Genomic DNA, 41042 nt, shown 5'->3' on the forward strand with positions numbered 1-41042 from the left:
AAAAAAGCTATAATAGTCAGAGATACTACATATATACCTCCACGATATATTACATTAATAAGTTGTAAGAAAAAATTGCTTTCAAATAAATTAATATCGTTGATTAAATTTGAAATATAAGTATCCTTAGACTTTTTACTAAATTCTTTATAAGATGAGTTTAATATCTTATGAAAGGCTAAAAGTCTAACATCAAGTAATGTGTCTCTCATATAGGATATTCTCATAAATCTAGATATGATATATAATATAGCACCTAATATTATAACTCCCAATGAAAGCCATAAAACCTTAATGAAGTTTTCCTTTGTACCTACTTGAATACTACCTATTATCATTGACATAACTAAATTTACTAAAGTACTATCTAACACTGGTATAAAACAAGCCAATATGTACATCATAAATCGTGATTTCCGTTTCATTAAAAGTTCTTTCATATTATACCCCCGTTTTATAATTCAAAATTATCTTACTTTTTATTTCCTAATATGATATTAGTATATTTTGTTAATTTTGTCAACACATTAATTAACATATTTAATTTATACTTTAAAATTGTTAATATAAAAATTAAATATGTTAATAACACATTATAGAAAACTTTTCCTTAATATTAATTGTTATCTTGTAAATACTATTATTATATGGAGGTGATTTATTTGAAAGATAAACATAAATTTAATCAACCTTATTATACTGAACCTGTCAACAAAACAAACTCCAACATTTCCAATGATAATGAGGATTGGAAAAAAACAGGATTTTATCGAAATAGTGAAGATTTTCCACCACGAGGTAGTTTTATAAGCATACCAGAAGATGTATTGCTTGGGACCAATGGAAATCTATTAGATTCTATAGTTAAAGATAAAGATGAAACTATTGGTTCAGATTTATATAAAGAAACAAAAAATAATAAATAATTTCCAAGGTTATATTCTGTTAAGTTAATACTCCTTCCATTATTTACTCAAAAACAAAGCACTAAAAGCTATGAGATTTCAGAAATCCTATAGCTTTTAGTATTTGTATTTCTATATAACGAGTTATTATGACTTAACTAATAAACAGTGGCTTTTATGCTAAATGACATCGGAAATTTATCAACATTATATTCAAGATTAAACAATCCATTCCCTACATTTTTCATGCCCCCAGCATTGAAGAAGTTTTCCTTATATTCATTAAAGTAATTTATATGCAAACCAGCATTTGTAAGAGCATTAATGATGTCAGAAACTGTGTACATCCAAAAATATGCTTTTACACCATGTTTGGGTGCTGAAACATATCCACCAATTGAATCTTCCTCATCAGGAATTTTGCTGAAGTAGGGATACTGAATCTCCATTTCATTTTTCGCAAGTTTATCTGTATTAAAGGTCAAGAAAAACGGATGAGAATCAAAAACGTAAACAAATCCATTATCGTTTAAAAGATGTCTAATCGTTTTTGCCCACTTATTCAGGTCTGGAAGCCAACCAATAGCACCTTCCGAAACAAAAACTACATCATATTTTTCATTATGTTTTTCCATTAATGTCATAATATCAGACTCAATGAAATCAATATTTTCTACATTTAGATCATTGGCAAGCCTTTTAGCATAAAAAATATTATCTGGTACTAAATCAACACCTATTACTTCTCTTGCTCCCATCTTTGCTAAAAGTATTGTGTCAGCTCCTGTATTACATTGAAGATGTATAACCCTTTTGCCTTTTAAATCACCAATTTCATTTTTTATATACATATTAAACTCATGGGTCTCATTTAATAGCTTTTTTTTAAATGCTTCATAATGATCTTTCGATACTTGGCCCCAAGCATGTTTGTTTAAATCAATTTCTTTCATTTATTTATCCTCCATAAATATAAGTTTTAAAATATATGATTTCTTAATTTTTATTATATAGAGCATTGGCTGAATATAATATATCAAGAACAATTAATATAAGTTCTTAACAAAAAAGATTCACCTAATTAAAGTTAGATGAATCTTTTTAATATTTTATTTAGAATAAACAATTCTTTTAATACTTTCAATGGAAAGGCAAAATTCCTCTGACAGTTCATCCATAGATAATCCCACAAGAAACTTTTCACGAATTTGGCTGTTTCTATGATCTAAATATACTCTATGACCTGAATTTTCTCCCCATTTCTTTCTAACCCCTTCTGGCTTAGGAATATATACTAATTCCCCTTGTACATATTTTTGTATTTGTTCTAATAATTCTTCTGGGAAAATATTATTTGCTTTAATATATTTCATTCTAACCTCACCCCTTAAAAAATTTTGTTCTAAGGACGCAAAGTCTACATTATAAACAACTTATTCATAAACAAGTTAGAATGAATATTGGCAATCATACCATTTTACTCCATACAAACTAATTGCCACCGTTTATCTTGTATGACTTTGCATGGAGGATGTGCCGGTTTTATAATTCTTTAAGTACATTGAAAACACCACCTTATAAATTTATTATATCGTTAAAAATCATATTTTTATATTATAATATATTCTTTGAAAAAGCAAATATATATAAGTGATAATAATAAATATTTTTAGTTCGATGTTTTGTTAAAAGCACGACATTATACCAGTATTGATATAAGTGACGTGCTTTTAAAAGGAAATATTTAAATTGTATTTCATCTATTGCTAAAAGTATAAGCAGTTGCCAATGTATCATCATAAACATCTTTAACATCTAAATACTTATTAAAGTCTTCACCTACGATTTCTTTTATTACTGCTTCCCAAAAAACATGCGATGCCTGATTATTAGGATGAACCGTTAATTCCCATTTTCCAGGGTGCAGCTCAACTACCTTTTTGGCAGCATATCTTCCAATTCCCTTTCTGCGATACTTCTTCATTACAAAAAATTCACATCATTATTTTCATACTCCGAAAAGTCATATTCATATAATTCAATTAAATGTGCTAATATTTCTTTTTCTTCCTCTTTTACTTTAACAATTTCAATATCCATAGTTTCCCTCTTTCTTCCCTGAAACTCATATTTATCCTAGAACCTTTTCTTTAAAAAGTACTGCTTTATACCATCAGGGTAATCATCTAGTATAGAGAATACCTCATATCCACATCTTTTATAGAACCATGGTGATTGATAACTAAATGTACACGTATGGGCAAAAATACATCCATATTCTCTAGCCATTCTCTCTGCTTCAGTAATCAATATCCTGCCGTATCCTTTTCCTCTATATTTTTCATTAATCCACATTACATCAATATACATGCAATAATTAAAAGTATCACATAAGATTGCTCCTATTGTTTCTTCATCAGAAGTTTTAAGATATAAATTAATATCAATACCCGGCTTTCTTAATACTCCTTCTGTCTTCATTACATTATGTTTAAATAGTCCTTTACAAACACAATCATAGTCATCATTCGAACAGTCTGTTGTGATTATGATGCTTTCATCAAGCTTTTTCTTCACATGAAGCCCACCATGCTGAACATCTCTTGCATATAACATGTCATTTAATGTTTTGATAATATCTGCTAAATTCCAAACAAATACGTCAACTAATGTATCTTTCCCTTTAGGAGATTGAACAACCTGCTTTTTTACTTTTCCACCTAGATATAAATAGTATTTATTAGAAGATACTTCATGCCAATTATACACTATTAGCTCTCTAAATCCGTACACCTTAAATTCATCTACTATGCTTTTAATCAATTTAATACCAAGTCCACGTCTCCGATATTCCCGTTTTACAAACAGATAACTTAGTTCTACTCCATCATCACTGTCTTCCCTCTCCGCTATACTTGCTCCTACAAAACCAGCAAATTTTTCTCCATCAAAAGCTCCATAAATCCGCCTTATATCATCATATTTTTCGTTTATCCATGACGTAAGATATTTCAGTTTTTCTTCTCTATCTATCGTATTAGTCAGAACAACTCCCCTATAATCATCATTCCAACATTCAATTAGTAAATCAACAGCCTTATATAATTCCTCATCATATAATTTACGGATTAACATAACCCTACCTCACTCCTATATTTCATTTTCTTGTTTTTCCCATTAATCTCGTGAGCTAATAACTGCTCGATATTTGAAAGTACCATCCATTATAATATACAACTCAAATTTTATTATATAAGGTATTGATTGAATATAATATATCAAAAACAATTAATATAAGTTCTTAACAAAAAAGATTCATCTAGTTAAAATTAGATGAATCTTTCTAATATTCGATTATGTATTAAAGCAATGTTGAAATTATATTATCATTTAAAGAAAGTCAACTTACTTCCCTTGCCGTAGTACTGCATGAGAATTCATCTCATGCATCACTATATCTTTCTACTTCCAGGTTTTACTATCTCTAGTCCTTCTTTACATAAAGGACATTCCTCTTTATCATATGTTTTTATTTCTAAATCAGTTCCTCCATAAATAGGATATTTAATATCTCCTTTAGACCTATTGGCAATACAAGCTATGCCTACTACTATTCCTCCATGTTCTTCTACTACCTTAATAGCTTCATAAGCTGATTTTCCAGTAGTTACTACATCTTCAGATATAATCACTCTCTGTCCCTTTTCTATATGAAATCCTCTTTTTAACTTCATTTCCCCATCTTCTCTTTCAGTAAATACAGCAGGTTTACCTAATTGGCGACCTAGTTCGTAAGCCACTATAATTCCACCCATGGCAGGTCCCACTACTATATCTATATCCAAATCCTTAACTTTTTCAACAATAAATGATACTGCTTTTGCTGCCTTATCTGGATATTGCAATAGTTTTGCACATTGTACATATCTATCGCTATGTTTACCTGAAGATAGTAAAAAATGTCCTTCAAGTAAAGCATCTGATTCTTTAAGTAAATCAATAATCATATTTTTTCCTCCCTTGATTTAGTGAATAACTATTCACTGTTTTTAAATTATTCCTCTGATTTCTTCCAACGATTTAATTCCTTCTTTCTCCATAAACCTCTCAATCCCATGAATAATATCTATAGAAATATTAGGATTAATAAAGTTTCCGCTACCTACTTGAATGGCAGTGGCTCCTGCCATAATAAATTCTATAGCATCCTCAGAACTTATTATTCCTCCTATACCTATTATTGGAACGTTCACTACCTTGCTTACTTCATATACCATCCTTAAAGCTATTGGTTTAATACATGGTCCTGATAATCCTGCTGTTATATTATTAAATATAGGTTTCCTTTTATAAATATCTATGGCAAGTGCATTAAATGTGTTTACAAGTGACAGTCCATCTGCCCCAGCTTCCACACAGGCATAAGCCATTTCTTTTATGTTTTCAGCATTGGGAGACAATTTTACTATCATTGGTTTTTTCGATATACTTTTGGCCTTCTTTACTACTTCTGATGCAGTATTGCATTTTATGCCAAATGCCATTCCGCCTTCCTTTACATTGGGGCATGAAATATTTAGTTCAATCATATGAACTGAAGTTTCATTTAAAAGTTCTATTCCTTCTAAATAATCATCTATGGTGCTACCACCTAAATTAGCCAATATTACAGTATCTTTCTTCTCCATAAATGGCAATTCTTCTTCGATAAATCCCTTTACTCCAGGATTTTGTAATCCTATGCTGTTCATTAGCCCTGATGGTGTTTCATGAATTCTTATGCCTTTATTTCCATCCCTTTTATTTAATGTAAGTCCCTTAGTAGAAATACCACCTAATTTTTCTATAGAAAAATACTCCTCAAATTCTCTCCCAAATCCAAAGGTACCAGATGCAGCTATGACAGGATTTTTAAATTCTATTCCGCAGATATTTACCTTAGTCAATAGTTATCTCCTCCCCTTTAAATACTGGTCCTTCTTTACATACTCTTTCTATTCCCCTTATGGTCTCCACAGTACATCCAAGACAAGCACCTATTCCACAAGCCATTCTATTTTCCATTGAAATATATAAAGGTACTTTTCCTTTACATATATTCATTACTACTTTCATCATAGGAGTTGGACCACAGGTATAAACTAAATCATATTCCATAGGATTAAATAATTCAGTTACAAAACCTTTGTGTCCTTCTACACCATTATCTGTTGCCACAAATATATTATCTACATATTGTCCTATGGTTTCTAAAAAATATGGTTTATCTCTAAAGCCACAGTATAAATCTACATTTATATTAAGGCTTTTAGCCAGATATAACATTGGTGCAATACCTATTCCACCAGATATTAAAGCAATTTTTCCCTTTGTATTTATATTAAATCCATTGCCCAATGGTCCTAGTATACTTAATTTATCTCCTTTTTTAAGCTTAGATATAATATGAGTTCCTCTACCTTTAACTTCATATAAAAATGTAATTTTACCATTATTTAAATCTGCAATAGAAATAGGTCTTGATAAAAATGGATCTAAAGCTTCCCAACCTCTAATCATATAGAATTGTCCTGGAAAACCTTGAAAGTCTCCATTAAGGATAATCTCGTATATATTTTCACTGATTTCTATATTAGATTCAATAATCCCATCTTTATAGCTACTTTTCATAGCCTATGTCCTCCCTCATGGAAAATACTGCTTCTCTTGTATATTTTTCAAAATTTCCGATGCCATCTTCATGCTTTTTATATGCTGTTATTATTCCTCTTGAAGAATTTACAACTCCGCCGTTCCCATTATTTAAATAAAGATTTACATCTTGTCCTTTAGCTCCTTGTGCACCATATCCAGGAATTAAAAAATACATATTTTTGTATCTTTCTCTTATTTCTATTGCCTCATCTGTATGAGTGCCTCCTACTACTCCACCTATTAAACTATATCCAAATTGCCCCATATATTTAGTTCCTAATTCTTCTAATTTATTTCCAATATGATAATAAAGTTTTTCTCCGTTTACATCTAAGTATTCAATGTCTTTAGCCCCTGGATTAGATGTTCTAAGAAGTACAAATATGCCTTTATTTCCTTCATCTAAATATTTGAAATAAGGTGTAATGCTATCAAATCCCATATATGGATTAAGGGTAATAAAGTCCACTTCAAAATCTCCTTCAAAATGCCCCTTTGCATACATATCTGCCGTAGATTGAATATCTCCACGCTTTATATCTCCTATGGTTAGAGCCTTTAGACTCCTTAAATATTCTAAGGTCTTTTTATAGGCTATTAACCCCTTAATTCCATAAGCTTCGTAATATGCTATTTGAAGTTTATAAATTGCTGTAATATCTTCTGTACAATCTATTATTTTTTTATTAAATCTAAAGATTATTTCATCTACATCCTTATATTTCAGCTTTATATCCTCAGGAATATAATCTAAATGTGTGTCTAGTCCAATACAGACATTTCCTTTAGCTTGTACTTCTTTGTAAAGTTTATCTATTATCATATCTTCACTCCTAGTTTTTATACTCTTTATTTACATACTTTGTCTCTCCATCTTTTAAAGTCATGATTACTTCACCGTAGAAATTCATACCATCAAAGGGAGTATTTTTTCCCTTAGATAAGAATGTATTACTGTCTATTGTAATCTCCTTATTTAAATCTATAAGGACTAAATCAGCAATATATCCTTTTTCTATTCTGCCTTTTTTAACCTCCATTATCCTTCCAGCATTAGCTGACATTAATTTAGATAATTTCATTAAATCTATTTTTCCAGATTTCACTAGATTAGTATAGGTCACCGAAAAAGATGTTTCTATTCCAGATAAACCTGGTGCTCCTTTTTCTTTGTCCTCTTTAGTATGAGGCGCATGGTCTGTTGCTATTGTATCTACTGTTCCATCTATTATTCCTTCAATAATTGCATCTCTATCTTTCGCTGTCCTAATAGGTGGATTTACCCTATAATCATTGTCATAAAGTGCAATATGATGTGGTGTTACTTCACAGGTCACATTTACTCCCTCTTTTTTAGCCCTTCTAATTTCATCTATGGCTTCTATGGTGCTTACATGAGCTAAATGTAATTTTCCACCTGTTACCTTAGATAAATATATATCTCTAATAGTAATGATATTTTCTGATATTCTATAGTCTATCTCTGTTAAATCATCATCTTCTGCATGGGTAATTATTGTTAATCCTTTTTCCTTTGCCTTTATCATGGCATTATACATTACTATATTGGATGTTACACCTTTGCCATCATCTGATATAAACTTTACTCTACTATCTAAAGTATCTAAATGCTCCAAGGTTTCTCCATCAAAGTCTTTAGTAATAGAGACAGTTTGATGAACATTTACTAAATCTAGCTCCTTGGCCTTATTTAGCACATATTCAACTATATCCATAGAGCTGCATATAGGGTTTGTATTTCCCATTAAGTTAACTACAGTATACCCACCCTTTAGGGCTGCCAATCCTCCACTAAATAAATCTTCTTTATGAGTAAATCCCGGTTCTCTAAAGTGAACATGAAGGTCTATGAAAGAAGGCATAAGAGTCAAGCCTTCTCCATCTATCTTTCTACAATTATAATCTAATTTGTCAGCAAAATCCTTTATTACTCCATCTTTAATATATAAATCTCCGATGAAATCCTTAGATTCATCTACTATTCTGACGGATTTTATTAAAAGTTCCATTTTAACCCTCCCAAGAATATATCTGATCACAATATTCACATTTATATGTTCCCTCTTTTTCATCAAGTAATACAAATTTATGAACTATTCCTCTTTCTACTGAAGTTATACACCTGGGATTCTTACATTCTATAATTCCTTCTACTTTATCTGGTAATGATAAATTTATTTTCTCCCTTATTTTTTCATTTTCTATTATATTTACAGTAATATTTGAGTCAATAAATCCTAACATTGCCAAATCTATATCTATTTCATTTTCAATTTTTATAATATCTTTACGACCTTGTTTGCAACTTACAGCGTTCATTATTAACGCTACAGTAAAATCTGCCTTATCAAGTCCTAGATGTTTAAATATTATAATTCCATATCCTGGTTTAATGTGATCTATTACAATTCCTTTTGAAATACTATTTATACTTAACATTATTTCACCCCCAATAGTTTAGCAATTAATGCCATTCTAGCAAACATTCCATATTTAGCCTGTCTAAAATACCATGCTCTAGGATCATTATCTACTTCCATGCTTATTTCATTTACCCTTGGTAGTGGATGAAGAATTGTTAAATCTTTTTTAGCAGTTTTCAATTTTCCATTATCCAATATATAACTATCCTTTAGTCTTATATAGTCAGCTTCATTGAAGAAACGTTCTTTTTGTACTCTAGTCATATATAAAATATCAAGCTTATCTATGACTTCTTCAAGTCTTTCTACTTCTACATAATCTAAAGATTTCTTATGAAGAATTTCTGTTTTAATATATTCTGGGGTTTGCAATTCATTTGGGGATATTAATATAAATTTTATATTTTCATATCTTGATATTGCTTTTATTAAAGAGTGAACCGTACGACCAAATTTTAGATCTCCACATAGTCCTATGGTTAAATTTGAAAAGCTACCTTTTGCAACTTTAATTGTTAAAAGGTCTGTAAGTGTTTGAGTTGGATGTTGATGTCCTCCGTCTCCTGCATTGATTAAAGGTACATCTGAATAATATGATGCGTATTTAGGTGCTCCTTCTTTTGGATGACGCATAGTAATAATATCTGCATAAGCTGCAACTGTTCTTATGGTATCTGCTAGGTTTTCTCCTTTAGACACGGAACTTGAATTTGGTTCTGAAAAACCTATTACCTTGCCGCCTAATCTAAGCATTGCAGCTTCAAAGCTTAATCTAGTTCTTGTACTAGGTTCAAAGAATAAAGTCCCCAGTACTTTCCCATCACATAAATGTATAAAGTCCTCTGGATTGTCTATAATTTCCTCTGCTAATTTAAAAATGTCTTCTAGTTCTTCCACTGTAAAATCTTGTGGGTCAATTAAATTTCTTCCTTTTAACATTTTAATGCCTCCTTATAGTCTATAAGATCTTTAAAGGATTAGCGTCAAAAAATGCCCTCCATAAAGGAAGGCACAAGAATATCATGTACTATTTTTATCTCCGCTGTCCTTCCTAATCTCACAGGATTAGATTAAAGGTATTTATTTATCACTAATAAAATTAACATAAAATATAGGAAAAGTCAATAAGAGATTTTTTTATTTATGAATTCAAATAATAAGAACTCCTAAATGGAGTTCTTATTTAACTATTGCATTTGATTTCCTGATGACGTACTATTTACTGCAGATGTTAAAGTAGTTTTTAATTGATTTATATCATTTGATTTAGCTGTCGGTGCTGGAGTGTAATATCCTTTTTGTTCAGCTATTTGATATAATTGATATTGCATTTGCTCTGCTTCATCTCTTAATGTTTGTAAAGTTGATCTTAATTGTTGGTTTGCACATTCTTGTATAGCAGTAGTATAACAGTTTATACTTGCTTTAGTTCCACCTAGAATATCATTAACTATATCTCTTTCTTGCATTATTTCTCCTACCTCCTTTTATAATGAGTTGATTAAATTTGTAGCTGTCATTTTAGCATCGCTACTTGCTTGTTGAAACATTTGTTTTAATTGTGGGTCTTGAACTTGATTCGCATAATCTTCAAATTTACAACTCATAGTTAAGTGTTCTCCTGCAATTTCCTTTACTGAATTAAGTTCCTGATAAGTTAAATTACTTAAATTTAATGTGTTTTTAAGTGCCATAATTACACTCCTTTCAAAATGATTTGTTTTCAATCCTTTAATATTATTTGTTAAATTTAATTTTTTATTCTACCAAAAGATGTTTAAATATATAAGGTTAAAAAGGAAAAACTAAATTTAGGAGGTGTAAAATTTATGAGAATTCCCAATACAAACGATCCTTTAGAGTTTTATAATTATTTTGAAAATGAGAATTTAGAAAATACAGATTATATGAGTCATGATGAAACAGATATAAGACCACCAGATGCTTATATAGGATTTTACAATAATCTATTCTCATCCCAATTTTCTAATATTGTTACTTCTGGAGAAATTGGAGGACTGGAATGGTATAATAGAATGGAAAGAAGATAAATAATAGTCATAAAATATAATAAAAGTGTATAAAATTAAAAAAACATAAAAATTATTGTTGACAAATTTGAAATATGCTGTTAGAATTTTAAATTAATATTAAGAATGACTTTGAAGAGAAGAGTAAGTTTATGAATACTCATACAGAGAGCTTCTAATTGGTGAGAAGAAGCAGAGGATAGTAAGCTGAATATGGTCTCGGAGTTTGATTGTCGAAGTTGACTTTAGACATTCACGTATGCACACGTTATAGTGCTAGAGTATAATCACATATTTGTGACGTACTTAATAAGGTACTGTATCGTGAGGTTCAGTATAAACTTAGGGTGGTAACACGAAGCTTTCGTCCCTTTGCTTTTTGCAAAGAGATGAAAGCTTTTTTTATTGTTTTTCATAAGGGGGTTATGTTCTTGATTGAAATATCTAATGTTAGCAAAAAATTTAGCAATTCTACAACTGAAATTGATGCTGTTAAAAATGTTTCTTTAAAAATCAATAAAGGAGAAATTTTTGGCATCATTGGTTTAAGCGGTGCTGGTAAATCTACTTTAATCCGCTGTTTAAATAGGCTTGAAGAGCCAACAGAGGGACATATATTAATTGATGGTGTAGATTTAATAAACTTAGATAAAAAGGATTTAAGGAAAGAGAGAAAAGAAATCGGAATGATTTTTCAACATTTTAATCTATTATCTCAAAAAAATGTTTATGATAATATTGCTCTTCCTCTACAGTTGGAGAAAATGGATAAAGCTAAAATTGATAATAGAGTAAATGAGCTTTTAGAATATGTTGATTTAAAGGATAAAAAACATAGTTATCCAAGTGAATTAAGTGGTGGACAAAAGCAACGGGTAGCCATTGCTCGTGCCATTGCAAATAATCCTAAGATACTTCTTAGTGATGAAGGTACTTCTGCATTAGACCCGAAGACTACAAAATCCATATTAAATTTATTGAAGAAAATAAGAGATGAGTTAAATATAACAATAGTCATGATAACTCACCAAATGGAAGTTGTAAAAGAAGTTTGTGATAGAGTTGCTATTATGGAAAATGGGCAAGTTATAGAAGAAAATACTGTGGAAAATCTATTTAAAGAACCTAAAACAAAAATTGCAAAAACATTCATCAATTCATTACAAGGAAATATAGAAGACGAAATTATACACCCAAATGATTTCCAAGGAAAACTCATTCGACTTTCTTTCCTTGGAAATAGTGCAAAAAAACCTATTGTATCTAAAGTCATAAGGAATTTTAATATTGATATAAATATATTGTCAGGAAATATTAATAAATTACAATCAACTAATGTAGGTCATTTAGTCTTAGAATTAATTGGAGAAGATGAAGAAATAAATAAAGTTTTCTTATTCCTGAAAAATGAAGATGTCCATGTGGAGGTGATATAATGGCAGAATTAGTTATACCTTCTTTATTTGAAACTCTATATATGGTATTTTTCTCAACAGTATTTTCATTATTATTAGGTTTTCCTTTGGGAATTTTATTAGTAATTACTGAAAAAAATAGTATCTGGGAAAGACCTAATTTCAACAAAATTTTAAATAGTATTATAAATGTAATGAGGTCTATACCTTTTATTATTTTAATGATTTTAGCCTTTCCCTTGGCAAAACTCATAGTAGGTACAAAAATAGGTACAACAGCAACCATAGTTCCCCTATCCATATCTGCAACTCCTTTTGTGGCTAGGATTATGGAAGGAAGCTTAAAGGAAATTGATAAAGGCATAATTGAATCCAGCCTTGCTATGGGGGCTACAGTTCCACAAATTATTTTAAAGGTTCTTATACCAGAGTCCTTACCTTCAATAGTATCTGGGATAACTCTAACTATAATAAATATAATAGGATATTCAGCAATGGCAGGTGCCATAGGAGGTGGTGGTTTAGGTGACTTGGCTGTTCGCTTTGGATTATATAAGTGGCAAAAAAATATAATGTTTATATCTCTTATAGTAATCATAGTTTTAGTCCAAGGAATACAAATTTTAGGTAATTATATTACATTAAAAATAAATAAAAAATAAATGGGGGAATCAAAATGAAAAAATTATTGTCAATTGTATTAGTAGTAGTATTATCACTATCTGTATTAGTAGGTTGCAGCAAAAAACCTGCTGAAGTAGCCGATGTAGAAAAAATTAAAATCGGAGTATCTCCAGACCCACATGCAAAATTGGTTTCATTAGTTGTAGATGATTTAAAGAAAGAAGGTATTGAAGTTGAAATAGTTGAGTTTACAGATTATATAACACCAAACCTATCTCTTAATGATGGAGATTTAGATGCTAACTTTTTCCAACATGAACCTTATTTTAATGATTTTAAGGCAAAGGAAAAGTTGGACTTAACTGTATTAGGCAAAATCCATGTGGAACCAATGGCATTCTATTCATCAAAATATAAATCTATAGATGAAGTTCCCAATGGTGCCACAATAGCTATTCCAAATGATACTGTAAATGGTGGTAGAGCATTACTTTTACTTGAAGCTAATGGATTAATAGAATTAAAAGAAGGCATTGGCTATGAAGCTAATGAAAAAACAGATATAATAAGTAATACTAAAGATCTTAAATTTCAAGCTCTTGAGGCAGCATTTCTTCCAAGCTCCTTAGACAGTGTTGATGGTGCCATAATAAATGGAAACTATGCTCTTGAAGGTGGACTTAATCCTGTAAAAGATGGTCTTTTAATAGAAGACGGGGAATCTCCTTATGCTAATCTTATAGCAGTAAGAACTGGTGAAGAATCTCAGGATAAATTTAATAAACTTCTTAAAGCATTACAATCTGAAAAGGTTAAAAAATATATAGAAGATAATTATGATGGTGCTGTAGTTCCAGCATTTTAAATAGAGGTAAGCTAAGCTTACCTCTATTTTATAACTTTACACAATATAAATTATTTGTGCTATTTGTATTTCCCTTGGATTTCCGTATTTTTAGTATTTATTATGAACTGCTTATCATTAGTATACATTGGATCATATCTGTATAATGAATTCTCGTATATAATAAATTCATCATTTCCTAAATTCTCTTCAGAAGCAGTATCCTCATATAAAAATATTACTAGCACCAAGTTATCTTTATTATTTGGGTTTTCTGCTATAAAACTTCCTGTAACATTTTGATTTTTAATGGATATCTCATTTATATTAATAGTTTCTTCATCTAGTTTAATAGGTAATTCAGGATTCATTTCTTTAATCACACTATGTTTATTTGGATATCCAATTAATATTAAATTGTTTTGTTTATCCTCTTCTGTTAAATCCTTTTCTTCTTTAATTTTCATATTTGAATCATATCCACTCATTCTATCATTTACTAGCATTTGGGTAAATTCTTCAAAATTCATTAAGTCTCTTTCACTTAAATATTTTGGCTTTACTACTATTACGGTCTCTTCATCTAAAGCCCTCAAGGCTATACTACCCATTATCAATCCATTTACTTTTTCTGATTCTCTTAAATATCGTTTGTGCTGATTTCTATAGTAAGCTTCTTGTTCTTCTTGAGTTAATTCAATATCATTAGGAAAATAATTAGGCTGTGTTACTGCCTCCTCCATAGAATTCCTTATATCTTTTCCTGCTACTTTTTCTATCACATCTAATAATCCTTCTATTGTTGCATTTTTGAACTTATACGTTTCAAAATAAGTCTTCAATATTTCAGTGAATTTTTCTTCTCCTACTTTTTGTTTCAGAGCTTCAAAGAAAGCAGGTCCCCTTCTATATATAGCTTCACTATAGTCTCCCCAATCCTTAAATTCATCTACATTGGTATTTAGTGGCATTATATTTGATGGATACATTGAATTTCTTATGGCAAAATCAATTCCATTTTCATGACTTTTTCCATATTCTTTTTCAAAGTAGTATGCAGTAGTAAATACAGTTAAGGACTCATCTAAAAAAGGTTCCTTGAATTCATTGTTTCCCACTGTTACATACCACCATTGATGAACCGTTTCATGAACGGCAGCTTCTATTAGGAATGGAGCACTCTCTTCTATATTAATATCTTCCATGTCCCAATATCCTCCCATTTGTATTGCCTGAGGGTACTCCATAGCCCCTCCACTTAAATATGTTTCTGCTATTTTCAACTCATCATAAGGATATTTCCCTATGGTTTTGTTCATAAACCTTACAGTCTTAGCTACTTCATCTAATATCATATCTGCAGTTTTACTATCTTTTTTACCTTCCTCTACAATATAATAATTACTAATTTTAATATCATCTACTTTTTTAGTTTTTACTTTATATTTATCACTCATAAAAACAACAAAATCTCTAACCTTTTCAGCCCTTATGGATACGGTCTTATTTGCACCATTTTCTTTCTCCTCTATTATGGTTCCAGTTGGAGCGATTACCATATTCTTAGGTACAGTTATATCAACATTATAGTTTGAAACATGGCTATAATTAGACTCTCCTATAGGGTTAAAGGGATTCTCATCCCATTTTCTATCTTTCTCATTATATATAGACAGTATTGGATACCAATTTGTCAAGGAATAAACTCCTTCTAGATGATGAAGACGATGGTATCCTTCAGGAATTTTTATAGTGAATTCAATTTTTATCTCTGCCTTTTCACCTTTTTTTAATGGTCTATCCATATTTATTTTTAATATTTGATTATCATCTGTATACTTAACTTTTTTATCATTAATATGGACATCTTCTATCTTAATATAACCTTTTTCTTCCTCTGCTAATTTAGGAATTTCCTCTCCTTCCATTAGATACATACCACCTATAGCTGGTAAGGTCTCATATGATTCATAGGAATTAGGATAAAGATGAAAAACTAGATTTTTCAAGTCCGCATTATAAGTATTAGTAAAAATAACCTTTTGTTCTCCCTCTACAGTATGAACCTTATTATTTAAAGTAATGTTCATTTCGTACTGAGTCAAGTTATCTAAATCTACTGCAACTCCCAATTGAAAACTGCTTAATAAGACTACTAAAATCAATGCAATTGATAAAAATCTTTTTTTGTTCATTATGTACCCCCTCGTTTTTCATATATTTACCATTATTTTATCATAGATTGCCTACAATTTCCAAAATATATAGTATATTTAAAATGAATTCAGTTGAAATAACAGCAAGTTTTAAAGTATCTTCCATCTGTGAATATTCTACTAATTTAAAATCAAGCTCTATACCTCTTTATATAAATTAATCAGAATATAGTCCCTTGCTTAATATCACACTCTTATAATTTGTTACATCCCATTTAATAGTTTCTATATATTTATAGCCTCTTTTTTTATAATAATCAATTAAATGATATGCAGTTTCAGCCGTATCTAGTGCAAGTTCTCTTACATTGTCCATCTTTCTTGCCTCATCTTCTACAATATCCATCATCTTACTGCCAACTCCATATTTTTGTAATTCAGGTTCTACTGCAAACTGTCCAATCTTGGCTACGAATTCCTTACTATACCAACTATTTCCATCTGAAGCTTCTGGCTTATATAGAGATATTGTTGAAACTATTTTATTTTTATATATTCCCACATAACATTTATAGGCCTTATTTATTCTATCTAATGTTATACTAGAATCCTGTGTAGCTGCCACATAATTAAGTCCCATATCAGCTAAAGTCTTATAGGATTTGTTTAGAAGTTGTGTTAATTCTTCAACTGAATCACCATCTGATAATAATCGAAATTCTATATACTCATTATTTAATTCGTGTGAATATAAATTTTTTTGCATTGTCTAACCTCTCTCTGTTTTAATTTTTTCTTATTCAAGCATATTATTTATAAGATGGATAGCAATCTAGTAATGTCCTATAACCGACTTATCTTTTGTTCTATGTTTGCGGTCAGGTTCATATTCCTGCCAATATACTCTCTTTTCATTAAATCGTGTTCTGGCCTCTTTTTCTTCTGCAGGGTATCCAATATATACAATACCTAAAGGAGTAACATATTCAGGTATATTCAGTATTTTTTTTAATGGTTTTATATTGCTTTCTAAAGGATATATTCCTATCCAAACTGAACCAAGGCCAATGCTTGTGGCTGCGATTAAGATATTTTCTATTGCAGCGCTACAATCTTGCACCCACATTTCTTGGGATGGACCTTTAAAGGCTAATTTCATATTTCCACATACAACAATGGCAACAGGTGCATTATATCTAGCAAAAATCAATTTATCTCTTAATTGAGAAAGTTTTTCCTCCTCATCAATAACTATAAACTCCCATGGTTGACAGTTTGCCGCTGTAGGTGCTGCTGTAGCAGCTTTCAACAAGGTTATAATTTTATCTTTTTCAACCTTCTTATCTAAATAATGTCTTATACTTCTTCTCTTATAAATCGTTTCAATTACTTCCATTCTAAAACCCCTTTCACCTTAAATTATAGAATTTTTATTATAAAAGTTTTCAATCTTCTTGTCCTTCCATAATAAGCCTTATCTATAATAACAAACTAATTATTTTTACTTAATACCATTACTACATACACTGTTCAAGACTTCTTTATCTTATAATAAAACTTATATATAACTATTAATTCTATAAAATTTGTTAAATTCCTTCTTTTCTAAATAATAAATTAAAAAAGTATGTAATCTTTCTTTTAATTACATACTTTTTTAATTTAGGTTTTCTTTCGATTTCAACATGTTCTATTTATAAAAAATTCACTTCTATTATTCAAACATATTATTTATAATGGGAACTATATTAAATAATGGTTCTTCATATGGGTGAATCCTTCTTATAGCTTCTATTGCATTTTTTATATACTCCATTTTACACCTTACTTCAACCTTACATTCCTTACCTTCACAAATTTGTCCAACTTGTCCACTATAAGGATTAGTTCCTTCTAATGGTCTCCAATATCCCTTAACATTAGTTATAGACATGCAATTGTCATAATTTCCTACTCTACAGGCATTTACTTTATTAAGTTCATCCCTTAACTCTATAATATATTCTTCTGGAATATAGATTTCTATTTTTACTTCCTTTATTTCCATAGTTATATCTGCTCCTTCCTTTATTAAGGATAATTTTTATATATCAATTTGATACTTAATTTATTTTAGTTCTTTATTATATAATAAATAATCAAATCATGCTAACAATATGTATTATGGAGGTAATAATATGATAATACTTAAAACAATTTTAGCTTTTTTACTATTATTAATTTTAGCTAGATTTCTTGGTAAAAAACAAATGAGTCAAATGACTTTTTTCCATTATGTTACGGGAATAACCATTGGTTCCATAGCTGCCGATATAGTTATAACTGATAATGGTTCTATCATAGACGAAGCCATAGGTTTAGTATTATGGTGTACCTTAACTGCTCTATTAGCTTATGGTACCTTGAAATCTGCAAAACTTAGATTACTCATTGATGGGCAACCTACAATTTTAATTAAAAATGGAATATTGCAAAAAAAATCTCTAAAAATTACTAGGATAAGCATGGAAGAACTGTCTATGATGCTTAGAGAACAAAGTATTTTCTCCATTGAGGAAGTAGATTATGCTATTTTAGAGCCAAATGGCAGATTAAGTGTACTAAAGAAGCAATCTAATTTAAGTTTAACTAGAGCAGATATGGATATTCCTACTTCTAATCCTAAATATTTACCATCACAAATCATTGTAGATGGTAAAATAGTATATCAAAACCTAAAACCCCTTGGTCTAAGTATTGAATGGTTAGAAAAAGAACTTGATGCTCAAAATATTAGTAATATAAAGGATGTGTTCTATGCTGAAATTCAAAGTGATGGTTCCCTCTATATAGCTCCTTATTAAAAATGATTTTTTATTTCTTTTAACATATAGATGGCATATTCTTCTAATATATTGCCCTTATGTTCAATTTGATCTAATCTATTAGTATATACATTAACAGCATCTTCCACAATTTTTTATATTTTTGTGGCACTATTTCCTTAGCCCAATTTCCAGCCTCTAGTTTTGAGCAAATTATATTTTCCTTTATATAGTACAATACTCTACATAAATTTAGAATAATATAAACTGTATTTTCCATTATATCTTTCTCAGCATTTTCTATATCATTAACAATTGAGTGTATATAATATTCTCTTGGTACATCTGCAAATACTTCTTCAATCCTTTCACCATACAGACAAATACCTCTATGTTTAATGATTGTAAAATGTGCAGCCAAATCTTTGTCTATAGAATTTTCACAAAGATAATTACTATCAACCAAATATCTATATTTATAAGAATTTGAATAATGCAATTCAAACGGTGTGGGGTATATAAAATCTTTTGTATACTTTTCTAAGACAATACTCATTTCTACACCTTTTCTTGGCAAATTATCTAAGGTTATTATTGAATCAATAATAGCCTTCTTATCTGGAATACTCATAGGTTCTTTTACTACAACAATTAAATCTATATCACTTTCATTTGTATAACATTCCATGGCTAAGGAACCATGTAAATATATGCCAACAAGGTTTTTATCTAATATACTTTTATATCTTTCAACTATAATATTTAATATTTTCTTAGGTTCCATGTTCTCACCTTATTCTGTTCTTTCGAAAAATCTCAATATTTTAAATTCAATTCATTTAATAGTGTTACTCTACCATTCTTTATTTTACTGATAAATATGTTTATTATTATATGTTTATTAACCTATGGTTTTCAATATCCCATATCTTCATTTATAATGATTACCTTTATTCTTTCATAATCAAATTGTCTTGCAATAACTACAAAACTATTACAAATTCGTTGTGGATGTTTACAGTCAATACATCTATCTAATTTAGTACAAGGAGTTTCTTTTTTTAATCTCTTGGCATCTAATGGTGCTGAAATCTGACGTACTCTTTCTATGGCTTCATTTATATTGTTTACAATTTTATTTTTACCTACTATGACAATTACTTGTGATGGTCCATATATCATAGGAGCAACCCTGCTTCCATTTCCATCAATATTAACTAGCTCTCCGCTAACTGTTATTGCATTACATCCAGTAATAAAGTTGTCTACTGAAAAATTTTTAATATAAAGCTCTCTTTTTTCAATGGAAGTTAAATTCTCTATATGTTTGTCATAAAATATATAATTTCCCTTCCTAATAAAATCAAAAACTCCCAATTGTTCCAATGTAACAGAATCACCACTTCCAACAGTACTCCCTTGCAAAATCAATTTATCTAAAAGAGGAAATAAGTCCTTACTATCTTCAATAAAATATCCCTGCATATTATTACGTTTTAAATTATCTAAAGTAGTCTTTATTAATTTCACCATTCTATCCTCCTTCATAAATATAATTAATCATAAAATGGTCCATATTTGTACTCTAAATCTAGTTTTTCTATGATTATATTCCTAACATATCCAAATTACTTTCTGTATACACCTCAATATTATTTTTAATTAATAGTCCTGCAGTTAAACCATTTCCTCTTATCAAATTACCTGAAAATGTTCCATCGTATATAAGTCCACAACCACAAGAAGGACTTTTCGACTTTAATATTGCCTTTTTAATACCTATAGCCTTAGCAATTCCCAGAGTCTTTTTCGCACCTTCAATGAATTGTTTAGTAAAATCTCGTCCATCCTCACTAAATACATACTATATCTCCCTTTATCATTCATGAGTTAATATAAAATCAGCATTTTCCATAGGGCAATATTCTTCAATATATTTATCTTCTGCTGGAAAATATCGTCTTTCATATTTCAATTTTATATCTTCCGAATCTCCTATATACTTGTCCCTATTTACTACACGATTTAATCGTACTTCTTTTGGAACATCTAAATAAATTACACAATCAAAATACTCCCTTATGTCTTTTCTCTGTAAAAATATTCCTTCCAATAGTAAAATTGAACCTTGAGGTATTTTTATTTGTTCTAAAATATATACATCATTATCTTTATCATATATTTCAATTTCTTTGTGAATTTCAATTCCTTGCCTTATCGGCATCAAGATTTCTTTAATTAAATAATCATATCTCCATTGGATGTTATAATAGCAATTCCATTCTTCTTTAGATTCATTATATCTAATATTTTTTGGATATATGAAATCATCAATATGTAGTATAAATGTATTATAATTTCTATTACTTAATTGTAGTTTTAATGAGTCAACTATTGTACTCTTACCAGATCCTCCTAGACCATCAATTCCTATAATTAAAGTTTTCTCTGGATTATATATTTTTATTATCTTATCTAGCAATTCCTTCATTTATAATTCTCCTGTATTATCAATATTCTTTCCGGCTAATTCCTAAACTTTCAAATTTAATACCATATAACCTCAATATATCCTCAAGACCTAACTTTATCTCTTCACGACTAAAATCCGCTTCTTCTAATTCCTCATCACTTAATTTATTTACTTTATCATAAAAATCCATTGCTATTTTTATGTATATTAAATCATTGGTTTCTATGTTTTCAAACAATAGGTCTTCTGCTTCATTGACTTTTAGGTTATTTATCAGGTTTATTAACCTTTCATATAATATATGAACTTTTTCAGAATTACTTTCACCGTGGATATTTAGTTCCACACTATCCTTCTTAAATAATACCTTCCCTATCATATGTATAAAACTTGTAATCTGCCTCATTATCCAATCTTGATGATACATAAATTTCACCTCCTTAGCTCTTCTTTTTTATCTTTAATTACTTTAATGAATTTACCCATTTAACTTTAATAAATGTTCCTGCTTATTTAAAAATATAATCCTTCTTTCGTTACCACTTACCTTCCATAAATGAATTCCAGTATCACCAGTACTTATATATGAATCGGTATTAACTGGTAGCATCATAAAGCTTCTAAAAAGCATATTTATCATTCCGCCATGTGATACTATACATATCCTTGATTTACTTTCTTCTCTTTCATACTTATATATGAACTTTGACCAAAACATTTCTGCTCTAGCTCTAAAATTAATATATGATTCTGACTCTGCAAACTCATCATGAGGTTTTCTTCCACCTTCTGGCAGAGGAAATTTCTCATTTGCTTCCGAACGATATAGACCTGCTAATAAACCATTATTCCACTCCATTAACTCATCATCAAATATTATACCTGCACCAGTTTCTTCACTTATGAATTCAGCTGTTTTGGCTGCCCTTTTAAGTGGACTGCTTAAAATAGTATTAATTTCGTAGTGTTTTTTTATCCAATTTGCCGCATATTTTGCTTGTTTACATCCTAATTCAGTAAGTTCAAAATCTGCTCGTCCTTCGTGTCGTTCCTCTAAATCAGCAACAGACTGTCCATGTCTTACTACTAATATTTCCATATGAAATCCTCCTTGTACTACTACAGTTTAATTATCATTTCTATTCTACGGACCATCTCTTCCATTTCAATACTTCCTTATCTTTCATATCGTCATTATTATATTCTTCTAATTCCCTATGAATTTTATCTAATAATATATCCTTTTGCTGAGGAAGTCTACCCTTTAGTATCAGTGCATTTGTCTTATGTGTCCCATTAAATATAGTATTTTTCAAATTTAAATTCTCTATTAAAAGTTTCTCTTCTTTCAAGGATTCTAGAGGTCTTAATCGAATAAACTCTTTCTTTCTCACCTTTTCAACTAGCTTTGCATTTTTAAATAATACTAAAGTAACTACAATTATAACATCAGGATTGAATTCTGATAAAAATTTAGCTGTATCTATGGCATGTTTCTTACTTAACTTTCTTCCACCTAGCCCCAACATAATGTATGTAGAATAACTTATATTACATTGTTCTAACCTAGTTAATGCTAAATAATTATCCTCTCTTGTAACACCCTTATTGTGAAATGCTAAAACTTCATTATTCCCCGATTCTATACCAATAGATAATTCCCCTACTCCTAAAGCTTTAAGCCGTAATAATTCATCTTTACTTTTTCTCAATATATCATTAGCTCTTGCAAAACCACTAATATTATCTACATGAGGGAAATAGTATCTTATTAGCTTAATTATTTCAATTAATATATTAGTATCTAAACATAGAGGATTCCCTCCAGCCATAACAACTTTCTTAACTGTTCTATGTCTATTTGAATAATAATCTTTTAATATTTTTAACCTTCTATCTATTTCTTCCAGCCCTAAGAATCTATATTTATTTCCTTGATTTAAATCACAATATAAGCATTTGTTCCAACTACAACCGACAGTAATGGGAATAGCTATACTATAACCTTGAGTCATCGGAACATAAAAATACTCACCATATTCCTTATATATTTCATTCAGCATTGTTTTTATCCTACTCCTATTTAGTAATATTGACAACCCTTACAATAGTAAATACTTCCTCCCAGATAAGCCTCCTTAATAATATTATTACCACAAATCTTACATGGCTCTTTCACAGTCTTTTTACTTAATTTCGTAGTATAGCCTCCTGAACATCCAAATAAATCCTTTTCTGTATCTCGTCCACCTTTTGCAACCATCTCATCCAAAGTAGATTTAATAGAATAATATAGTCCCTCTATTTCTTCATCTGAAAGTGTTGTTCTCTTTCTTTTAGGATGAATTTTGGCATTGAATAATATATCCTGCAAGATTCCATTTCCAAGACCAGGTATACGTTGTTCTGTGGCTAAAAGAAATTTTATACTTTTCTTCTGTAATTTTTCATCTGATATAATTTTTTTATAATGCTTAAAATCAAAGTCTTCAGATAAAGGAGATGGTTTTTCTTTAGCTAATTTATAATATATATTGTCGAATTCCCCATCTTTAAAACACCAGATCCCCCCATACATTTGAATAGATGCAACAAGTGAAGAATAATCATCAAATTGTATTAATAATTGATGCTTTTGTGGTAACTTTTGACCTTTATTAAAGTATCGTAGATTTACGCCATCCCCTAATAATAATCTAATATCACCTAAACTGATTTCCACAAAACCGCCATATGAATAAGCTTTCTCTATTATTTTACCATTTAACTTTGAGTTATATTCACTAGGTTCACCATAATACCAAGCAAACTTATGTGGTGATTGATTAGTAATAACATCATTAATCTTTTTACCCCTTAAAGTCTCATTTATTTGACATGATAAGGTAATAGCTTCTGGTATTTCAATCATAGAATTCCCTCCTCTAATTGTTTCTTGCAAATCTCTAATTTAATTAATATATGGAATATATATCATTGTAAAATATGATATGGTATTATATATAGCGTGGGCTAAAATACAAGTAAATATAGAGCCTGTAGAGACATATAATACTCCTAATTTAAATCATGAGAATATATTATATTAAACCCCTTTTCATTTACAACAGATAATTCCATCCGAATAACTTTACCTTTAAACTGAATAAATCTTTTTGACATTTCACCAATAATCCCACCTAAGTCTTCAATGTCACTATAATAAAGGGATATATGAGGTAGCCATAGCCCTGAATCAATACTTGTCCATACATTGCAATAAGAATCGTATTCCTGATGGTATTCCTCATAATATTGTAATAATTTTCCTGAGGTAGAAGGTATGCAAGCTATACAATTGGTTGTTAGAAAGCCCAATGCTGAGCAATTTATATAGAATGATTTTTTCCCCTTTACAAATCCCTTGGTGTACTCCAAAATTTCATTTATATCAATATTTACAAAACTTGCAAATGTAATATGTCCATAGATAGGATTATATTCAATGTTAAATAATTCTAATGTCTTTCTTAGATCATCTAGTTTTTGATTAGTAGTTTCATCTAATATCCAAATAGCATATACTTGATTATCCATATTTATCTCCTCCTATAAGGCATATTCTTAGCCAAGCTTTGCTCTCGATGAAAGGACATAATATACAATATCTTAAAATATAAATTATGCTACAAGTACAGCACACTTGTCCAACACGCTCAAACAATAATAATATTTTATCCTCTTTAGTATTGTCATAATATATTGGACGATTCTTAACCCCAAATAATATTTTGAATAAATAACATCAGTAAATATATCACCCCTATATATGAAAATCCTAGATGTCCTAGCATAGGATACATAACATTTACTAAAGTTTTTGTGCTATTACCAAAGAATGAAGTGTACTTTCAATTGATACTTTACTTCTGCATATTTTTCGGTTAAAATCTAGCCATGATTTATATTCATTTTCATCTAACATATTAATAAAACTTCCAATTTTGGGAGTTATTCCATCTGTTGCCATATGGTCGATTATCCTAAAACCTGATTTAATAAGAGCTTCTTCAATATATTCAGAATCTAGCCCAATAAAGTAAGGATTGTTCCCAAGCTCTCTATGTGTATTTTTATTAATATATGCAGCTGCTAATATTCCATTTTGACACAACACTCTTTTACACTCACCTAAACACTTATATTGATCATTTTGATTTGCTAAATGATATAAAGGTCCCATACATAATATGGAATCAAATTCTCCTTCTTCAAATCTTGATAAATCTAGTGCATTTCCTTGAGCCACCTTCATTTCTAAATCTTTAAATTCGTCTAGCTTATTATTAAGTATGTCAATATGCTTCTCAACTAAGTCCATAGAAAATACAGAAATTCCTTTCAAAGCATAATAAAAAGAATAACGTCCTGTTCCTGCCCCGATATCTAGCATTCTAGAATTAGGTTTTATATAACTCTCTAATGCGTAATTTGTAATATCAAATTCCACCTGATGAGCATTATCTTTTATTAACCTGCTTTCTTCATCATAATTAGAGTAATAATCTACTATATTTTTTGTCATAATATTTATTCCTCCTAAACTAAGAACTTATTAATATTCTCTCTAATGAACAAAGCTCTATTAATTAACTTCTTATATAAATATACATCCTTAGAATCAAAATAATCCTCAGTAAATCTATCCAATGCAAACCAGCTGACATCACTGTTTTCATCTTCTTTTACTATAAGTGTTTCTTCCTCACTTGCAATAAGAATATATGCTACCGAAAGATGTAGATGGGCACTAACATACTTATTTCTTCTCATATGTCCAAATACAGGTAGAATATCAATAGACACAATATTTTCTGTAAGAGCTGTAAAGGTATTTATACCTGTTTCTTCCTTTGCCTCTTTAATTGCAACATACAAAAAGTCTGAATCTCCATCAACATGCCCACCAGTCCAAGCCCAAGTATTCCGTATATTGTGATGAATCATTAGTACCTTATCCAGTGATTTATTCATTATAAATCCAGAACTTGTAATATGTGCAAATTCATTTTCCCTTAACAAAATATTATTAGGAAATTGTTCTATATAATCAAGAATTACCTTTTTATCTTGAATTTCCTGTTGGTTAGCAGGAGTGAAATCAACAATTTGTTTTATATAATCCATTTATTCCCTCCTTAATATTTATAAATTAATTCAAATGATCTATATATTTACTTAAAGTCATCTTTATCTTTCCTTTATCTACTTCACTCTTATGTATACTTGTATTTTGAGCTTTAAAAACCTTATTTTTATTAGTCCATTCAATCTCTTTTACTAAATGATATATAATATTTATCACTCCACCATGTGTAACTACTAATATATCTTCATTTTGAGCTGAAACTTCATCTACTAAATTATAAAACGTTTTTTCTATTCTATTTAAAAATTCTCTTGGACTTTCTCCCTCTAAATATCTTTCATCCATTCCTAATGTGTTAAAATATAAACCCGGAAATGATGTTTCAGCTTCTTCATTTGACATACCAGCCATTATTCCATTGTTGTGTTCTCTCCACTCCTGATTTAACTCGACTTTCATTTCAAATTTTTTAGCAATATAAAATGCTGTTTCTTTTGCTCTATTTAAATCACTACTAATTATTCTAGTAATATTAAATCTTTCTTTGTTTCTATACAAATATTCAGCAAGCAACTTAGCCTGTCTTTTTCCTTCATTCGATAAACCTATTTGACTCCATCCTCCCCTAAATCCTTCCTCTTCTTTTCCATGCCTTACGAAATAAATAGTCAATATATTCCCCCTAACTATTTTATATTTGACCTATACATCCATCAGATCCTTTTTTATTAAATGCATCTTAGCAAAATGTCTTTTTTCCTCAAATACAAAACCTAAATCTATATATCCTTTATCTAAAAACCAATCAAGGGGACCATTGGGAAATGGAGTATTCTCAGAAGCTATGGCTATTATGGATTTAAACCCTAATTTAGGTAATTCTTCCTCTAACCTTTGTAATGGGTATGTCTTATAATCGCCATTTTCACTGGTAGTAAAAGAACAAGTAAGAAATGCCATATCTTCAGCCTTGGGTATAGGATATGGAACCACTACTGAGGGGATGAACTCTGCACCTCCGATACAAATTTCATTTAAATAGTGGAGTTTTCCCATATGTGGGAGATTATATCTTTGTCTTAAAACTTTTATCCAATTTCCTTTGTCCTTACAATAAATATCTTTTTTAGAAGAAGAACATAAGGCACAAGTATCTATTATTGTTTCTTCAGTTAAATCTTTTATATCTCCCATAATAATATTATTACTCATTTTAACATTATAAGTTTTTGCTTCTGGTATAGTACCATTTAAGATATTCTCTAGATTATCTATAGAAATTGGTCCATGCCACCTTAAATCATTATCTATAATAATCATATTCGGAGAAAATATATTTAATTTTTCTGCTATATTATAATCCTTAGATATATCAAATAAATTAATTTTACATCTCTTATCATTTGAAAATCCACTCAGTAGCTCTCTAATTTTACAATTATGGGGACATTGATCTCCCCAATAATAAAAATCAACTTTTCTCATATTTTTCACTTCCCTTGAATATAGTTACAGCTAAAATAAGATTCATCAAACAATTCTATTTTAGATAATAATTCCATATCTTTTATCCTAATCATTATTTTTGCTTAGTTATTTTAATATTAGTCCTAAATTAAATCCTATTATTTTAATGACATCCTTGGAAGTAAATATCACTTACATTTGTTGCTTTTTTCTATACCTCAATATAAAATTATATTTTTAAATTGTTTTTATATATTCAATCAATGGATTTATGTATTCTTTTTTTGAGTAATCATTTGATTTAGTAATTGTATCATACATACCTTGTTCTTCTGGAGATTTATCTTTTTTAATCTTTAATATAGCTTTAAATATACTCATCATTCCTTTACTACCAAGTCCCATCTTTTCATAATTCATACCACTGTGAAAATAAAACAAATGAAAGTTTTCTTTTTCTTTCAATGAAAAGTTTGCATTCTTAATTTCTTCAATTTTTATAGCCTCTTTTGGTGTTGCACCTGTAACAAAAATAATTATATTTTTATCGTTCATTTTAAAAATATCATTTTTTATAGACTTTAGTCCGTTAATCTTACCAGCGTATAATCCTCCTCCAAAAACAATAGTGTCATAACTTTGTAATTCATTTACGTTTATTTCTGTTATAGAGATAGCACTACAATTCAATTCATTCGCAACCCATTCAGCATATTTTTGGGTAAATCCTGTATTTGACTTATATAATACAATCACCTTTTCCAATATTAACTCCTCCTTCTTACACGGATATTATTAAAACAAAATACTTATTTAATCCATGGATGCCCTTCTGGATATTCTGTATTCATAGCATTTATAAACCAATTATATCTTTCCTTTTCAAGCTTATTTATTACTGAATCAAAATCATGTTTATAATCATTATTTTCATGGTTTCTTGACTTGTAAAGTAGTATAACCTCTGGGGCAAGAATACTGATTTTGCCTCTTTTTATAAAAGCAATATCTGTATTAACCATAATGTTATGATTTTTTTGATAATAAAAAATACCATTTTCTACTTTATTAAATAAGACTTCTATAAAATCTAGTTCTGTCTGTTCTCTATCAATAAACTTTACATATTTAAATATACCATCAATTTTCTCAGTCTTTATAAAATCAGCATCTTTTTTATAACACCAAATATTATCAAAATATAAATCTGGATGCTTAAAAGCAAATTCTACGGGTACTAATCTTTGATTACCAACTGGTGCATCTATCTCCCAACCCTTTGATTTTAGGTGTTGAATACATTTTTCCATATCATCAAAACTAACAGTTATATCTATATCTTTATGTGTTCTCGTTATTTGTCCTAAAAAAACATCTATTGCAAATCCTCCGCAAAGATGCCACTCTACGTCCATATCCTCTAAGTGATTATATAAATCATCCAATAGCTTCATTTCTATCTCCTTTTATTTTCCTTTTCATTTCCATGCTTAAAATTGCCAGTAACCTTAGCCATGATTAGCTGTGCTTCCATTGTATCTGCTTTTCCTATTTTAGCTAAAAACTTCTCACTCTCTTTACCCTTCAGTATCATTACTTGTTTTTCATACCAAAATATAAATACCTTATTATCTTTTGATACTCTATATGAAAAACATTCTTCTTTAAGTCTATTTCTTTTATCTATATTATTCAATATATCATCTCCTAGATAAATCTCTGAACTTCCACCATTTTAAGTTACAATATCTGGTTTTATAATTGCTTTAAATACACATCCATAGACTTCCCTGCCTATTGTAATAGCACATCATTAAGTAATCTCATAATGGTAACTATTTATCTTAATACTATTCTACATTGTTTTCTAGATTCCTTCTTTTTCAAAAATATTCTTTAAAAATCTTATGCTAAATAATACACAATATAAAAGACTATAATAATCATTTGATTATTATAGTCTTTCACTTTCCTTATGCTATTCTGAATTTAACATTGTAAATCTATATCATCATAAAGTTCTATTTTAAGATTTTCTAAGAACTCATATAAGACCTTTGTTCTTCGAATTGCTATCTTTTTAGCTGTTTCTGTATGGATTCTATCTTTTATAATTAATAATCTTGAATAAAACAAATCCAATGCATATTCTCTACCATTTGGGTCTCTACTATTGCAAAATGGATCTTCTGGATGATAAAAACTTTTTTTCATCTGACCTATTGAACTAAATGTTCTCATTATAGAAATAATTCCTGTAGACTCTAACATATCAGCATCTTGTAAAATCTTTCCTTCTAAAAGTTTTGGTATAATTCCTTTAGAAAAGGAACATTCCTCTATTGTTTTGTAAACTTTTTGAATCTTATCTTTTGGGTAACAATCTAATTTTTCTAATATATCTACTGCAAATTCAGCACTGTCTTTAGTCGAAAACTTAGATTTTGGATGATTTTTAGGATAGCATATTACATCATGAAATATTGCTGCTGGTATTAAAATATCTAAATCTCCACCTTCTTTTTCTTTTATATGTTTTACCATACTAAGTACTCTCATAGCATGATATATATCATGAGAAGGATCAGTATTATCAATTTTTTGTTTAGCAATTTCAATTAGATATTTTTCCATTCTATTTTCCATAGCTATCCCTCCTTAAATACACCAAATATCATATAATATTTAGGTGTATTCCCTATCTTTTAACTAAATTCTCTTGCCAGCAAACAGCTACTACCTTTATTGGTTGTATAGAGTACACAAATTCAATCAAGTATTTTCTCAAAGCTTATACTGTCAACCCATCTTCCATTTTGATAAATATGCTGATTGTAGCGTTCTATAAATTGGAATCCATTTTTAATTAAAACTATTTGTGAACCTATATTATCTGGAGATGTACCTGCTTCTATTTTATGAAGCTTATGTGCATTCGTAGCTTCATTTAAAATTAATTTTATTGCATTTGTAGCATATCCTTTTCCTTGATGCTTCTCAGCTATTCTATAGCCTAATTCAGCTTTATTAAGATTCCCTCGTTCTATTGATACTAAGTTTATTCTACCAACAATTTCTTTATCACTATCCATAATTAGGTACATATATACCATATCTTTTTGCTGCTCTTCAACTAGCTCCTTTATTATTTCTTTAAAATTATCAAAATTATAGTAACTATCATCTCTCCCCAAAGATTTACTTTCAAAAAAATCTCTATTTTCAAGCTCAAATTTAAAAAGTTTATTCTCATCTAATTGTTCAAGTAACTTAATACTAATTTTAGTCATAAGAACACTCCTTTATCTTCATTTGTTAAGCTATCACTGATATATCTTTAAATAAAACTTCAAATACTACCTTAATATTTATATAGAAAAAATTCCTATGGTAATAAGATATTACATGCCAGATTATATATAATAAATATGATGAAACTTTCAACCTTTAATATTTACATCATTGTTAAACTTAAAATTAGTTTATTTCCATCATCTTCTGTTTGTGAAATTTCCTCTTGATAATTGCCATTTATATAATTTCCAATGGTTTTTCTCCAAAAAGTTTGCGCTCTTTTATTGCCTTCATTAGGGTTTGTCTGCAATTCCCAAGTACCACGATGATTATTGAACACTTTAATTGCTGCTTTTTCTGCTACACCCTTCCCCCTATAACTTCGTAAAATAAAAAATTCATTTAAATAAAAATCACTTCCTTGTGGTGTATAAGGAGGTGTTGCTACTAAAGCAAAGCCTGTTGGAATACTATCTACCATTATTAAATATGGAAATAATATTGATTGTTTGGACCACCATATATCAAAAACCTTATTTTGCTCATTTAAAGTCAAAGTTTCGTCATCTTCAAAAACTCCATATTTGTTTGGTTTCCATCCCCATATCTCAGATAAATCGTGTAAATATAATGGGTATAGATTGTTTATGATAAATTTAGTACTTTGATCTGTCAAATTTAAAGTTACTTCCATTTATTCCACTCCTTTCTATTCCTATTATAGTATTTCCTTTGCTTTTTTGGTATATAACTTCTAAGACTTTTATACTTATCTCCTATTATATATAATTTTATAATTTTTTCCCTCACTGCGTAAACACAGTATTATACGGAGTTCATCATATCTTTGAATTCGCAACCGAGAATACTCTTAATACTATCAAACATCTTATTCCAATCTCTATCTGTATTATTCAAAATATAAAAACGAAAAGGTAGCAACTTAGTTATTTTAAGTTCTAAATTTTTTCGTTTTATATAATATTCTACTGTTTCAGGATTGGACCATTTTGGTTTTGAGCGAATAATGGCCGTATGTTTCAATGATTCTTCAACACTATTCTGCGACATATATAATAAAACTGGATTTAATGGGCTAATTATAACTGAAAGATTTATTATATATTCAATAATCTCATCTTCTGAAATTTGAGGATACAATCTATTAATATCATGAATTTGATGCTGAAATAAGACACTCTCAAAAATTGTTAATGTATCTATATTGCGCATTCTTTTAACATACTGTTCAAAACGTCTATAAAAAACCCTTTTATATGTATCAAATGAAACAATTGGCTTATTCGAATAACAAAATTCTTTAAAAGATAAATACTCAGCTAACTCATCACTTTGTGGTTTCGGCTTAGGTATTTTATAAGGTGTTAAAATATAATCATTTTCTATAATAGAGTTTAATCCAATCCATTCTGCTTGTTGAGGAAATCTCATTAGTAAATTGTTGTATTCAGACTTTGTAAGATAAGCATAAAAAGGTAAATCAATTGGATGTTCACTACCTTCAATATAAACTTCTGAATTTATACCAATTTCTTTAAGATATGTATATAGTAATTGAGATGTAGTTGTTTTGCCAGAACCTGGTATACCCTCAAATATAATTAATTTAGTCTTTTCCATTTCCACCATCCTTATGATATATAATAAATACATTATTTTGACCTACACATTAATGGTCTTCTATGTCTACAAATCCCCAATCTATGATTTTACAATTATTTTCTTTATCAATTTTAATCTTATATAATTAAAAGTACATAAACTTACTTTAATTCTATTTTATAACATTTTGTCTCTTATTTCCTCTTCATCATAAACCATAACAAATCTATGTCAATATACTATTCTATATTTTCTCTCAAACTCCTTCTTTTCAAAAATATTTTTACTTTTTACTATTAATAAATTTTTATTATGATATTATAGACACTTTAATACAGACGTTGTAAAATATAAATTATATAGCTTAAAATGAAAGGATCGTATCATAATGGATGATTGTAAGTCAAAGATTAAAATTTCAACGCAAATCAATATTATAGGTTTCATCCTTATAACAATGGCAGGATGTATTGATACAGTTGGAATAAAACTTTTTTTAGACGAAAGCCCTGCTTTCTTAACGGGTAGAGGAATAATATTAGGTTATTCCATATTTAAAAGAGATTTTGGAGCATTTACTTGTGTATTAATAGTTATTTTAGCATTTATAATTGGTGCTTGTATTTCCACAATAATAACTAGAAAAATGGGATTAACGGGAGGTCTATGTTTTACAGGTATACTTATTGCAATAGCAGCGTTTCCTGTTAATTTAAGTAATATAACTATTGCTACAATTATTATTCCAATGGCTATGGGTGGTCAAAATGCAGCCACAAGCCTAACAGCAATAAATCGTACAACCCATCTTACTGGTCCAGCTACTGATATTGGGATAAATATTGCTAAAGGAAATTGGAACATTGTTGCATTTTGGATTTTACGTTGGATTGGATTTCCTTTAGGTTCCGTTATTGGATTCCATTTAGTACATACGGCTAATAATAATATTATAAATATTCCATCAACATTACTTTTACCTGCTATTATTATTATTTTAACTGGCATTATTCAAAAACTAACTTTTGATATTCCTTTGTTAAAAAATATATAGAAATAAGTAGAAGCAAGAAAACAAATCATATATATCTAGCTGATAATTCCATAAAACAACTAAATAAAAAGCATTTAATCTTAATAAGGTTAAATGCTTTTTCAATAAAACTTATTTTTTATCTTACAATTCTTTAATCTCTGTTAATGTAGCTGTAATAGGTGGCACTACTTGTTTTTTTCTTGAAAGAACTCCTGGCGCATAAAAGGAGTTGTTTACAAGGGTTTCTCCAAAGGCTTTAGCCACTAATTCTTTATTTTGTCCTACTACTACCATTTCTGAAGCTTCCTTAAATATATCTGTTAACATCAATATGAATATGGAATATCCCCTATCCTTTGCTCTTTCTTCCATTAATGATATTAGGTCAGTTTTCATATCCTTTAAGCTTTCTGGATCCATGGTATATACCTGTGCTATACCAATATTATCTTCTTCTATGGTAAAGGTTTTAAAATCTTGTTTTAATAATTCTTGAGGTGTTTTTCCTACTAAAGAAGTTCCCGCTTTAAACATTTCCATGGCAAATTTCTCTACATCTAAGTCTGCAATTCTTGCTAGTCTTTCTAGTATCATTTTATCTACATTAGTAGAGGTAGGAGATTTAAATAACAATGTATCAGAGATTATAGCAGCAGAGAGTATTCCTGCCATTTTCTTTGAAGGTCTTCTGCCATTTTCAAATAATATTGATGCAATTATAGTACATGTACTTCCAACAGGTTCATTTCTAAAATATATTGGATTACCCGTAAAGACATCTGCTACTCTATGATGATCTATAATTTCCAATATCTCACATTCCTCTAAACCATCTACCGATTGACTTCTTTCATTATGGTCTACTAATATTACCTTTTTCTTCATACTGGATATTAAGTGATATCTAGATATTAATCCCACTACTTTATTGTTATTATTATCATCTATAACAGGATATGACCTAAATCTAGTCTGTGACATTTTCTCTTTTACATTATCTACTAAATCATCAAGGTTAAATACTACTAAATTATCTCTAGTCATTACATGACTAATTGGAACTGATTGAGTTATTAGCCTAGATGTTGTAAAAGTATCATGAGGTGTTGATATTATAGTTATTCCCTTTTCCCTAGCTAAATCTATGATTTCTTCTTCCACATCTACATTGCCAGTTACAATCATTAAACTAATATCTCTATTTATAGCCAGTTCTTGAGTATCTCTTCTATCTCCGCATATGACTACATCATTTTGTTCTATGTACTTTTCTACAGATTTAGGTTCCATAGCTAAAACTAAAAGCTTTCCTGTAATTGGTTTCATATTATGTGGACTTATAATAGTATTAGCAGACAGAGTATCTACAATATTATCTATACTAGTTCCTGACTTTCCTAATATTCCATTATCCCAAACATCTATATATGCCCCTATTATATCTGATATAGTTACTATTCCTGCTAATTGCTCATTTTCATCTATAACTGGCAAACTGTTTAAATTGTTTTTTTTCATTAGCTCTAAAGCCATACGAAGTGATATATCTGGACTAATAGGAGCTATTTTATCAAAATTTAAATCTTCTACACTAAGCCTTACTGTTTCTAAGAGAGTAGGTGCTGAAACTCCAAAGTATTCCAATATAAACTTAGTTTCTCTATTGATTTCTCCTAGTCTTACAGGAATAGCATTGATACCGCCATTGGCATTTTTATACTCTGCATAGGCTAAAGCTGCACATATAGAATCTGAATCAGGGTTTTTATGTCCTGTTATGTACACTGTTTCTCTCATATTTACCTCCTTCAATCCTTATCTTTAGTTTTGTAACATTATTATATCATTTAAACCAAAATAATAAAGTATAAAAAAGCTGATGGCTATCATCAGCTGTACTATATTTTAAACTCATTGTAATCAAATATAATTTCCTCTCCATTATTTACTACTATACAAGGTAATCCTACTCTTCCAGACTCTTTAACCTCTTTAAATACTTCATAATTATCTCTATACTTTAGAAACATCTTTAAATTTAGCATATTTTCACTTATATCTAAATATACAAACTCAACATTATTGTTGGAAAGATACTCTTTCGCTGGTTCACATCCTGGTCAATGTTTGCTTCCAAATACTATTATTTTTTTCATAACATTCCCTCCAATTTAAATTATATATCCAATTATATACTTTTTGGAGTTGTTTTTCTATATTTCTAGTTTAATCTTTTTTTTCTAAAGAAATAAACGATTAACATAACCGACGGAATAACTATAATAGATGTAATAGATACTACTGAAATAACCGTATTAGCAGGCTGCGGCACCCCTAATATGGAACGGCTATCCTTTAAGATAGTTACTAGAACAAACATTATAATTGATATTGGAATAATGAATATCTGATTCTTCTTATTTGCTATTTCTCCCAAGGTTATGGTAGTAAAGTAAAGATAACCTGAAATCTTTGTTGTATTTCCCATTATCCAACAGATCATATATAATAGATCAAATCCTTGGATTTCTCCTATTTGAATCATCCTAGTAAATGTTAAAAAAGGAAAATTCATGTGCTTTGCAAGTTCTATACCTACAGTCATTTGAGTAGGTATTATACACCCTACAACTATTAAAATAGAATATACTATGGATTTTACAAAAATTCTATTTAAATCCTTTTTATTTTCTAAATTAGGAGTTATCATAACTAATACCAATATATCAAAAAACTTCATGGAAGTATTTATGGCACCTAAATTTATTTGTCCAAATGTGGAATCACTAAATACTGGTAATAGCTCTTTAATATTATAATTTTTATATCCTAATATTATAATCAAAAATATAGTAAATATAACTATTGGAACTATTATTTCACCAAGTCTACCTATATTTCTTAAACCTCTAGAGGAAATATAGGCACAAGTCAACATTATAATTAAAGTAGTAAACCAAGTAGGAGTTACTGGAAATAAGGCTGTATTCAATATTTCAACTAATGTGCCAACAAATATAATATTAGAAAATAAAAATGTAATAAAATAAATAACTCCTATTATTTTTCCTAAAAATTTCCCCATAATTTTTTCTGTAATTTCCAATAAATTCAATTTATTAAACTTATTACTTAAATAAATTATAGGTAAATTAAATAATATGGTGTAAAAAATCGATAATAAAGTGGCTATCCATACATCTTGATTGGCTGGAGTAGTATTTACTGCCGGCATATAAGTTAATCCTACCATTATTCTATATAATACTATTAATAAAAGTACCTGATTATAAGATACTTTATTAATCTTTGTATTCTCCATATTATTCCACCTTTATCCTATTAATTGGTGTGTTTATTAAACCTGTCCTTATTATATTAGTATCAACTTCTATTTGAAACTCTGCTTCTGAAAATATTTCATCCCAATTAGATTCTATATTTTTCCATTGACTAGGATATTTCCTATGAAATACTATACCAAAACCAAAAATATCTAACTTATACTCTTTTTGAACCTTTTTAACAGCTGCTTCGAGAGCTTCCTCTATTGCCTTAGAACAAGCTTCTTCCATCTTTTTTATATTTTCTTCCTTAGATATATCTATATTCCCTATAACTTCTCCCATAGATGATGTTAACTTAACTTTAGTTTTAAGTATTATTCTACCATCTAATATTTCTATATCATTTTTAGTTTTATTTTTAATTATATATACTGAACTTAATTCATCAGAACTACTTTCAGATACTGGAGTATGAAATGTTATAACTCCTCCTTTTATCTTATCTAGAAAAAAGTTTAATGCTTTAGTATCATTTCCATTTAAATATCCTACTAATTTATCTCTATCAAATACAGCTGAACCTATGATTGATAACTCATATTCCGATGTTGGACCTATATCTGGAGATTTATTAATTATTTCCTTTTCCCTTTTCTCTACTATTCCAGTCATTGGATGGTGTCCATTATGATAATAATGTTTTATGTACTCTATAAAATTAACACTCATCGCTTTTGGATTGCTATTTGTATTTTTAATAAGCTCTAATACATAATTTGCAGGTATTTGTTCTAGCCCCGGATTAACACCCATTATATCATAGGCCTTAGCTCCCTTTGCAATTAAAATATATGATGTTTCTCTTTGCTCCCTATCTCTCATTAATTCATCTATATGACCCACTAATCCCTGCTTTGCAAAATCCTCTCCAAATATAATGACCTTATTGTGAGATGCAAATACACGGCGATCGAATTTCAATGTAATATCCCTAAAGGCTTCCAGTATAGTATTCCCAGTACCCTGTGCATATTTAACCGAAAGGTTTCCTTCCATATCACCTTCTTGAGTAGATGCGGGGTTGATAAATCCTACTGTTAATAATACCTTACCATTTTCCACGTCATAGCCCATGATTAAAGAGATACCAAGTTTATTTAACTCTTTAGAATCCCAACATCCCGTAAGAAATAATATTAATATAAGCAATATATTTAGAAAAATAATCTTTTTCATATACTTACCTCTCCCTATTTCTATTTTGCCTTCTAACATTTTTCTTTGCTATTGCCTCTGGTCTAAATATAAATTTTCGTATAGGAGTTCTTATAAATGTATCCTTTTTTAGTCCTTCCATATTTCTAGGAGCTATAGGCCAACAGTAAGGTATACCAAAGGAATCTAAGGACACCATATGAGTGGTTATTATCATAAATCCACAAGTAACTCCGTAAAGTCCTGACATTCCCCCTAAAAGGATAATAATAAATCTAATTATAACAATTCCCTGTACTAATTCTGGAATAATGAATTCTGATATAGCTGCTGCTGATACTACAATTACTGTAAGTCCACTTACTATTCCTGCCTGAACTGCTGCCTGACCTAATATCAATGCTCCAACTATACTTACGGTATTACCAATGTTTTTAGGAAGTCTAAGTCCTGATTCCTTTGTTAATTCTAGTGCCAAAGTTAGTAAAAATACTTCTATTACTATAGGAAGAGGTACTCCTTCCCTTGCTCCCGCTGCACTTATTAGCAATGGGGTGGGAATCATTTCCTGATGGTAAAGTTGCAATGCTACAAATACTCCTGGTAAATATACAGTTACAATCATTGCAGTATATCTTAAAATCCTTAGAAAAGAAGCATAATAAGGTCTTAAATAATAGTCCTCACTTGTCATTAATCCTTCTACATACAGCTTAGGTATAGTAAGAACATGAGGTGTACCATCCGTAAGTATAGCTACTCTGCCTTCTAAAATTTTAGCTGCTACTATATCAGGTTTTTCCACGTTTCCAATTGTTGCAAATATTGATCTTGGACTGTCTTCTATAAGTTCTTCTATATATTCACTTTCCAATATTGCATCTATATCTATCGTATTTAATCTTTTTTTAACTTCTTCTAAGACATTTTCATTAACTATTCCTTTAATATAAACTAGACTAACAGCAGTTTTAGTCTGTTTCCCAAAAACATAGTCTTCAAATACTAGGTTATTATTTCTTAAAACTCTCCTTATAAGAACCTTATTCACTGAAATATCTTCTATAAACCCTTCCTTTGGTCCTCTAACAACTGATTCTGAACCTGGTTCTTCTATACTTCTCTTTTCCCATTTGCTAATTTCCACCATATAGCAGATAGTCATATCTTCTATAAATAAAGCTACTTTTCCATTTGGAAGTTGATATATTATATCTTCCATTGAATCTGATTCTTCAATTTTAGAAATAAAAATAGTTCTTTTTATATCTTTAGGATCTTCTAGGCTAAGTATTAAAGGCTTTAATATATCATTATCAAAAATATCTCTATCTATAAATCCTTCAATATAAGCTGCCATTATCTTTATATTAGAGTTGGTCTTAAACTCATAAGTTACTAAATCTCCAGTACTATGAAAAGCGTTTATTATTTTCTCTCTATTTAAATTTATATCTGGCGAAATCATTTATATCATCCCCTACAATACAATTATGGTTATTATTGCCAAGTTCTAATATATTATTTATGATAATTCCTTTCATTGAAGAAATAAAAACTCTTCCGTAGTTATAAGAATCTCTATACGATTCTAAACTTCTTTCAGTTTGGTTGTTGTAATTTTACCATCTACCTTATTTAAGGTTTTTATCTTTAGAGTTGGATTGATTACATTGAATTCCCTTATAATTTCCTCAAATATTTTAAATTCTTTTCTTTTTATAACTACCTCAACTTGATATCTTTTTTCATCATTATTTCCTCTAGTAAGAAAAGTATTAACTGTATATCCAGTTTCCCTAAGTCTTCTTGATATTTCTGTAACCTTATTTTTATCATTCAAAAATAAATCTACTTCTAAAATACCAAGGGCTAATTTATCTTCAATTTTCCCACCTATAAAAACTCCCATAGTTCTTCCTAAAGCGTATGCTATAGTAAATTGAATCCCATCCGAGCTAGTAACCTTACTGACAGTAGTTGCGAAAATCATAGCATCTGTAAAAACCAATAAGTAAACTGGATTCATGATTTTTTTAGACATTAATATTGTTTTTAATGTTGCCAAAATATTTGTAAAAGCAGTTATTAAAAACAATCCTACAAGTGCAAACATAACATTCATTGTCATTTAAGCACCTCCTTTTTAAATTTCTATTCAAAAAAACTAACATACCAATGGTATGCTAGTTAGTAATTAATTATATATATTTAAATAATTCATATTGAAAATTCGGGATTGTATAAATCTGATCCCCTTCTGGGGAATATAGGCTTAAAGTAAATAATACCTGAGGCATTACTATTATAACTTTAAAATAAGGATAAGATTATATAAAAAATCAATTTAAAATTTTTAACTATATTTCAACAATTAATCTAACTTTACCACTATAACATATATATGAATTATTTGCAAATTCATTATTTTATTAAAAAGTCTTAAATTCTAGAGAAGTCAAACATATGTGACACAGACCTCTGAAAAATTTTCTCTGAATAATGCTGTGGTTTTCTTAAATTGCTAGTAATTATTTTGTCAAGGAGGAAAGCGATAGCGATCCTTGATTAAATAATTATTAGTAATACCATCTTAAGCAGCA

50 protein-coding genes, 2 pseudogenes and 1 other annotated feature (1 of these 53 only partly in view) are annotated in these 41042 nt (G+C 29.1%); of the genes and pseudogenes, 7 read left to right on the plus strand and 45 right to left on the minus strand.

Annotated elements, in window-relative coordinates; all coding sequences use genetic code 11:
* Positions 1–440: the start of an ABC transporter ATP-binding protein gene (locus FYJ83_RS05790; protein ID WP_154439387.1), read on the minus strand. The gene continues 1207 nt to the left of window position 1, outside the view; the window shows 440 of its 1647 coding nt (coding positions 1–440); the start codon lies at positions 438–440; its stop codon lies off the left edge, out of view.
* 222 nt (positions 441–662) lie between these two features.
* Here FYJ83_RS05790 and FYJ83_RS05795 point away from each other — a divergent pair, with 222 nt between their 5' ends.
* Positions 663–926, plus strand: a complete 264-nt coding sequence (locus tag FYJ83_RS05795; RefSeq protein WP_154439388.1) for a hypothetical protein — start codon at positions 663–665, stop codon at positions 924–926.
* A 137-nt stretch (positions 927–1063) separates the two neighbouring features.
* On the opposite strand, the gene FYJ83_RS05800 is transcribed toward FYJ83_RS05795, so the two are convergent.
* The 13 genes from FYJ83_RS05800 to FYJ83_RS05860 all read right to left on the minus strand — a co-directional run bounded on the left by FYJ83_RS05800 (position 1064) and on the right by FYJ83_RS05860 (position 10737).
* Positions 1064–1858, minus strand: a complete 795-nt coding sequence (locus tag FYJ83_RS05800; RefSeq protein WP_154439389.1) for a class I SAM-dependent methyltransferase — start codon at positions 1856–1858, stop codon at positions 1064–1066.
* 156 nt (positions 1859–2014) lie between these two features.
* Entirely contained in the window at positions 2015–2278 is a 264-nt protein-coding gene (locus tag FYJ83_RS05805) for a CD3324 family protein (RefSeq protein ID WP_154439390.1), read from the minus strand.
* 383 nt (positions 2279–2661) lie between these two features.
* Positions 2662–2889, minus strand: coding sequence for a GNAT family N-acetyltransferase (locus FYJ83_RS05810; RefSeq protein ID WP_154439391.1), 228 nt, complete (start codon positions 2887–2889; stop codon positions 2662–2664).
* Positions 2890–3041: 152 nt separating this feature from the next.
* The gene (locus tag FYJ83_RS05815; protein ID WP_154439392.1) at positions 3042–4040 is read right to left on the minus strand and encodes a GNAT family N-acetyltransferase; all 999 of its coding nucleotides are present in this window, start codon (positions 4038–4040) and stop codon (positions 3042–3044) included.
* A 317-nt stretch (positions 4041–4357) separates the two neighbouring features.
* Positions 4358–4912: an orotate phosphoribosyltransferase gene (gene pyrE / locus FYJ83_RS05820; protein WP_154439393.1), complete on the minus strand. Its 555-nt coding sequence runs from the start codon at positions 4910–4912 to the stop codon at positions 4358–4360.
* Positions 4913–4954: 42 nt separating this feature from the next.
* Positions 4955–5851, minus strand: coding sequence for a dihydroorotate dehydrogenase (locus FYJ83_RS05825; protein WP_154439394.1), 897 nt, complete (start codon positions 5849–5851; stop codon positions 4955–4957).
* On the minus strand, positions 5844–6575 hold the full coding sequence (locus FYJ83_RS05830) for a dihydroorotate dehydrogenase electron transfer subunit (RefSeq protein WP_154439395.1): 732 nt from the start codon (positions 6573–6575) through the stop codon (positions 5844–5846). Before FYJ83_RS05830 ends, FYJ83_RS05825 begins: the two co-directional genes overlap by 8 nt.
* Complete coding sequence (pyrF, locus tag FYJ83_RS05835; protein ID WP_154439396.1) at positions 6565–7422, minus strand: orotidine-5'-phosphate decarboxylase; 858 nt, start codon at positions 7420–7422, stop codon at positions 6565–6567. The genes FYJ83_RS05830 and pyrF overlap by 11 nt, the downstream gene beginning before the upstream one ends.
* Positions 7423–7432: 10 nt before the next feature.
* The gene (locus FYJ83_RS05840; RefSeq protein ID WP_154439397.1) at positions 7433–8629 is read right to left on the minus strand and encodes a dihydroorotase; all 1197 of its coding nucleotides are present in this window, start codon (positions 8627–8629) and stop codon (positions 7433–7435) included.
* Position 8630: 1 nt separating this feature from the next.
* Entirely contained in the window at positions 8631–9059 is a 429-nt protein-coding gene (locus FYJ83_RS05845; protein ID WP_154439398.1) for an aspartate carbamoyltransferase regulatory subunit, read from the minus strand.
* Positions 9059–9982 carry an aspartate carbamoyltransferase gene (gene pyrB / locus FYJ83_RS05850; protein ID WP_154439399.1) on the minus strand — a complete coding sequence of 308 codons (924 nt, stop codon included), beginning with the start codon at positions 9980–9982 and terminating at the stop codon, positions 9059–9061. Before pyrB ends, FYJ83_RS05845 begins: the two co-directional genes overlap by 1 nt.
* Positions 9983–10230: 248 nt before the next feature.
* Positions 10231–10512: a spore coat protein gene (locus tag FYJ83_RS05855; protein WP_154439400.1), complete on the minus strand. Its 282-nt coding sequence runs from the start codon at positions 10510–10512 to the stop codon at positions 10231–10233.
* 18 nt (positions 10513–10530) lie between these two features.
* Positions 10531–10737 carry a hypothetical protein gene (locus FYJ83_RS05860; protein WP_229768505.1) on the minus strand — a complete coding sequence of 69 codons (207 nt, stop codon included), beginning with the start codon at positions 10735–10737 and terminating at the stop codon, positions 10531–10533.
* 135 nt (positions 10738–10872) lie between these two features.
* On the opposite strand from FYJ83_RS05860, the gene FYJ83_RS05865 reads away from it, so the two are divergent.
* The 4 genes from FYJ83_RS05865 to FYJ83_RS05880 all read left to right on the plus strand — a co-directional run bounded on the left by FYJ83_RS05865 (position 10873) and on the right by FYJ83_RS05880 (position 13977).
* Positions 10873–11094 (plus strand): hypothetical protein, encoded by a 222-nt coding sequence (locus FYJ83_RS05865; protein ID WP_154439402.1) that lies wholly within the window; start codon positions 10873–10875, stop codon positions 11092–11094.
* Positions 11095–11196: 102 nt separating this feature from the next.
* Positions 11197–11448, plus strand: a binding site (T-box leader).
* Between the two features lie 56 nt (positions 11449–11504).
* Positions 11505–12509 carry a methionine ABC transporter ATP-binding protein gene (locus FYJ83_RS05870; protein ID WP_195837927.1) on the plus strand — a complete coding sequence of 335 codons (1005 nt, stop codon included), beginning with the start codon at positions 11505–11507 and terminating at the stop codon, positions 12507–12509.
* Positions 12509–13150, plus strand: coding sequence for a methionine ABC transporter permease (locus tag FYJ83_RS05875; protein WP_154439404.1), 642 nt, complete (start codon positions 12509–12511; stop codon positions 13148–13150). The genes FYJ83_RS05870 and FYJ83_RS05875 overlap by 1 nt, the downstream gene beginning before the upstream one ends.
* A 14-nt stretch (positions 13151–13164) precedes the next feature.
* Positions 13165–13977: a MetQ/NlpA family ABC transporter substrate-binding protein gene (locus FYJ83_RS05880; protein WP_154439405.1), complete on the plus strand. Its 813-nt coding sequence runs from the start codon at positions 13165–13167 to the stop codon at positions 13975–13977.
* A gap of 59 nt (positions 13978–14036) precedes the next feature.
* On the opposite strand, the gene FYJ83_RS05885 is transcribed toward FYJ83_RS05880, so the two are convergent.
* The 4 genes from FYJ83_RS05885 to FYJ83_RS05900 all read right to left on the minus strand — a co-directional run bounded on the left by FYJ83_RS05885 (position 14037) and on the right by FYJ83_RS05900 (position 18159).
* On the minus strand, positions 14037–16151 hold the full coding sequence (locus FYJ83_RS05885; RefSeq protein WP_154439406.1) for a M1 family metallopeptidase: 2115 nt from the start codon (positions 16149–16151) through the stop codon (positions 14037–14039).
* A 178-nt stretch (positions 16152–16329) separates the two neighbouring features.
* Positions 16330–16878 carry a GNAT family N-acetyltransferase gene (locus tag FYJ83_RS05890; protein ID WP_154439407.1) on the minus strand — a complete coding sequence of 183 codons (549 nt, stop codon included), beginning with the start codon at positions 16876–16878 and terminating at the stop codon, positions 16330–16332.
* 66 nt (positions 16879–16944) lie between these two features.
* The gene (locus FYJ83_RS05895) at positions 16945–17508 is read right to left on the minus strand and encodes a nitroreductase family protein (protein WP_154439408.1); all 564 of its coding nucleotides are present in this window, start codon (positions 17506–17508) and stop codon (positions 16945–16947) included.
* 318 nt (positions 17509–17826) lie between these two features.
* A complete protein-coding gene (locus FYJ83_RS05900) occupies positions 17827–18159 on the minus strand; it encodes a YqfO family protein (protein WP_154439409.1) in 333 nt (110 codons plus the stop codon).
* A gap of 130 nt (positions 18160–18289) precedes the next feature.
* On the opposite strand from FYJ83_RS05900, the gene FYJ83_RS05905 reads away from it, so the two are divergent.
* Complete coding sequence (locus FYJ83_RS05905; RefSeq protein WP_216585485.1) at positions 18290–18955, plus strand: DUF421 domain-containing protein; 666 nt, start codon at positions 18290–18292, stop codon at positions 18953–18955.
* 73 nt (positions 18956–19028) lie between these two features.
* Here FYJ83_RS05905 and FYJ83_RS05910 read toward each other — a convergent pair whose 3' ends face one another.
* The 21 genes and pseudogenes from FYJ83_RS05910 to FYJ83_RS06010 form a co-directional block, all read right to left on the minus strand.
* Positions 19029–19700 (minus strand): aminoglycoside adenylyltransferase domain-containing protein, encoded by a 672-nt coding sequence (locus tag FYJ83_RS05910; RefSeq protein ID WP_154439411.1) that lies wholly within the window; start codon positions 19698–19700, stop codon positions 19029–19031.
* 131 nt (positions 19701–19831) lie between these two features.
* Complete coding sequence (locus tag FYJ83_RS05915; protein WP_154439412.1) at positions 19832–20449, minus strand: lactate utilization protein; 618 nt, start codon at positions 20447–20449, stop codon at positions 19832–19834.
* A 73-nt stretch (positions 20450–20522) separates the two neighbouring features.
* Positions 20523–20765: pseudogene (locus tag FYJ83_RS05920) on the minus strand (2-thiouracil desulfurase family protein); the annotation flags it as partial.
* Between the two features lie 30 nt (positions 20766–20795).
* Positions 20796–21407 (minus strand): P-loop NTPase fold protein, encoded by a 612-nt coding sequence (locus FYJ83_RS05925; RefSeq protein ID WP_154439413.1) that lies wholly within the window; start codon positions 21405–21407, stop codon positions 20796–20798.
* Positions 21408–21426: 19 nt separating this feature from the next.
* Positions 21427–21816: a DUF6483 family protein gene (locus tag FYJ83_RS05930; RefSeq protein WP_154439414.1), complete on the minus strand. Its 390-nt coding sequence runs from the start codon at positions 21814–21816 to the stop codon at positions 21427–21429.
* Positions 21817–21867: 51 nt separating this feature from the next.
* Complete coding sequence (locus FYJ83_RS05935) at positions 21868–22488, minus strand: histidine phosphatase family protein (RefSeq protein WP_154439415.1); 621 nt, start codon at positions 22486–22488, stop codon at positions 21868–21870.
* A gap of 40 nt (positions 22489–22528) precedes the next feature.
* Complete coding sequence (locus FYJ83_RS05940) at positions 22529–23452, minus strand: radical SAM protein (RefSeq protein ID WP_154439416.1); 924 nt, start codon at positions 23450–23452, stop codon at positions 22529–22531.
* A 20-nt stretch (positions 23453–23472) separates the two neighbouring features.
* Positions 23473–24300 carry an endonuclease VIII gene (locus tag FYJ83_RS05945; protein ID WP_154439417.1) on the minus strand — a complete coding sequence of 276 codons (828 nt, stop codon included), beginning with the start codon at positions 24298–24300 and terminating at the stop codon, positions 23473–23475.
* Positions 24301–24339: 39 nt separating this feature from the next.
* Complete coding sequence (locus FYJ83_RS20435; RefSeq protein WP_326828308.1) at positions 24340–24420, minus strand: hypothetical protein; 81 nt, start codon at positions 24418–24420, stop codon at positions 24340–24342.
* A 26-nt stretch (positions 24421–24446) separates the two neighbouring features.
* Complete coding sequence (locus FYJ83_RS05955) at positions 24447–24965, minus strand: hypothetical protein (protein WP_154439418.1); 519 nt, start codon at positions 24963–24965, stop codon at positions 24447–24449.
* Between the two features lie 274 nt (positions 24966–25239).
* Positions 25240–25953, minus strand: coding sequence for a class I SAM-dependent methyltransferase (locus FYJ83_RS05960; RefSeq protein WP_154439419.1), 714 nt, complete (start codon positions 25951–25953; stop codon positions 25240–25242).
* A 14-nt stretch (positions 25954–25967) separates the two neighbouring features.
* Positions 25968–26555 (minus strand): NUDIX hydrolase, encoded by a 588-nt coding sequence (locus FYJ83_RS05965; protein WP_154439420.1) that lies wholly within the window; start codon positions 26553–26555, stop codon positions 25968–25970.
* Positions 26556–26580: 25 nt separating this feature from the next.
* Entirely contained in the window at positions 26581–27189 is a 609-nt protein-coding gene (locus FYJ83_RS05970) for a histidine phosphatase family protein (RefSeq protein ID WP_154439421.1), read from the minus strand.
* A gap of 30 nt (positions 27190–27219) precedes the next feature.
* Positions 27220–28002: a hypothetical protein gene (locus FYJ83_RS05975; RefSeq protein WP_154439422.1), complete on the minus strand. Its 783-nt coding sequence runs from the start codon at positions 28000–28002 to the stop codon at positions 27220–27222.
* Between the two features lie 219 nt (positions 28003–28221).
* A complete protein-coding gene (locus FYJ83_RS05980) occupies positions 28222–28740 on the minus strand; it encodes a flavodoxin domain-containing protein (RefSeq protein WP_326828309.1) in 519 nt (172 codons plus the stop codon).
* Positions 28741–28793: 53 nt separating this feature from the next.
* On the minus strand, positions 28794–29438 hold the full coding sequence (locus tag FYJ83_RS05985) for a nucleotidyltransferase domain-containing protein (protein ID WP_154439424.1): 645 nt from the start codon (positions 29436–29438) through the stop codon (positions 28794–28796).
* 2 nt (positions 29439–29440) lie between these two features.
* Entirely contained in the window at positions 29441–29680 is a 240-nt protein-coding gene (locus tag FYJ83_RS05990) for a hypothetical protein (RefSeq protein ID WP_154439425.1), read from the minus strand.
* A gap of 293 nt (positions 29681–29973) precedes the next feature.
* Complete coding sequence (locus FYJ83_RS05995) at positions 29974–30630, minus strand: HD domain-containing protein (protein WP_154439426.1); 657 nt, start codon at positions 30628–30630, stop codon at positions 29974–29976.
* Positions 30631–30752: 122 nt separating this feature from the next.
* Positions 30753–31274, minus strand: coding sequence for a GNAT family N-acetyltransferase (locus tag FYJ83_RS06000; RefSeq protein ID WP_154439427.1), 522 nt, complete (start codon positions 31272–31274; stop codon positions 30753–30755).
* Positions 31275–31438: 164 nt separating this feature from the next.
* The gene (locus tag FYJ83_RS06005; protein ID WP_154439428.1) at positions 31439–31972 is read right to left on the minus strand and encodes a GNAT family N-acetyltransferase; all 534 of its coding nucleotides are present in this window, start codon (positions 31970–31972) and stop codon (positions 31439–31441) included.
* 131 nt (positions 31973–32103) lie between these two features.
* Positions 32104–32919, minus strand: a complete 816-nt coding sequence (locus tag FYJ83_RS06010; RefSeq protein WP_154439429.1) for a P-loop NTPase family protein — start codon at positions 32917–32919, stop codon at positions 32104–32106.
* 370 nt (positions 32920–33289) lie between these two features.
* Here FYJ83_RS06010 and FYJ83_RS06015 point away from each other — a divergent pair, with 370 nt between their 5' ends.
* Entirely contained in the window at positions 33290–33955 is a 666-nt protein-coding gene (locus FYJ83_RS06015) for a YoaK family protein (RefSeq protein WP_154439430.1), read from the plus strand.
* Between the two features lie 123 nt (positions 33956–34078).
* On the opposite strand, the gene FYJ83_RS06020 is transcribed toward FYJ83_RS06015, so the two are convergent.
* The 6 genes and pseudogenes from FYJ83_RS06020 to FYJ83_RS06045 form a co-directional block, all read right to left on the minus strand.
* A complete protein-coding gene (locus tag FYJ83_RS06020) occupies positions 34079–35734 on the minus strand; it encodes a putative manganese-dependent inorganic diphosphatase (RefSeq protein ID WP_154439431.1) in 1656 nt (551 codons plus the stop codon).
* Positions 35735–35835: 101 nt separating this feature from the next.
* Positions 35836–36042 (minus strand): annotated as a pseudogene (locus FYJ83_RS20440) (glutaredoxin domain-containing protein); the annotation flags it as partial.
* A gap of 116 nt (positions 36043–36158) precedes the next feature.
* A complete protein-coding gene (locus FYJ83_RS06030; protein ID WP_154439433.1) occupies positions 36159–37259 on the minus strand; it encodes a GerAB/ArcD/ProY family transporter in 1101 nt (366 codons plus the stop codon).
* Position 37260: 1 nt separating this feature from the next.
* Complete coding sequence (locus FYJ83_RS06035) at positions 37261–38460, minus strand: Ger(x)C family spore germination protein (RefSeq protein WP_195837928.1); 1200 nt, start codon at positions 38458–38460, stop codon at positions 37261–37263.
* Positions 38461–38464: 4 nt separating this feature from the next.
* A complete protein-coding gene (locus FYJ83_RS06040; RefSeq protein WP_154439435.1) occupies positions 38465–39907 on the minus strand; it encodes a spore germination protein in 1443 nt (480 codons plus the stop codon).
* A 123-nt stretch (positions 39908–40030) separates the two neighbouring features.
* Positions 40031–40570: a DUF5698 domain-containing protein gene (locus FYJ83_RS06045; protein WP_154439436.1), complete on the minus strand. Its 540-nt coding sequence runs from the start codon at positions 40568–40570 to the stop codon at positions 40031–40033.
* Between the last annotated feature and the right edge of the window lie 472 nt (positions 40571–41042).

Source organism: Tissierella pigra (assembly GCF_009695605.1).
Lineage (GTDB): Bacteria > Bacillota > Clostridia > Tissierellales > Tissierellaceae > Tissierella > Tissierella pigra.

Excerpts from the sequence above, each read along its gene's own strand:
- FYJ83_RS05800 (WP_154439389.1), bottom strand. The coding sequence starts at position 1,858 with ATGAAAGAAATTGATTTAAACAAACATGCTTGGGGCCAAGTATCGAAA.
- FYJ83_RS05805 (WP_154439390.1), bottom strand. The coding sequence starts at position 2,278 with ATGAAATATATTAAAGCAAATAATATTTTCCCAGAAGAATTATTAGAA.
- FYJ83_RS05810 (WP_154439391.1), bottom strand. The coding sequence starts at position 2,889 with ATGAAGAAGTATCGCAGAAAGGGAATTGGAAGATATGCTGCCAAAAAG.
- FYJ83_RS05815 (WP_154439392.1), bottom strand. The coding sequence starts at position 4,040 with ATGTTAATCCGTAAATTATATGATGAGGAATTATATAAGGCTGTTGAT.
- pyrE (WP_154439393.1), bottom strand. The coding sequence starts at position 4,912 with ATGATTATTGATTTACTTAAAGAATCAGATGCTTTACTTGAAGGACAT.
- FYJ83_RS05830 (WP_154439395.1), bottom strand. The coding sequence starts at position 6,575 with ATGAAAAGTAGCTATAAAGATGGGATTATTGAATCTAATATAGAAATC.
- pyrF (WP_154439396.1), bottom strand. The coding sequence starts at position 7,422 with ATGATAATAGATAAACTTTACAAAGAAGTACAAGCTAAAGGAAATGTC.
- FYJ83_RS05840 (WP_154439397.1), bottom strand. The coding sequence starts at position 8,629 with ATGGAACTTTTAATAAAATCCGTCAGAATAGTAGATGAATCTAAGGAT.
- FYJ83_RS05845 (WP_154439398.1), bottom strand. The coding sequence starts at position 9,059 with ATGTTAAGTATAAATAGTATTTCAAAAGGAATTGTAATAGATCACATT.
- pyrB (WP_154439399.1), bottom strand. The coding sequence starts at position 9,982 with ATGTTAAAAGGAAGAAATTTAATTGACCCACAAGATTTTACAGTGGAA.
- FYJ83_RS05855 (WP_154439400.1), bottom strand. The coding sequence starts at position 10,512 with ATGCAAGAAAGAGATATAGTTAATGATATTCTAGGTGGAACTAAAGCA.
- FYJ83_RS05860 (WP_229768505.1), bottom strand. The coding sequence starts at position 10,737 with ATGGCACTTAAAAACACATTAAATTTAAGTAATTTAACTTATCAGGAA.
- FYJ83_RS05865 (WP_154439402.1), top strand. The coding sequence starts at position 10,873 with ATGAGAATTCCCAATACAAACGATCCTTTAGAGTTTTATAATTATTTT.
- FYJ83_RS05875 (WP_154439404.1), top strand. The coding sequence starts at position 12,509 with ATGGCAGAATTAGTTATACCTTCTTTATTTGAAACTCTATATATGGTA.
- FYJ83_RS05880 (WP_154439405.1), top strand. The coding sequence starts at position 13,165 with ATGAAAAAATTATTGTCAATTGTATTAGTAGTAGTATTATCACTATCT.
- FYJ83_RS05885 (WP_154439406.1), bottom strand. The coding sequence starts at position 16,151 with ATGAACAAAAAAAGATTTTTATCAATTGCATTGATTTTAGTAGTCTTA.
- FYJ83_RS05890 (WP_154439407.1), bottom strand. The coding sequence starts at position 16,878 with ATGCAAAAAAATTTATATTCACACGAATTAAATAATGAGTATATAGAA.
- FYJ83_RS05895 (WP_154439408.1), bottom strand. The coding sequence starts at position 17,508 with ATGGAAGTAATTGAAACGATTTATAAGAGAAGAAGTATAAGACATTAT.
- FYJ83_RS05900 (WP_154439409.1), bottom strand. The coding sequence starts at position 18,159 with ATGGAAATAAAGGAAGTAAAAATAGAAATCTATATTCCAGAAGAATAT.
- FYJ83_RS05905 (WP_216585485.1), top strand. The coding sequence starts at position 18,290 with ATGATAATACTTAAAACAATTTTAGCTTTTTTACTATTATTAATTTTA.
- FYJ83_RS05910 (WP_154439411.1), bottom strand. The coding sequence starts at position 19,700 with ATGGAACCTAAGAAAATATTAAATATTATAGTTGAAAGATATAAAAGT.
- FYJ83_RS05915 (WP_154439412.1), bottom strand. The coding sequence starts at position 20,449 with ATGGTGAAATTAATAAAGACTACTTTAGATAATTTAAAACGTAATAAT.
- FYJ83_RS05925 (WP_154439413.1), bottom strand. The coding sequence starts at position 21,407 with ATGAAGGAATTGCTAGATAAGATAATAAAAATATATAATCCAGAGAAA.
- FYJ83_RS05930 (WP_154439414.1), bottom strand. The coding sequence starts at position 21,816 with ATGTATCATCAAGATTGGATAATGAGGCAGATTACAAGTTTTATACAT.
- FYJ83_RS05935 (WP_154439415.1), bottom strand. The coding sequence starts at position 22,488 with ATGGAAATATTAGTAGTAAGACATGGACAGTCTGTTGCTGATTTAGAG.
- FYJ83_RS05940 (WP_154439416.1), bottom strand. The coding sequence starts at position 23,452 with ATGCTGAATGAAATATATAAGGAATATGGTGAGTATTTTTATGTTCCG.
- FYJ83_RS05945 (WP_154439417.1), bottom strand. The coding sequence starts at position 24,300 with ATGATTGAAATACCAGAAGCTATTACCTTATCATGTCAAATAAATGAG.
- FYJ83_RS05955 (WP_154439418.1), bottom strand. The coding sequence starts at position 24,965 with ATGGATAATCAAGTATATGCTATTTGGATATTAGATGAAACTACTAAT.
- FYJ83_RS05960 (WP_154439419.1), bottom strand. The coding sequence starts at position 25,953 with ATGACAAAAAATATAGTAGATTATTACTCTAATTATGATGAAGAAAGC.
- FYJ83_RS05965 (WP_154439420.1), bottom strand. The coding sequence starts at position 26,555 with ATGGATTATATAAAACAAATTGTTGATTTCACTCCTGCTAACCAACAG.
- FYJ83_RS05975 (WP_154439422.1), bottom strand. The coding sequence starts at position 28,002 with ATGAGAAAAGTTGATTTTTATTATTGGGGAGATCAATGTCCCCATAAT.
- FYJ83_RS05985 (WP_154439424.1), bottom strand. The coding sequence starts at position 29,438 with ATGAAGCTATTGGATGATTTATATAATCACTTAGAGGATATGGACGTA.
- FYJ83_RS05995 (WP_154439426.1), bottom strand. The coding sequence starts at position 30,630 with ATGGAAAATAGAATGGAAAAATATCTAATTGAAATTGCTAAACAAAAA.
- FYJ83_RS06000 (WP_154439427.1), bottom strand. The coding sequence starts at position 31,274 with ATGACTAAAATTAGTATTAAGTTACTTGAACAATTAGATGAGAATAAA.
- FYJ83_RS06005 (WP_154439428.1), bottom strand. The coding sequence starts at position 31,972 with ATGGAAGTAACTTTAAATTTGACAGATCAAAGTACTAAATTTATCATA.
- FYJ83_RS06010 (WP_154439429.1), bottom strand. The coding sequence starts at position 32,919 with ATGGAAAAGACTAAATTAATTATATTTGAGGGTATACCAGGTTCTGGC.
- FYJ83_RS06015 (WP_154439430.1), top strand. The coding sequence starts at position 33,290 with ATGGATGATTGTAAGTCAAAGATTAAAATTTCAACGCAAATCAATATT.
- FYJ83_RS06020 (WP_154439431.1), bottom strand. The coding sequence starts at position 35,734 with ATGAGAGAAACAGTGTACATAACAGGACATAAAAACCCTGATTCAGAT.
- FYJ83_RS06030 (WP_154439433.1), bottom strand. The coding sequence starts at position 37,259 with ATGGAGAATACAAAGATTAATAAAGTATCTTATAATCAGGTACTTTTA.
- FYJ83_RS06035 (WP_195837928.1), bottom strand. The coding sequence starts at position 38,460 with ATGAAAAAGATTATTTTTCTAAATATATTGCTTATATTAATATTATTT.
- FYJ83_RS06040 (WP_154439435.1), bottom strand. The coding sequence starts at position 39,907 with ATGATTTCGCCAGATATAAATTTAAATAGAGAGAAAATAATAAACGCT.
- FYJ83_RS06045 (WP_154439436.1), bottom strand. The coding sequence starts at position 40,570 with ATGACAATGAATGTTATGTTTGCACTTGTAGGATTGTTTTTAATAACT.